The sequence below is a fragment of the Micromonospora inositola genome, assembly GCF_900090285.1.
GTDB lineage: Bacteria > Actinomycetota > Actinomycetes > Mycobacteriales > Micromonosporaceae > Micromonospora > Micromonospora inositola.
The window spans coordinates 5555258-5611413 of sequence record NZ_LT607754.1 but is presented as its reverse complement, the minus strand read 5'-3'; the positions used below and the strand labels follow the sequence as shown (position 1 = coordinate 5611413).

Genomic DNA, 56156 nt, shown 5'->3' with positions numbered 1-56156 from the left:
TTTCGGTGACGTACAGGGCCTTGACTATCAGCCACGCGGTACCGCCGACCAGCAGCAGCTGGACCCCGTGGCGGACTGCTCGAATCCACCAGTCCGGCCCTGTCGGCATCGCGAAGTACAGCGCTGCGAGCAGCAGCACCATGATCGCGGGACGTCGGCAGGCCTTATACAACGGCGTCAGGCACCACTGGTAGCGGCCGCGGGCGATTCGCCGGACGAGTACGCCGGTGAACCGATCCAGCAGGAGCGCCGCTCCCAGCGAGGCCAGCACGATCGCCACCGAGACCATCAGGCGCCGACCGAAGCAGCCGTAGTGCTCATGCTCCTCCAACTCCTCGGGCAGGTTGTCCTGTCCGAGCCTGTCACGGGAGTTGCGACCGTGCGGTGTGCATCTGGAAACGACCAGGCCACGCGAAGGCCCGCGGCGATCGGGCACGCGTCGGCAGGCTGGGTCACCGCCCCGACAGCGGGGGTGGACCTAGTGACCGGTCGCCGCGCCCATCCCGCGTCGGGTGGCGATGACGGTGGTGGCGACGAGGGCGGCGAGGAGCAGAGCGGCCAGGCGGGACGGCGCGGGTGTGAGCGGGGTGAGCAGCACGAGCGCCGCGGTGGCCCAGTACGGCACGGTCATCTTCAGCTGCTCGTATGGGCGGATGTGCAGCGTCCAGACGGCGATCAGGTAGATGGCGACCGGCGCGGCCACCGCGTACCCGGCGGCGACGCGCCCGAGGTGTGCCGCGCCGGTCTGGTAGTCGACGTCGACGGCCAGACCCGCGCCGAGCGCGGCCGCCGACGCGAAGATCAGGTACTGGCCGTATCCCCACAGCAGCGCCACGCGCGGCGAGGTTGCCAGGTGTTCGACCGGACGGTCGAAATACAGCCACCACATGGCGAAGACGATCACCACACCGGCACCGGCGATCGACAGCAGGGTGCTCGCCTTGGTCCCCCTGTCGAAGGCCGTCTGCACGGCGAGGCTGGCGGCGAGTACCGACTCGCCGAGCACGATGATGGTGAACAGGCCGTACCGCTCGGTTATGTGGCGCGGGTGCCAGATGATCGGAGCGGGGCGCCGGGCCCAGAACGGCAGCAGCAGTTCGGCGACGGCGACCGCCAGGAAGCCGGGCAACAGCCAGGGCCATCCGTCGGGCAGTGCCAGCCGGGCGATCCAGGCCGCCTGCAGCACGATGATGCCCACGGCATAGCGCAAGGCGGTGGCTCGCCGCTCAAGGTCGCTGTGGGCGACGCGCAACCACTGCCCGACCATCGCCAGGCGCATGATCACGTACCCGTACGTGATGACGGAGAAGTCGCCGTGGTCGAAGGCGCGGGGCACCCCACCGGCGATCACCAGCGCCCCGGCGATCTGGACGAGGGTGGTGAGCCGGTAGACGTCGTCCTCGGGGTCGTACGCGGAGGCGAACGTGGTGAAGTTCATCCACGCCCACCAGATCGCGAAGAACACCGCCGGGTAGAGGCCGATCCCGTGGCCGATGTCGGCCTCGCCCAGGTCGTGGTGCAGCCGGTCGGCGGCCTGCCGCACCGCGGCCATGAAGCACAGGTCGAAGAGCAGCTCGAGTGGAGTCACCCTCCGATACGGCTCGTCGCTGGGGCGGGCGACCATCGGCCGGTACCAGGTGCGCGACGGGGCTCGTGGATGACTCGCCGGCTGGGACATGGCAGCACCTCGGACGGCTCGCGTGCGGAACGTTCCCTGGGGCCGATCCTTCCGAAGCGCACCTGTCCCACGCGGACTCTCGCCGAAGTCGGCAGGTCGGCTCCACCGCCATGCCTGCAAGGCGCCGTGACCCGGAGGCGCGACTCGACCGCTCAGAAGAGGTCGAAGTGGAAGACCTCGAAGGCGGCGCCGTAGCGGACCCCGAGACGGGTGCCGGCGGGCCGGCTGATCCCCTCCAGGAACTCCTCCGGGTCGAGGCCGCCGTTCCCGAGCCCGCGCAGGTACTCCTCGTGCGCCCGCAGCGACGCCACGCCCCGTTCGAAGGTCGCCGTGACGTCCACCCCGTGCCGGGACTGCGGGGAGGCAGCCGCCCAGACCTGCCGTACCCGGTTCCACGGCTCGACGCCGTCAACCAGTTGCTCCCGGAAGATCCACCGGTTGCCGGCGTCGCGGACCGCGTCCAGCACCGCGCGGCCGATGGCGATGTGGTCGGCCTGGTTGAGCGCGTACGCCCCGTCCCAGGTGTCCCGGAAGTTGTTGGTGATGACGACGTCGGGGCGGTGCCGGCGGACCACCGCGGCGATCTCGCGGCGCAGCGCGACGCCGTACTCCAGCAGGCCGTCGGGGAGGCCGAGGAACTCCACGGTGGGCACCCCGACCAGGGCGGCCGACTCGCGCTGTTCCCGCTCGCGAATCGCCCGGGTCCGTTCCGGCGGGATCCCGTCGATGCCCGCCTCGCCGCTGCTGACCAGGCAGTAGATGATCTCCTTGCCCTGCCCGGTCCAGCGCGCGACGGCCGCCGCCGCGCCGAACTCCAGGTCGTCGGGGTGCGCCACCACCGCCAGGCCGCGCTGCCAGTCCTCGGACAGCGGCTCCAGCGGCTCGACCTCCGGTTGCGCCATGCGACCCTCCTGCCGGCCAATTCCCGGTACATCCTGACACCGCACAGCGGTCTGCGCCCGCAGGCGTGGGCTGCCGCAACGGATGGCCCAGGTTCGGGGCCGGCGAACCGTCCGTGTCGCCGGGTTCCGACGTCTACCGTGTGGTTAGAGAAGATCGCACGTGGGGTACCACCCGCTCCACGACGAAACCCCGACGTACGGCGGGGCGGCACACCCGAGGGAGCACCCATGGCACTCAACGACGACGACATGCAGACGACCGGCGGCGGCGGCCCCGAAGGCCCGGCCGACGGTGGCGCGACCCCGGGCCAGCAGGACGGTGGCGCCGACGGCGGCGCAGACCGTGGCGCTGAGCGTGGCGCCGACCGAGGGGCCGACCGTGGCGCCGAGGGTCCGGCCGACGGCGGCGCGACCCCGGGCCAGCAGGACGGTGGCGCGGACGGTGGCGCCGAGGGTCCGGCCGACGGCGGCGCGACCCCGGGCCAGCGCGACGGCGGCGCCGACGGCAGCGCCAGCTGACGGATCGTCGTGACGCACCTCGACCCGCCGGGCGGCCGTGGCCGCCCGGCGGTCCCGTCTTCCGCCACCGACGCCCTCGCCCGGTGCATCTCGGTGGAACCGGCGAAGTTCGCCGCCGCCCACTGGGGCACCGCGCCGCTGCTCTCCCGCGCCGCCGAGCTGCCCAACCCGCGCGGCTTCACCGACCTGCTCAGCCCCGCCGACGCCGACGAGCTGCTCAGCCGGCGGGGTCTGCGTACCCCGTTCCTGCGGGTGGCCAAGGACGGCCAGCTCGTGCCCGCGGCGCGCTGGACCGGCGGCGGCGGCGCGGGCGCCGAGATCGCAGACCAGGTCCTCGACGAGAAGGTCCTGGAGCTGTACGCCGCCGGCGCGACCCTGGTGCTCCAGGGCCTGCACCGGATCTGGCCCGCGCTGGTCGACTTCGCCCGGGACCTGGGCACCGCGCTACGGCAGCCGCTGCAGGTCAACGCCTATCTGACCCCGGCGGGCAGCCAGGGCTTCGCCACCCACTACGACACCCACGACGTCTTCGTGCTCCAGGTGGACGGCCGCAAGCACTGGCGGATCCACCCGCCGGTGCTGCCCGACCCGCTGGAGCAGCAGCCCTGGGGCGGGCGGGCCGACGAGGTCGCCGCCACCGCCGAGGGGACCGCCGCGCTGGACGTGGTGCTGGAACCGGGCGACGCGCTCTATCTGCCACGCGGCTGGCTGCACAGCGCCCAGGCGCAGGAGTCCAGCTCGCTGCACCTGACTGTCGGCATCCGGGCGCTGACGCGGTACGCCGTGGTCGAGGAGCTGCTCGCGCTCGCCGCCGAGGACGCCCGGCTGCGCGCCGGGCTGCCCTTCGGCACCGACGTCGCCGACCCGGACGCGATCGAGCCGGAGCTGACCGAGACGGTCGAGGCGCTGCGCGACTGGCTGCTGCGGGCCGACCCGACCGCGGTCGCCGCCCGGCTGCGCGACCGGGCCTGGCCGGCGGCCCGACCGGCGCCGATCCGCCCCCTCGCGCAGGCCGCGGCCCTGGCCACGCTGGACGCCGACAGTCGGGTGGCGCCCCGCGCCGGCCTGCGCTGGCACCTCACCCCGACCGGGGACGGGAAGGTGGCGCTGCGCCTGTTCGACCGCACCATCACCCTGCCCGGCACCTGCGAGCCGGCCCTGCGCGCCGTCCTCGCCGGCGAGGTCAGCCGGGTCGGCGACCTCCCGGGCCTCGATGACGACGCCGACCGCATCGTCCTCGCCCGTCGCCTCCTCAAGGAAGCCGTCCTCACCCCCGCCTGACCACCTTCACCTCGCGGCAGCACGCACCGGGCCTCGTTGATCATGAAGTTGTTGTCACCCGCCTGGCGTGTCACGGCAATAACTTCATGATCAACCGCAGGCGGGTGCCGCGAGGTGGGGGAGGGACGGTCAGCGGGGGGCGAGGGCGAGCAGGAGGACCGTCGTCACCAGGCCGGCGGTCAGCACCACGGTGATCGGGCGGGGGCCCAGGACGGCGTGCCGGCGGTCGGCCAGCAGCCGGGCCGGCGCCAACCCCACCAGCGGCCCGAGCAGCGTCACCACCAGCCCCAGCACCGGCATCCCGACCGCCAGGTCACCGCCGGATCCGGCGCCGACCGCCCGTGCCCCCACCCCCAGAACGTACGCGACGACGGCTCCGCCGACCCCGCAGAGCACCAGCAGCGGGTTGAGCGAGCCCGGCAGCTCACCCGGCTGACGGGTGCGGTCCAGCAGCTCCCGGACCCCGTGCAGCAGCGGCACCGGGTCACCGGACGCGTCCCGGGCCGGACCGGGCGGATCACCCAGCCGCCGCGCGCTCGCCCCCAGCCGGGTCCGCAGCTCCTGCCACAGGTGCGCGGCCTCGGCGTCGACCCGCTCCACCCGCTCCCGCGCCTCGGCCGCCTCCGCCTCGGCGCGGCGTACCTGCGCGGTGGCCTCGGCGACCGCCCGGTCGGCCGCGGCGCACTGCTGCGCGTACCAGGTGTGCGCCTCCTCGCGCTGGGCGGCGACCCGGGAGGTCAGCTCGGCGAGCCGACGGATCTGGGCGGCGTACGTCTCACTGGCGACCGGTTCGTTCATCGGAACTCCTTTGAGAAACCCCGCATCAGCGCCGGAAGCAGTCGCACGCCTGAGGAGCAGGGCAGGGATGGCCGGTCGCCGGCACTGTGGACCCGAGCCCCCTCCCGACAACCCGCAGGTTGTCACAGGTTGATGCGATAGTTCGAAAGCCATGAAGACCACGCGCGTGAAGCGAGCATTCAAGTACCGCTTCTATCCCACGGACGCGCAGGCGGCTGAGCTGTCGCGCACGTTCGGATGCGTGCGGAAGGTCTACAACCTTGCGTTGGCGGCGCGTACCGAGGCGTGGACACTCCGGCAGGAACGCGTCTCCTACAACGCCACGTCGGCGATGCTGACCGCGTGGAAGAAGACAGAGGAACTGGCCTACCTCAACGACGTTTCCTCGGTCCCACTCCAGCAGGCCCTGCGTCATCTTCAGACGGCCTTCGCCAGCTTCTTCGCCAAACGCGCGAAGTACCCGCGTTTCAAGTCGCGGAAGAGGTGCCGGAAGTCGGCGGAGTACAGGACCAGCGCTTTCCGCGTCCGGGACGGCAGGCTGACGTTGGCGAAGATGGCGGAGCCGCTGCACATCGTGTGGTCCCGCCCTCTCCCCGAGGGTGCGAAGCCATCGACGGTGACGGTGTCTCAAGACCCGGCTGGGCGTTGGTTCGTGTCCTTGCTGTGCGAGGACCCGACCGTTCAGCCGCTGCCCCCGACCACCGCGGCGATCGGGATAGACGCCGGGCTTGACAACCTGCTGACCTTGTCGACCGGGGAGAAGATCACCAACCCTCGGCATGAGCGGCGCGACCGTGCCCGGCTCGCCCGCGCCCATCGGGAGTAGTCGCGGAAGGCCAAGGGCTCGGCGAACCGCGACAAGGCGCGCCGCAAGGTCGCCAAGGTTCACGCTCGCATCGCAGACCGGCGACGCGACCACCTGCACAAGATCACCACTCGGCTCGTTCGTGAAAACCAAACGATCGTCATCGAGGACCTGACCGTTCGGAACCTGCTGAAAAACCACAGACTCGCCCGCGCCATCAGCGACGCGGCGTGGCGCGAGTTCCGCAGCATGCTGGAGTACAAGGCCCAGTGGTACGGCCGGAAGTTGATTGCGGTCGACCGTTGGTTCCCCTCCTCCAAACTGTGCTCGACATGCAGAGCCGTACGGGACACCATGCCGCTGCACGTCCGCACATGGACGTGCGACTGCGGCATCAATCACGACCGTGACGTGAACGCGGCGCGGAACATTCTGGCCGCCGGGCTGGCGGTGTCTGCCTGTGGAGCTGGTGTAAGCCCTCAACGGGAGCCCTCCCGGACGAGGCGGTCAGTGACGAAGCAGGAAACTCGACGGGCGACCGTGGGAATCCCGGTCCTATAGGGCCGGGAGGATGTCAACGGGACGGACCATAAGGGATGATCACCTGTCCGGTGCGGTGCGCCGCCCGGTCGAAGTACAGGCCCCGCCACGGCCGGGGGTACCAGTCCGGCCCGCCGGTGCCCGGGTAGAGCGCGGAGCCCAGCTCCGCGCCCTGCACGTCGAGCGCCACCCACGCGCCGATCTGGTCGGTGCGGGCGGCCGGCCCGCCCAGGTCGACCCGCATCCGCGCCACCCCGCGCCACCAGGCCAGCACGTGGGTACGCCGTTCCGGCCCGTCGTGCAGGATCCGGCGCAGCTGCTCCAGCCCGGTCCGCCGCCCGGCCCGCCCGGCGAGCTGACCGGCCGCCGCGTCGACCGCGTAGAGCAGCAGGTAGTGCGGGGTGTTCCGGGTGCCCGGGGCGCCGAGCGAGTCGCCCACCTCGGCCATCAGTTCGGGGATTGTCTCCTCGTCGTACCAGGCGGCGTCGTCGGCCAGGTCCTCGTACAGGGCGCGGGCGGCCGGGTCGGCGTCCTGGTCGAGGCAGGCGATGGAGAACCGCGCGGTGCCGGGGCGGTGCTGGCGGGCCAGGGACCGGGCGGCGGCGTCCAGCACCGCGCACGCCTCGTCGACCCGGGTGCCGAGCACCGCCAGGTTCCGGCCGGGGGCCCGGGGCAGTCGCAGCGCCGCCGATCGGGCCTGCACGTCGATGATCTCCCCGAGCAGGGCCACCGGGCTGCGCGGCGCCCCCTCGTCCGGCACCGTCAGCGCCCGGAAATCCGGCGCGTCCGCGAGCCTCGGGATCGCGTCGCCGTCGAAGAGCCGGGCCGGGGCGGCGTCGGCCGGGCGCATCCGCCACAGCCGGTGCTGCAACTCGCTCCAGCTCTCCCAGTCGCTGGCCGAGGGGATCCGGGCCACCTCGTTCCCCTCGGCCAGCCCGGACTCGGCGTTGACCACGGCGTGGTGCCGGGGCAGCGACTGGGCGGCGTCGTTGCGTTCGGCCAGGATGCGCAGCGCCTTGGGCAGCGCGATGCGCAGGGTGAACTGGGCGACCAGGGCGGGCCGCCCCCACAGCGCCTCGATGCCGCGGACGTCCTGCGAGGCGAGCACCAGGTGGATGCCCTGCGACCGGCCCCGCCGGGCCAGGTCCTCCAGCAGGTCGGCGGCCTCCCGGGCCACCACGTCCCGCCCGGCCAGCAGCGCCTGGAACTCGTCGACCACCGCGACGATCCGCGGCCAGTGCCCGGTCGGGTCGACCGCCCGTAGCTCGGCCAGCTTGGTGACCTCGTGCTTCTTGGCCGCGTCCGCCCGGCGGCGCAGTTCCTCGGCGAGGAAGCGCAGCAGCGCCAGCCCGAACTCCCGGTCGGTGTTGACGTTGATCCCGACCAGCCGCATGTGTGGCAGCCAGCTCGGGTCCCGCCGGCCCTGGGCGAACCGGGCGAAGGACACCCCCTCCTTGAAGTCCAGCAGGTAGAACTCCAGCTCGGCGGGGGAGTAGCGGGCCGCCAGCGCGCCGATCCAGGCGAAGATCAGGTTGGTCTTGCCGGTGCCCGAGGGACCGCCGATCAGGGCGTGCGGCGGGTAGTCGCCGAGGGTGAGCAGCACCGGGCGGCCGTGCGGGCCGTCGCCGATCGGTGCGGTCAGCCCGTGCGCCGAGTCCTCCTGCCACATCCGCTCCGGCGGCGGGAGCAGGTCGGCGAAAGGCGCCGGCGGCGGGCCGGCGTTGACCCGGGACGCCACCTCCCGGCAGGTCTCGGTGACCAGGATGGCCGGCGGCGGGTCGTCGAGGGTGACCGGCAGGCCGCCGATCCGGGCGCCGTCCGGCTCCACCACGACCCGGGAGACGGTCGGGTCTTCGGGCAGCTCGATGCCGCGGACCACCAGGTGCACCCCGCACGCGGCGCCGGTGCGGACCACCCGGTCCAGCTGGCCGCGCTCGTGCCGGGACAGCTCGTCGCCGCCGAGCAGCACCGCCACCCGCCACGGTTCCGGACGCCGGCCGGTCGCCGCGGCCAGCTCGCGCAGTGAGCTGTACTCACCGGCCAGCACCGTCTCGTTGATCCGGCGGATCTGCTCCACCAGGTCGTCCAGCAGTCGACCGAGCCCGCCCGGGCCGACGAAGGTGAGCAGCCCGGCGGTGCCCAGCGGGGCGAACCCGGCCAGGCCGCCGCCGAGGTGCTCCGGGTCGTACCCGAAGAGGCGGACCGCGCCCGGGTCGGCGCGGCCGACCGAGCGCAGCAGCAGGGCCGGCACCACCGCGGCGATGCCCGCCCGGTCGCTGCCGGCCAGGTGCACGTGGCCGGCGTCCAGCAGCGGCACCAGCGCCGGCACCGGCTCGGCGTCGGGGATCCGGACCGTGCCGATCCGCACCGCGCCGGGCGTCTCCGCCCGGCCGGCGGGCGTGGCCTGCCAACGCGCCCACGGCGCCGAGGCCGCGCCGGGGGCCTCGCGCTGCGCGGCCGCCGCGGCCCGGCGGGCCAGCTCCGCGATCCGCGCGGTGTGCCGGGCGTCGATCTCGGCCAGCCGGCGGTCGCGGGCCGCGCCGACCCGTTCCGGTACGGCCGCCGCGGCGCGCCGCACCCGGGCCAGCCGCTCGGTGCCGGCGGCCAGGTCGGCGTCGGCGGCGGCCAGCCGGTTGCGGGTCGCGCCGAGCGCCTCGGAGAGCATCCCCCGGACCCGGGTCGCCAGTTGACCGCGGATGTCAGCCATCGGCGCCCCGGGACGGCTGCCGCTCGTCGGCGTCCGTCGGCAGGTCCCGGCCGAGCCGGGCGAGCAGCACCCCGGTGACCACTCCGGCGGTGACCGCGGGGTCGGCGGCGTGCGGCTGGTCCTGGTCGCCGGAGCGGCGCGGCGGGGGCATCCGGCACACCCGGGTGAGCAGGGTGTCCAGCACCGGCGGCGGCAGCCCGGGCAGCAGGTCCCGGACCCGGCCGTCCAACTCCCGGCGCAGCCGGCCCAGGTCGTCGGCCCGGGGCGGGTGGCCGAGCAGCTCGCCGGCCAGGTCGCGCAGCAGCGGCGGGGCGACCGCGGCCAGGCCGAGGCCGGCGTCCGTGTGCGCCCGGCGCAGCTCGCTGTGCAGCCGGTCCCGGTCACCGGCGCGGACCCCGGTGACCACCCGGCGCAGCAGTTCGCGGGCGTCGCCGACCCGCTCGTCCGGCTCGTCCGGCGGTCCGTCCCGGCCACCGGTCAGCTCCGCCACGCGCACCGACCACCAGCGCCGCATCGTCGGGTCGGCGCCCTGCTCCGGCGCGGCCCGCGGCGCCGGCACGTCCCGAGGCGGGTCGTGCTTCGGCCGGCGGTCCTCCGGGCTTGGCGCGGGCGAGCCGTCCGCGGCCAGCCCGATCGCGGCCAGATAGCCGGCCAGCTGCTCCTGGGCGACCCGCAACGCGTACCCGGCGGTCTCGGCGTGCTCGGTGGCGGCGGACAGCTCCGGCACGCCCATCGGGTTCGCCGACTCCTGCCGGACCCAGCGCAGCCGCTCGGTGGCCTGCCCCAACTTCTCCAGCGCCAGCGCCAGCGGGGCGAGCGGCAGCTCCTCGACAGCGGCGCGAACCTGCGCGCCGACGTCCTCGATGATGGACACGGCCGGCTCTACAGGGTCGACACGTAGAGCTGCGCCTGCTCGACCGCCACCAGTGTCGCGGCGAGACACTCCTCCAGCTCCTGGCTGGCCTGGGTCAGCGAGGCCTGCGCGGCCTCGACCGTGGCGTGCCCGCTGCCCTCCAGCGCGCCGGCCAGGGTCTGCTGCGCCTCGGCCAGCTTCTCGCCGGCCGCGTGCACGGCTGTCTGCCCGTCACCTATCTGCTGGAGGGCGACATCGATGGCTGCCTTCAGCTCGGCGACGCTCGCCACGGGGACCTCCTGGGGGCGGGGAGATCTCCATTACAACCCATCCCGCCGGGTGAGCGAAAATCCACCCTCGCGGTGTTCCTGCCCGGCTGTCCGATTCGGCGTCTGACGTGGGGAAAGGCCCCGCCGGCCAGGCCCGTCGCGGTCCCGTCGGTGGACGGACGGGTCCGGTCCACGGGTCGCCCGCGTCCCGGTGCCCGTGGCGGAGCGGGGGTGCGCCGGTCAGCCGTCGGCCGGGTCCGGGCGGAGCCAGCGGGGGCCGTGCACCTCGGCTCCGAGCGCTCCCACCCGCGCGCGCAGCTCACGGTCGGCCGTCACCACCACGCGACGGCGGCCCGGCGCGGCCGCGACCAGCTCGACGATGGTGTCGTCGCCCGAACCGGGAGCGGAGACCACCCGGACCCCCGGGACGCCCGGGACGTCTCGGGCCGCCCCCTCCACCACCAGCACCACCTCCACCGGCGGCGGCAGCTCCGGCGGAACACCCCGCTCGGCCAGCGGCACCAGGGCGTCGCGCAGCCGGGCCGCCGCGCCGGCCCGGTCCCGCCACCAGCCGTTCGGCCGGGAACCGACCACGTTGGCGCCGTCGACGATGAGCAGCGGAGTGGTCTCCATGTCCCCAGCCTGCCACCCGGGGGAGTTTGTCGCGCCGACCGCCGGGTAGCCACCGCCGACCGTGCCGCGCCCACGGGTTGCCTTCGGCGACCGTGCCGCGCCCGACTCCGGAGGACAGAGATGATGGGACCCGGCGGCGACTTCGGCTCCGACCCGTGGGACGAGTTCCTGGCCCGCTACTTCGGGCGGAGCGAGGGGGGACGCCGGCCGGCGCACCGGGTCGACATCACCCGGCTGATGACCGCCGACGCGCGGGAGATGCTGGCCGACGCGGCCCGCCGGGCGGCCCAGAAGCACAGTAACGACCTCGACACCGACCACCTGCTTTGGGCGGCGCTGCAACGCGAGCCCCTGCGCGACCTGGTACGCCGCGCCGGCGCCGACCCGGACGCCCTGGTCAACGCCCTCGGCGGCCGCGGTGAGGGCGCCCCCCGCGGGGAGGTGCCACCGAACCTGTCGCTCACCCCGGCGGCCAAGCGGGCGCTGCTCGACGCCCACCAGCTCTCCCGGGCGATGGGCGCCAACTACATCGGCCCCGAGCACATCCTGATGGCGCTGCCGCTCAACCCGGAGTCGCCGGCCGGCCGGATGCTCGCCGCCGGCCGGATCCAACCGGAGTCGCTGCAGGCGGCCAGCGCGGAACGCGGCCAGGGCCCCAAGCCGGACCGCGGCACCCCCACCCTCGACCAGTACGGCCAGGACCTCACCGACCTGGCCCGCAACGACCAGATCGACCCGGTGATCGGGCGGGCCGACGAGATCGAGCAGGCGGTGGAGATCCTCTCCCGCCGGACCAAGAACAACCCGGTGCTGATCGGCGAGGCCGGCGTGGGCAAGACCGCCATCGTGGAGGGGCTGGCCGAGCGGATCTGCGACGGCGACGTGCCGCAGACCCTGATCGGCAAGCGGGTGGTGCAGCTCGACCTCGCCGGCCTGGTCGCCGGCACCCGCTACCGGGGCGACTTCGAGGAACGGTTGAAGAAGGTGATCGACGAGATCCGGGCGCACCGGGAGGAGCTGATCATCTTCCTGGATGAGATCCACACCCTGGTCGGTGCGGGCGGCGCCGGCAGTGAGGGCGGCATGGACGCGTCCAACATGCTCAAGCCGGCCCTGGCCCGCGGCGAGCTGCGGGTGATCGGCGCGACCACGCTGGACGAGTACCGCAAGAGCATCGAGAAGGACGCCGCGCTGGCCCGTCGGTTCCAGCCGGTCTTCGTCCCCGAGCCCACCGTCGAGGACACCGTCGCCATCCTGCGCGGCCTGCGCGACCGGTACGAGGCGCACCACCAGGTCCGCTTCACCGATGAGGCCCTGGTCGCCGCGGCCGAGCTCTCCGACCGGTTCATCACCGACCGGTTCCTGCCGGACAAGGCGATCGACCTGATCGACCAGGCCGGCGCCCGGGTCCGGCTGCGCACCCGCACCCCCGCCGCGGACGTGCGGGACCTGGAACAGCAGCTCGACGAGGTCCGCCGGGACAAGGAGCAGGCCGTCGCCGGCGAGCAGTACGAGCGCGCGTCCCAGCTCCGCGACCGGCTCGCCGAGCTGGAGGACCAGGTCCGCCGCGCCCGGGGCGACGAGGGCCCCAACCAGGTGCCCTCGGTCGGGCCGAATGAGATCGCCGAGGTGGTCTCCCGGGCCACCGGCATCCCGGTCAACCAGCTCACCGAGGAGGAGCGGGACCGGCTGCTGCGGCTGGAGGGCTACCTGCACGAGAAGGTGGTCGGCCAGAACGACGCGGTCAGCGCCGTCGCGGAGGCGGTCCGCCGGTCCCGGACCGGGCTGGCCGACCCGGACCGGCCGATGGGCAGCTTCCTCTTCCTCGGCCCCACCGGTGTCGGCAAGACCGAGCTGGCCCGGGCCCTGGCCGAGGCGCTCTTCGGCGAGGCGGACCGGATGGTCCGGGTGGACATGAGCGAGTTCCAGGAACGGCACACGGTCAGCCGGCTGGTCGGCGCCCCACCCGGGTACGTCGGCTACGAGGAGGCCGGCCAGCTCACCGAGGCCGTCCGCCGCCGCCCGTACGCGGTGGTGCTGCTGGACGAGATCGAGAAGGCCCACCCGGACGTCTTCAACATCCTGTTGCAGGTGCTCGACGACGGGCGGTTGACCGACAGTCAGGGCCGGACGGTGAACTTCAAGAACACGGTGCTGATCATGACGAGCAACCTCGGCTCGGAGCTGATCACCGGTACCCAGCGCACCGTCGGCTTCGGCGCCGGCGCGCCGGGCGGTGAGCAGGAGGCCAGCGAACTGCGGGAACGGCTCATGCGCCGGCTGCAGGAGAACTTCCGCCCGGAGTTCCTCAACCGGATCGACGAGGTGATCATCTTCCAGCGGCTGGAGGCCGAGCAGCTGCGCCAGATCACCGAGCTGATGCTGGAGGAGACCCGCCGCCGGCTGCATGCCCAGGACATCCAGGTGGACTTCACCACCGCCGGGATCGACTGGCTCGCCGAGCACGGCTACCAGCCAGAGTTCGGCGCCCGCCCGCTGCGCCGGGTGATCCAGCGGGAGGTCGACAACCGGCTCTCCCGAAAGCTGCTGGAGAACGAGATCTCGCCCGGCCAGAAGGTCATCGTCGACGCCCGGGACGGGCAGCTCGCCTTCGAGGTGACCGCCGGCGACCGCGACTACACGGCGGCGACGACGTCCCACCCGCGATGAACCGGAGGGCGGAGATGACCGAACCGGAGGAGTCCGAGGAGGACACCGAGCGCACTGAACCGATCGTGGCGCCCCCCACGGCCAACCCGTCCCGGGTGAAGGTGCCGCCGGAGGGCCTGAAGCAGCGGACCGACGAGGGCGAGCCGGCGCAGTCCGGGCCGCCGCCGGGAAAGGAGGCGTGATGGTACGCGAGAAGCGGCTGGAGCCCGAGGTCGAGGTGATCTGGGACGACTTCCATGCCGAGGTGAACGTCCCCTCCGAGCAGCTGCGGCAGTGGCTGCTGACGCGGGGGTCGGGGGAGGAGTCGTTCGGCCCCAACCCGGACCTGGACCTGCCGGAGCCGGGCCGGCAGATCCTGCACGTGCTGAGCAAGCGCAAGGTGGACCTCACTCCGGAGGACATCGAGGTGATGCGGGACGCCATCGATCAGATCCGGTCCCTCGCGGACGCGAAGCCGCCGCGGGGCAACGCCGACGACGATTGGCGGCACTCCCTGCTCGACCTCGGCCACGACGTCCTGGTGGAACGCTGATCCACGCTGGAACGGCACCCGGGACGACGCCCGGGTGCCGCTCCGCGTGCGCGGTTACTCCGATTCCATGCTGGGCAGTTGCAGGCCGGTGGCGTCGGCGGCAGCCTGCCGGTCGAGGCGGGCCCGTTCCTCGCGGGCGAGCAGGTTGGCGTACTCGGTGATGTCGGCCGGGTCCGGCACCTCGGGCAGCCGGCGCAGGAAGGTCTCGACGTCCCGGGAGGCGGCGCTGTGTGCGGCGGCCGCCTGGCGCAGCAGCTCCCGCTGGTCGGCCGCGGGGTACAGATCGGTCATGCTGCCCTGATACCCGCCGTCAGGCGGTTCGCACCCCGCCGGGCGCCCCTGCCGCCGACGGGTGGGCGCCGAAGTCGGGGTGGCGCAGCAGCCAGGCCAGATAGTCGGGGTGCGGCGCCAGCGAATCCGTGTACGCGGCCACCGCCGTCTCCAGCACCGTCTCGGCGGCCCGGGCGGCCGGCGCGTCCGGGTGCCAGCCCAGCAGCAGCCGCCAGCGCAGCGGCGTCCCGGCCAGCCGGCGGGTGACCAGCCCGGTGACCGGGCGGAAGGTGGCCTGGCAGAGCGCCACCGCCTCGCCGGCCTCGACCAGGTCCATGCAGCCGCGGACGTCCGTCTCGTACACCTTCCGTGGGGTGAAGCCGGCGCGGGCGCAGGCGGCGGCGAAACAGTCGCCGAAGCAGCCGTCGCCGGGCGCCGCCACCCACTGCTCCCGCCGCAGGTCCCCCAGCCGCACCTCCTCCCGGTCGGCCATCGGGTGGGTCTGCGGCAGCAGCACGAGGACCGGGTCGACGGCGACCTCCCCCCAGCTCAGCCCGAACTCCGCCGACGGGGTCGCGGCGCCGCAGACCCCGGTGAGCGCGAAGTCCAGCCGCCCACCGGCCACGAGCTGGGCCAGTTCGTCCACCGACCAGGAGGCGTACGTGGTGATCTGCAGCTGGGGCTGCTCGGCGGCGAGCCGGTGCACCAGCCGGCCGAGGATCGGGCTGTTCACCCCGCCGAACCGGTACCGGCCCAGCGGGTCGCCCGCCCCGGCCAGCCGCGCCGCCTCGTCCTGCAGGCCCTTCACCGCCGGCAGCAGCACCCGGGCCCGGGCCAGCACCAGCTCGCCCAGCGCGGTGGGGCGGGCACCCCGGCGGTCCCGCTCGAACAGCGGGCCGCCCAGGATCCGCTCGATGCGCTGGAGCTGGGCGGTCAGGGCCGGCTGGGCCAGGCCGAGCGAGGAGGCCGCCTTGGTCACGCTCCCCGTCTCCGCGATCGCGCAGACCACCCGCAGGTGTCGCAGCTCCAGATTCATACGGTGACCGTAGGGCCACGCAACGATGGATGGAAGGGCCGAACGGCATCGGCCTCGCCCGATGCGTACGGGGGCCGGGTCAGGCCTTCGGCTGCCGCTCCAGGTCCGCCAGCTGGGTGCGCCGGCCGGTCACCGCGTCCCGGAGCTTGTCCACCACGCCCACCGCCGGTTCCACGATCTTGTTCCACGGCGGGGTGGCCGGGGTGCCGGGGTGCGGCCGGGTCGGCGCCGCCTCCTCGGCGATCTGCCAGCGGTTGCCCAGCCGGATCAGCTCGGCGTCGGTGGCCACCTCGCGCAGCGGCGCCACCAGCGCGGCCACCCTGGCGACGTGTCGGCGTACCCGGTCGGCCACCTCGGCCAGCGCCGGGTCGTCCGGTCCGGACAGTCCCTTCAGGGCGGTGAGCAGCGCGGCGTCGCCCTCGATCTCCCGGTCGACCAGCTCGGCGCTGTCCGGCACGGCGGCCCGGGCGGCGGGGAAGAGGTACTGCTCCTCGGCGGAGAGGTGCCGGGACACCGCGGCGGTGAGCACGTCGACCACCTCGCGCCGGCGCTCCGCGGCCAGGTCCGGGTCGGTGACCTGGTCGGCCAGGCCGAGCAGCTGCCGGTGCTCCCGGTCGACGAGGTCGTCCACGCTGGAGCCGCCGGGCCGGTACGCGTCGTCGGCGGCGGGTGGCAGCGGCGGCAGGGGAACGGTCATGGTGCCCTCCTCGACTCGTGGCCGGCGGGGGCCGGCGGCCCGGTGGGCGGTGCGGGGACGACTGCGCCGGTACCCGGACGCCGCGCGCGCTAAACCGGGCCGTACGCCGTGGCGGACCGTCGGCGAGCGCGCCGGGAGCCGGGCGGGGCGCGCCACCGGGCCGACCCGGCTGGTATGAAGGGCCCATGACGAGCGACGCCGCTTCCGCCCGACCCGACCCCACCGACGAGGTCGTCGACCTCTGTCGCGATCTGCTGCGCATCGACACCACCAACACCGGGGACAACGACACCAGCGTCGGCGAGCGCCGCGCCGCCGAGTACGTGGCGGAGAAGCTGGCCGAGGTCGGCGTCGACGCGGAGATCCACGAGTCGGCGCCCGGCCGGGCCAACCTCGTCGCCCGGATCCCCGGCACCGACCCGGGCCGGGACGCGCTCCTGGTGCACGGCCACCTCGACGTGGTCCCCGCCGACCCGGGCGAGTGGTCGGTGCACCCGTTCTCCGGCGAGATCCGCGACGGCTACCTGTGGGGTCGGGGCGCGATCGACATGAAGGACTTCGACGCCATGGTGCTCGCCGTGGTCCGCGACTGGCAGCGCGCCGGGGTCCGCCCGGCGCGGGACATCGTGCTCGCCTTCACCGCCGACGAGGAAGCCGGCAGCGACTACGGCGCGCACTTCCTCGCCCAGCGGCACCGGGGCCTGTTCGACGGGTGCACCGAGGCGATCGGCGAGGTCGGCGGCTTCTCCTACTCGGTCAACGAGTCCCAGCGGCTCTACCTCATCGAGACCGCCGAGAAGGGCATCGACTGGCTGCGGCTGCACGCCAAGGGCCGCCCCGGCCACGGCTCGATGGTGCACGACGACAACGCGGTCACCGCGCTGGCCGAGGCCGTCGCCCGGATCGGCCGGCACCGCTTCCCGGTGGTGGTCACCGACACCGTGCGGGCGTTCCTGGAGGAGGTCTCCGACCTGCTCGGCGTGGAGCTGGACCCGGAGGACCCGGAGACCGCCATCGCCAAGCTCGGCCCGATCGCCAACATCATCGGCGCGACCATCCGCAACACCGCCAACCCGACCCGGCTGGCCGCCGGCTACAAGGACAACGTCATCCCCGGCCGGGCCACCGCCACCATCGACTGCCGCAGCCTGCCCGGCCAGTCGGAGCTGCTGGAGCAGCAGCTGCGCGAGCTGGTCGGCCCGGACATCGCCATCGAGTACATCCAGCGGCAGCCCGCCCTGGAGACCACCTTCGACGGCGACCTGGTCGACGCGATGTCCGCCGCGCTGCGCGCCGAGGACCCGGGCGCCCGGGCAGTGCCGTACATGCTCTCCGGTGGCACGGACGCCAAGGCCTTCTCCCAGCTCGGCATCCGCTGCTTCGGGTTCGCGCCGCTGCGGCTGCCCGCCGACCTCAATTTCTCCGGCCTGTTCCATGGCATCGACGAGCGGGTTCCGGTGGACGGGCTACAGTTCGGCGTGCGGGTTCTCGACCGGTTTCTCCGCAGTTGCTAACCGTGTCCGCGGCGTCACTGGCGACGCGGATCCTCCCCCATCGCGAAGGGACTGCCTCACATGACCGACCAGCACGGTGAGCTGGACGCCGCTCTCGAGCGCGTGATCGCCGCCGCCCGCGCCCACCTGGCCGCCGTTCGCGCCGCCGAGGGCCGGATCGACGACGACAACGTCTGGCAGGCGTACGTCGCGTTGAACAACGCCTCGTTCGCCTACGACGAGCAGCTGCTCGACGCCTACGGCGAGGTCACACCTTGGGACGTGGAGTCGATCGACCCGGACGAGGCCGACGAGCGCTTCGGCGGCGCCGAGGGCGTCGAGGCGACCGACCCGCACCCGCGGGTGGTCTCGGTGCGGCAGCGCCGCGACTACCGGGTGCCGAGCGTGTCCGCCCTGCTCCGGGCGGCCGAGGCGGCCCGCCGGGAGGGCATCCCGGAGGAGGACGAGCCGGCCCCCGTCGAGGGCGTCGGCGAGGCGGTGCTGGAGCTGCTGCAGAGCGGCGACGGCTCGCTCAGCGCGCTGGACGTCCCGGAGCTCGAGCCGCTCGACGGGGTGGTGATGGTCAGCGAGGTCGGCACCGCGGTCGACCTGGAGTCCTTCGACGACGACGACCCGGTGGGCCCGTTCCAGCCGGCCGCCGACGACCGTCTCGTGGGCCGGCTCGACGAGCACCCGTTCCTGGATCTGGACGAGGAGCACGACCACGACCACGCCCACTAGGCCGTGACGCGCCCCGGGCCCGACCAACCGGTCGGGCCCGGGCCGTGCGACCGTGCCCGGCGCCCGCCGTCGCTCAGTACGAAAGGCCCGGCTGCGGTTGGTTGATCCGCCGACGGCGCAGCATCACCTGCCGCGTACCGTCCCGGAACAGCCGCACCCGGGCCAACTCCCATCCGGAGAACTCCGCCTGGATCGCCAGCTGCGCCGCGGCGGTCACCCGGTCGACGTTCGGCGGCAACCGCAGCGGCGCGTATTCGTAGTCCATGCGTTCCATGCTGCCCAGGCCGGCCGGCGTTCGCCACCCCCTCGCGGTGATCCACGTCGCCTCCGGCCGGGCTCGGCGGCGCCGCCGCGCACGCCCGATCGGCCCCGGACGCCGGTGGTGCCGTCTCCGGACCGGCGCCGCCGCGCCGAGCGGGTCAGCCGTCGCGTTCCGGGTAGCCGACCGGGACCGCGGCGACGTCGTCCAGCGCGGTGACGATCTCCTCGGGCAGCGTCATCCGCTCCACCTGCAGCGCGCCGAGGAGCTGGCCGACGGTACGCGCGCCGAGGATCGGGGCGGTCACCCCCGGCCGGTCCCGGATCCAGGCCAGCGCCACCTCCAGCGGCGAGACGCCCAGCCCGCCGGCGGCCGTGGCCACCGCCTCCACGATGCTGGAGCAGCGCGGCTCCAGGTAGGTGGCGACGAACCGCTCGAAGTGCGGTGAGGCGGCGCGGGAGTCCGCCGGCCGGCCGTGCCGGTACTTGCCGGTGAGCACCCCACGGCCCAGCGGCGACCACGGCAGCACGCCCAGCCCCATCGCCTCGCAGGCCGGCAGCACCTCCCGCTCCACGCCCCGCTCCAGCAGCGAATACTCCACCTGGGCGGCCACCACCGGCGCCCGGCCCGGCCAGGCGGCCTGCCAGGCGGCGGCCCGCGCGGTCTGCCAGCCGGAGAAGTTCGACACCCCCACGTACCGGGCCTTCCCGCTGGACACGGCGTGGTCCAGGGCGGAGAGGGTCTCCTCCAGCGGGGTGTCCGGGTCGTACCCGTGGACCTGCCAGAGGTCGACGTGGTCGGTGCCGAGCCGGCGCAGCGACGCGTCCAGGGTGCGCAGCAGGTGCCCGCGCGAGCCGTCCCGGCGGCGGCCGCTGCCCGGCCGCAGCCCCGCCTTGGTGGCGATGAGCAGGTCCTCGCGGGGCACCAGGCTGCCCAGCAGGGAGCCGATCACCGACTCGGCGTCGCCGTCGGCGTACACGTCGGCGGTGTCGACGAGGTTGCCGCCCGCGTCGAGGTAGCTCTTCAGCTGGGCGGCCGCGTCGTCCGCGTCGGTGTCCCGTCCCCAGGTCATGCTGCCGAGCGCGAGCCGCGAAACCGCCAGCCCGCTTCGGCCGAGCGGTCGCTGTTGCATGGGTGAACCTTATTTCGAACCCGGCGTCACGGATATCCTCGCCTTCGTCAACTTCCGGCTCGACCGGCCGGACGGGTGTGACGCGTTCGAGGTGAGCCGGTGATCGGGGACACGGCCCGCATTGCGTAACCTGATGCGACCTGTGGTGCGGACGGTGGGAGGACCAGTGCGACTCGGGCTCAGCCTCGGATACCAGACGGCGTGGAGCACGCCGGCCGACCACCTGGCACTTGCCCAGGAGGCGGACCGGCTCGGCTACTCGGTGGTGTGGGCGGCGGAGGCCTACGGCTCCGACTCGCCCAGCATGCTGGCCTGGATGGCCGGCCAGACCCAGCGGATCGATGTGGGCGCCGCGGTGATGCAGATCCCCGCCCGGACGCCGGCGATGACCGCGATGACGGCGGCCACGATCGACGCGCTCTCCGGCGGCCGGTTCCGGCTCGGCCTCGGCGTCTCCGGCCCGCAGGTCTCCGAGGGCTGGCACGGCGTCCGCTTCGCCAAGCCGCTGGCCCGCACCCGCGAGTACGTGGACATCGTCAGGCTGGCGGTCGCCCGCAAGGAGGTCGCGTACGACGGCGAGCACTACACCCTGCCGCTGCCCGACGGCCCGGGCAAGGCGCTCCGGCTGGGCTTCCACCCGCCGCGCGAGCACATCCCGATCTACCTGGCCGCCGTCGGGCCGAAGAACCTCGAACTCGCCGGTGAGATCGCCGACGGCTGGCTGGCCGTCTTCTACGCCCCCGAGTTCGCCGAGGAGCAGCTCGCCTCCGTGCGGGCCGGCCGGGCGAAGGCCGGCAAGGAACTGGCCGGCTTCGACGTGGTCCCGTCGGTCCCGGTCGTGGTCGGCGACGACGTCGCCTCCTGCGCCGAGCTGGTCCGCTGGTACGCCGCCCTCTACGTCGGCGGCATGGGCAGCCGGCAGCAGAACTTCTACAACCAGCTCGCCACCCGGATGGGCTACGGCGACGCGGCCCGCGAGGTGCAGGACCTCTACCTGGCCAAGCGGCAGCGCGACGCGGCCGCCGCGATCCCGATGGAGTTCATCGACCGCACGTCGCTGCTCGGCCCGAAGGAGCGCATCGCCGAGCGGATGCGGGAGTACGCCGCCGCCGGCGTCACCACCCTGTCGGTGACCCTCTTCGTGGCCGACCGGGACAGCGGCGTGCAGACCCTGCGTACCGTCGCCGAGGCCCTGGAGCTCTCCGGAGTCGGCGAGTGACCTGGGTCGAGGCCATCGTCCTGGGCATCGTCCAGGGGCTCACGGAATTCCTGCCGGTCAGCTCGTCCGGTCACCTGCGGATCACCTCGGCGATCTTCTTCGGGCGGGACGCGGGCGCGTCGTTCACCGCGGTGACCCAGCTGGGCACCGAGGCGGCCGTGCTCATCTATTTCGCCAAGGACATCTGGCGGATCGTCAGGACCTGGCTGCTGGGCATCCGGGACCGTTCGGTCCGCGCCAGCCTCGACTACCGGATGGGCTGGTACGTCATCATCGGCTCGATCCCGATCGGTCTGTTCGGCTTCCTGTTCAAGGACCAGATCCGCACCGCCGGCCGCAACCTGTGGCTGATCTCCTTCACGCTGATCTTCTTCGCGTTCGTGCTGGCCTTCGCCGAGTACTGGGGCCGGCAGACCCGCACCCTGGAGAACTTCCGGCTGCGCGACGGCGTCGTGATGGGCTTCGCCCAGGCCATGGCGCTGATCCCCGGTGTGTCCCGCTCCGGCGGGACGCTGACCGCCGGCCTGCTGCTCAACCTGACTCGGGAGGCGGCGGCGCGGTACTCGTTCCTGCTGGCCATCCCGGCGGTGGTGATGTCGGGGGTGTTCAGCATCCCGGACGTCTTCGAGCCGTCCGCGCCGGGCACCGCCGCGCCGAGCGGGGCGCAGATGATCGTCGCGACGGTGATCGCCTTCGGCATCGGCTACGCGGCCATCGCCTGGCTGCTGCGTTACGTCGCCCACCACACCCTGTACGTCTTCGTGCTCTACCGGGTCGCGTTGGGCGCCCTGGTCCTCTCCCTGCTCATCACCGGCACGATCAGCGCTACCTGAGTGCTCCGTCGCTCCGTCCTGGGTCGCCCCCAGCCCTGACCTTGGTCACCGTCCGCCCGGCGGTCACGGTTCTTCCGGGGTACGGAGACGGATATGCCGCTGGCCGGCACCCCGTGTCTCGGGGTGCCGGCCAGCGGCTTGTTGCCGTGTTCGCTTGGGTCAGCTGTTCCAGTTGGCGGCGACGATGTCGGCGGCCTGCTGCTCCCACTGGGCGTAGGCGTCCGGGTAGGCCGACACCTGCACCGTCTGGGCGGCCTCGGTCAGCGGCATGTCCTGCCAGCCGTCGACCTGCTTGAGACCCTTCTCGAAGGCCAGGGTCGCGTACTCGGGGTCGGTGATCTGCTTCGGCGTGCCCCAACCCGAGGAGGGGCGCTGCTGGAACAGGCCCAGCGAGTCGTGGTCGTTGGCGTCACCGAGGTGACCCAGGTTCTCCAGCTTCGACTCCTGCAGGCTGGTGGCGATCGAGATGACCGCGGCCCGCTTCGGCAGACCCGCCTTCTTCGTCGCGGCGATGATCGCCTTGGCGTTGCCGGTCTGCTCACCGTTCAGGGTGATCTTCGACTGGGCGCCCTGCACACCATGCGGAATCAGCTTGCCCTTGTCCACGCCCGGCTTGTCGGCCTGCACGGCGACCGGCTTGCCGGCCACCGGGGTGGCGTCGGCGTGCGCGGCGACCGGACCGGCGAACACGCCACCGGTGAAAGCCAGACCAGCAATACCCAGAACGCTCTTACGCATGATCGTGTTCATGGTGAAGCTCCATTCGGGGGTCGACGCACACACCGGTGGGGGCCGGCACGTGCGCAAGCACCGTCAGGCGCTCAAAAAGCTGAGGGGGAAAGTCTCTGCCCGGTGCCAGCCGCGGGGCGGGGGCCTCTTCGCGGCGCCGGGACCATGTGTAACGACCGCCGGCCCGCCATCATTCCGGGGGCCCGTCCCACGGCCCGGTCGAGCGGGCCAGGTACTCGGTCGTACGGGAGATGTAACGACCCCGAGGCCCCGACGATTCCGCCGCCAGGATGCCACCGGTCACACCCAGAAACGGACATCCGACACCAGACCGGCCGGCCCGGGCAGGGCCGGAACGGACAACCGGCACCAGATCCCCGATGTGGCGGTATCCACGCCCGATCGGACACCGCCACATCGGGGACACGGAGTCGATCACGCCCACCCAGCACCCCGCGACGTCAACACCCGCCTCAGGCCCGGGTCGGGGGCAACGGACGGCGGGGGGCGGAACCGCGTACCCGGGAAACGGCCGACGACCGACCCGGCAGCGACGAGCGGACCCGGCGCACGGCGGGCCACACCCCCCACCGCAACCACAGACGAACCGGAAGGCACGGCGGGCCACACCCCCACCGCAACCACGACGAACAACAACCCACGGACCGCCAAGGCAAACCGCAAGGGCACGGCCGACCCCCTAGGGTGGTCACCGTGGCGACCCTTCTCCTTCTGCGACACGGCCGGACCACCGCGAATGCCGACGGCGGCCTGGCCGGCCGGCAGCCGGTCGAGCTGGACGAGACGGGTCGCGCCCAGGCCACCGCGGTCGGGCAGCGGTTGCGCGACCTTCCCCTCGCGGCGGTGGTGACCAGCCCGCTGATCCGCTGCCGGCAGACCCTCGACCTGGCCCTGCCGGCGGCGGAGCCGGTGGTGGAGGAGGGGCTGATCGAGTGTGGGTACGGCAGCTGGGAGGGGCAGCCGCTGAAGAAGTTGGCCAAGGAGCCGCTCTGGCCGGTGGTGCAGCAGCATCCGAGCGCCGCCGTCTTCCCCGAGGGGGAGTCGATGGCGGCGATGTCCGCGCGGGCGGTGGCGGCGGTGCGGTCCTGGGACGCCCGGATCAGCGCCGAGCACGGGCCGGAGGCGGTCTGGCTGGCGTGCAGCCACGGCGATGTGATCAAGGCCATCGTGGCCGACGCGCTGGGGGTACATCTGGATCTGTTCCAGCGGATCGTGGCGGACCCGGCGTCGGTGACGGCGATCCGCTACACCCCGCTGCGGCCGTTCCTGGTCCGGCTCAACGACACCGGCGGCGACCTGACCGGGCTGGTGCCGCCGCCGCGCAAGCGGCGTCGGCGGGTCACTCGGGCGGTCGACTCCGACGCCGCGGTGGGCGGTGGCGCGGGGGCGGCCCGGTGAGCCGCGTCGCCACGCCCGGGGCGGCGCGGCATGGCTGCCGGCGTTTCGCCCTGGGCGGAACCACCGTCGGTGCGGTGCGCGACGCCTCCACGCGCCGGATAGGGTCGTGGGTATGACCCACCAGGTGCACGCCTTCGAGCCGCCGGAGCGGTTCGTCGCCGGGACCGTCGGCCCGCCGGGGGAGCGTACGTTCTTCCTCCAGGCGCGCGGCGGTGGCCGGCTGGTCAGCGTCGCGCTGGAGAAGGTCCAGGTGTCCCTGCTCGCCGAGAAGCTGGAGGAGCTGCTCTCCGAGGCGCAACGCCGGTTCGGCGTGGAGCTGCCGGAGGCGGCGCCGACGGCCGTCGGCGACAACGACCCGCTGGACACCCCGGTCGACGAGGAGTTCCGGGTCGGCACCCTGGGCCTGGCCTTCGACGTGGACACCGCCACCGTGGTGATCGAGGCGATCGCCGTCGGTGAGGCGGAGGCCGAGGTCGAACTGGGCGACGTGGAGGACGACGAGGACTCCGACGAGGAGCCGGACGAGCCGGACGAGGACCTCGACCGGCTGCGGGTCCGACTGACCCCCCAGGCGACCCGCGCGTTCATCGAGCGGGCCCGCCGGGTGGTCAACGCCGGCCGTCCGCCCTGCCCGCTCTGCGGTCAGCCGTTGGACCCGGCCGGCCACCTCTGTCCGCGGCACAACGGTTATCACCGGTGACGTCGTCGGAACTCCAGCCCCGACAGGACGGCGCCGCCGCTCTCCGCCTGCTCAGCGACGGTGAGCTCGACCTCGAGGGGCGGCTGGTCGACGCCTCCAACACCACCCTGCGCGGCATCCTCACCCTGGACGGGGTGGCGGCCCGCTGCGTCTACAAGCCGGTGCGCGGCGAGCGCCCCCTCTGGGACTTCCCGGACGGTACGCTCGCCGGCCGCGAGGTCGCTGCCTACCTGGTCTCCCGGGCCACCGAATGGGACCTGGTGCCGCCGACGGTGCTGCGGGACGGCCCGTTCGGTCCGGGCTCGTGCCAGCTGTGGATCGACGAGCCGGAGGACGCCGAGCCGCTGGTCGGGTTCGTGCCGGCGGACGCCCTGCCGCCGCGCTGGTTCCCGGTCGCCGCGGCCCGGGACGACGACGGCGCCGCGTACGCCCTGGCGCACGCGGACGACCCCCGGCTGGCCCGCCTCGCGGTCCTCGACGCGGTGCTCAACAACGCCGACCGTAAGGGCGGCCACGTGCTGGTCGGGCCGGAGGACCGGATCTACGGCGTGGACCACGGGGTGTGCTTCCACGTCGAGGAGAAGCTGCGCACGGTGCTCTGGGGCTGGGCCGGCCGGCAGTTGCCGCCGGACGCGGTGGAGATGCTCGACGGGCTGGCCGGTCAGGTCGCCGGCCCGCTCGGCGAGGAGCTGGCCGAGCACCTGACGATCGGCGAGGTCGCCGAGCTGGCCGCCCGCGTCGACCGGCTGCGGGAGTCCGGGCGGTTCCCCCAGCCGCCGGAGGACTGGCCGGCGATGCCCTGGCCGCCCATGTGAGCCGTTGTCGCGTTGATCACGCCCGGGACGCCATCGGGCGGGTGGGCGGCTCGTTAGGCTGACGGTCATGGAGTCTTGGGTGGGTCACGAGGTGCCACGGCTGCCGGGTGAGGGCGTGCCGCTGAGGTTGTACGACTCGGCGCGGCAGGGCGTCCGGCCCAGCCGGCCCGACGGCACTGCGGCCATGTACGTCTGCGGCATCACCCCGTACGACGCCACCCACCTCGGGCACGCCGCCACCATGATCACCTTCGACCTGGTGCAGCGGATGTGGCGGGACGCCGGCGTGACCGTGCGCTACGTGCAGAACGTCACCGACATCGATGATCCGCTGCTGGAGCGGGCCGAGCGCGACGGCGAGGACTGGAAGGTCCTGGCGATGCGGGAGACCGCGCTGTTCCGGGAGGACATGGAGGCGCTGCGGATCATCCCGCCGGCGCACTACGTCGGCGCGGTCGAGTCGATCCCGGACATCGCCGAGAAGGTCCTGGTGCTGCTCAAGGACGGCGCCGCGTACCGCCTCGACGACGGCTCCGGGGACGTCTACTTCGACATCACCGCCGCCTCGCAGTTCGGCTACGAGTCCAACCTGACCCGCGAGCAGATGCTGGAGATCTTCCCGGAGCGCGGTGGCGACCCGGACCGGGCCGGCAAGCGGGACCCGCTCGACCCGCTGCTGTGGCGGGGCGCCCGGGAGGGCGAGCCGTCCTGGCCCGGCGGCGAGCTGGGTGCCGGCCGCCCCGGCTGGCACATCGAGTGCGCGGTGATCGCGCTGAACCTGCTGGGCGACCGGATCGACGTGCAGGGCGGCGGCAACGACCTGCTCTTCCCGCACCACGAGTGCTCCGCCGCGCACGCCGAGCGCCTCACCGGCCAGGCGCCGTTCGCCGACCACTACGTGCACGCCGGCATGATCGGCCTGAACGGCGAGAAGATGTCCAAGTCCAAGGGGAACCTGGTCTTCGTGTCCCGGCTGCGGGCCGACCAGGTCGACCCGATGGCGGTCCGGCTGGCCCTGATCAGCGGCCACTATCGTGCCGACCGGTCCTGGACCGACGACCTGCTGGTCGTGGCGCAGGAGCGCCTGGCGCGCTGGCGGCGGGCCGCCGCGGTCCCCGCCGGGCCGTCCGGGGCCGAACTCCTGGCCGGGGTACGCGCCCGCCTCGCCGACGACCTCGACACCCCCGGCGCCCTCGCGGTCGCCGACGTCTGGGCCACCCAGGCCCTCGCCGGCGTGGCCGACGACGCCCAGGCCCCCGCCCTCTTCGCGACGACCGTCGACGCCCTCCTCGGCATCCGCCTCTGATTGCCGCGGCCCCACGTGCAAGATCGCCGAGACGTGGGTGCGGGGGTCAGCCGAGGACGAGGCCGGGGTCCGGGTCGGGGTCGGGGGTCGGGGCGGGGATCTTGTACTCCTCGGTGAGGGTGGTCATCGGGCCGGGCCAGGTGGCCTGGGCGACCTCGATCGGCTTCCGGTGCGCGTCGTGGGCGACGTGCAGCAGGTGCAGCACCGGGGTGTCGGGGCGGATCTGCAGGATCTCCGCCTCCTCCCGGCTGGGCTGGCGGGCGCTGATCGTGTCGGTCGCGGTGGCGTACCGGCGGCCGGTGGCCTCCTCGGCCTCCTGGTAGAGCGGCCGGCCGAACGCCTCGGCCCGCTCCAGCGAGGTCCCGGCGGTGTCGGCGGGCAGGAACCAGGACGCGCCCACCTCGACCGGCGACTCGTCGGTGCGTACCAGGTGTCGCCGGCAGAGCAGTTCGGTGCCGTCGGAGACCCCGAACGCGTCGGCGACCTCGGGCGGGGCGGGGGCGCGGCCGACGGAGACGAGCTGCTGCTTGTACCGGGCGGCCAGGTCGGTGTGGTAGCCGCGGAAGCCGCCGTACCGGCCCCGGGCGAGCCGGTTGAGCCGGCGCCGGGTGCCCCGGACGTACGTACCGGAGCCGGGTTTGGTGATCAGGATGCCCTCGACCCGCAGCTGGTCGACGGCGCGCTGCACGGTCTGCTTCGCCACGCCGAACATCTCGGCGATGGCCGGGATGGACGGCAGTCGCTCGCCCGGCGCCCAGTCGCCGCGGCGGACCTGGGCCTTGAGCTGCGCGGCGATCTGCCGGTGCGGGAACTCGGCCGCGCCCGGGTTGATCTGCATGCCCGCCTCCTCATGACAGCTAGGTTCCTAGGATGCCCTAGCGGGTGTGACGCCGCCACCCCGGACACGCCAGAGAGCGGGCCCCGGACGTCGCCGTCCAGGACCCGCTGAGCGAGAGGGGGAAGGGCCGCGGTTACCAGGAGCCGGCGGTCGGGCCGGCCGACCCGCCGCGTCGGCGCAGGTACTTCTCGAACTCCTGGGCGATCTCGTCCCCGGTCAACGGGGTGATGCCGACGTCCCCGACCCGCTCCTCCAGCTCGCGCACGTACTCGCCCAGCTCGGCGTCCTGATCGGCGGCGCTGCGCACCCGCTGCTCCCACTCGGCGGCCTCCTCGGCCAGGTCGGCCATCGGCACCGGCAGGTCGAGCACCTCCTCGACCCGGTGCAGCAGCGCCAGGGTCGCCTTGGGGCAGGGCGGGTTGTTCGCGTAGTGCGGCACGTGCACCCAGAACGACACCGCGTCGACCTCGGCGCGGGCGCAGGCGTCGTGCAGCACCCCGACGATGCCGGTCGGGCCGTCGTAGCGGGTGGGGGTGAGCTGGTACCGCTGGGCGGCCTCGGCGTCGGACGCGCTCCCGCTGATCGGCAGCGGCCGGGTGTACGGCACGTCGGCCAGCAGGGCGCCGAGCAGCACCACCCGCTCGACCTCCAGGCTGTGGCAGATCTCCAGCACCTGCTCGCAGAAGGTGCGCCAGCGCATGCTCGGCTCGATGCCCCGGATCAGCACCACGTCCCGCTCGGTGCCCTCCGGGCTGGCCACCATGAAGCGCGTGGTGGGCCACTCCACCCGGCGGGTCTCGCCCTCGGCCATGGTGATGGTCGGCCGGCTCACCTGGAAGTCGTAGAAGTCCTCCGGGTCCAGCTCGGTCACCTGCCGGGCCTGCCAGACCTGCTCCAGGTGCTCCACTGCGGCGGTGGAGGCGTCCGCGGCGTCGTTCCAGCCCTCGAAGGCCGCGATGGCGACCGGGGACCGCAGCACCGGCAGCCCGTCGAACTCGGTCACGCCGTCACCTCGCCCTGCTCGTCGGGGCCGGCGCCGGGCCGCTGCCCCGACATCCGCCCGCCGGGCACGCTGGCGTCCCTGATGTCCTTCACGTCCGCCAGCCTACGTGCCGGCGGGGGATGCGGCCCGCCGGCCGCGCCGGTCGTGGGTCGGACCAGCCAGGCCAAACGGTCAAACCGGACCTGGTGATCCCGCTGACAGTATGTGGGAAGGCCAGCATGGCTCGACCGGTGCCCGAGGCGTCGCACTAACCTGGCTCTGTGCGGACTTCGTTGCTGGATGTGCTCGCGGACCGGATCCTCATCGCCGACGGGGCGATGGGGACGATGCTCCAGGCGGCCGACCTGACCCTCGACGACTTCGAGGGCCTGGAGGGCTGCAACGAGATCCTCAACGTCACCCGGCCGGACGTCGTACGCGGGGTGCACGACGCCTACCTGGCGGCCGGGGCGGACTGCGTGGAGACCAACACCTTCGGCGCGAACCTCGCCAACCTCGGCGAGTACGACATCCAGCACCGGATCCGGGAGCTCTCCGCGGCGGGCGCGCGGATCGCCCGGGAGGCCGCCGACGCGTACGCCACGCCGGAGCGGCCCCGCTTCGTGCTCGGCTCGATCGGCCCGGGCACCAAGCTGCCCACCCTCGGCCACGCCGCGTACGCGACGCTGCGGGACGCGTACCAGGAGAACGCCGCCGGCCTGATCTCCGGCGGCGCGGACGCGCTGATCGTGGAGACCTGCCAGGATCTGCTCCAGGTGAAGGCCGCGGTGGTCGGCTCGCACCGCGCGATGGCCGAGACCGGCCGGAAGGTCCCGCTGATCTGCCACGTCACCGTGGAGACCACCGGCACCATGCTGTTGGGCAGCGAGATCGGCGCGGCGCTCACCGCGATCGAGCCGCTCGGCGTGGACCTGATCGGCCTGAACTGCGCGACCGGCCCGGCGGAGATGAGCGAGCATCTGCGCTACCTCTCCCAGCACGCCCGGGTACCGCTGTCGGTGATGCCCAACGCCGGCCTGCCGCAGCTGACCGCCGACGGCGCGGTCTACCCGCTGACCCCGGTGGAGCTGGCCGACGCCCTCGAGCGCTTCGTCGCCGAGTACGGCGTCTCCCTGGTCGGCGGCTGCTGCGGCAGCACCCCGGAGCACATCCGGGTGGTGGCGGAGCGGCTGCACGGCGCCCGCCCCGGCCCCCGCGAGCCGCGGCAGGACCCGGGCGTCTCCTCGATCTACCACCACGTGCCGTTCGCCCAGGACGCGAGCGTGCTGATGGTGGGGGAGCGGACCAACGCCAACGGCTCCAAGGCGTTCCGCGAGGCGATGCTCGCCGCCGACTGGCAGGCCTGCGTGGAGATCGCCCGCAGTCAGGCCCGGGACGGCTCGCACCTGCTGGACCTCTGCGTCGACTACGTGGGCCGGGACGGCACGCAGGACATGCGCGAGCTGGCCGGCCGGTTCGCCACCGCCTCCACGCTGCCGATCGTGCTGGACTCGACCGAGCCGGCGGTGATCGAGGCCGGGCTGGAGATGCTCGGCGGACGCTGCGTGGTCAACTCGGTGAACTTCGAGGACGGCGACGGCCCGGAGTCGCGCTACGCCCGGGTGATGCCGGTCGTCAGGGAGCACGGGGCCGCGGTGGTCGCGCTGCTCATCGACGAGGAGGGCCAGGCCCGCACGAAGGACTGGAAGGCCCGGGTGGCGAGCCGGCTGATCGAGGACCTGACCACCCGGTGGGGGCTGCGCCGCGGCGACATCCTGATCGACGCGCTGACCTTCCCGATCGCCACCGGCCAGGAGGAGACCCGCCGGGACGGCATCGAGACCATCGAGGCGATCCGGGAGATCGCCGCCCGCTACCCGGGGGTCAACTTCACCCTGGGCATCTCCAACGTCTCCTTCGGACTCAACCCGGCAGCCCGGCAGGTGCTCAACTCGGTCTTCCTGCACGAGTGCGTGCAGGCCGGGCTGACCTCGGCGATCGTGCACGCCAGCAAGATCCTGCCGATGTCGAAGATCCCCGAGGAGCAGCGCGAGATCGCCCTCGACCTGATCTACGACCGCCGCCGCGAGGGGTACGACCCGGTGCAGCGGTTCATCGAGGTCTTCGAGGGCGTCGACGCCGCCTCGGCGCGGGCCACCCGGGCCGAGGAGTTGGCCGCGCTGCCGCTGGAGGAGCGGCTCAAGCGGCGGATCATCGACGGCGAGCGCAACGGCCTGGAGGCCGACCTGGACGCGGCGATGGCCGGCGGCCGGTCGCCGCTGTCCATCATCAACGACCTGCTGCTCGACGGGATGAAGGTGGTCGGCGAACTGTTCGGCGCCGGGCAGATGCAGCTGCCGTTCGTGCTCCAGTCCGCCGAGGTGATGAAGACCGCGGTGGCCTACCTGGAGCCGCACATGGAGAAGGCCGACGACGGCGGCAAGGGCCGGATCGTGCTCGCCACCGTCAAGGGCGACGTGCACGACATCGGCAAGAACCTGGTCGACATCATCCTGTCCAACAACGGCTACGAGGTCGTCAACATCGGCATCAAGCAGCCGATCAACGCGATCCTCGAGGCCGCCGAGCAGCACCGGGCCGACGCGATCGGCATGTCCGGGCTGCTGGTCAAGAGCACCGTCATCATGAAGGAGAACCTGGCCGAGATGGCCACGCGCGGGGTCGCGGAGCGCTGGCCGGTCCTGCTCGGTGGGGCGGCGCTCACCCGGGCATACGTCGAGGACGACCTGCGGTCGATGTTCCCCGGCCAGGTGCACTACGCCCGGGACGCGTTCGAGGGACTGTCCCTGATGGACCGGGTGATGACGGCCAAGCGCGGCGGCGCGCCGGTGGTCGACCCGGAGCGGGAGGCTGCCCTGGCCGCCCGGCGGGCCCGGCGGGAGCGGCAGCGGGCGATGGTCAGCGAGGCGCTGCCGGAGCTGGACGACGCCTCGGTCCGCTCCGACGTGGCCAGCGACGTGGCGGTGCCCACCCCGCCGTTCTTCGGCACCCGGGTGGTCAAGGGGGTGCCGCTGGCCGACTACGCGGCGCTGCTCGACGAGCGGGCCACCTTCCTCGGCCAGTGGGGACTGCGCGGCGCCCGCGGCGGCACGGGGCCGTCGTACGAGGAGCTGGTGGAGACCGAGGGCCGGCCCCGACTTCGGTACTGGCTGGACCGGCTGATCGCCGACCAGGTCCTCGAGGCGGCCGTGGTCTACGGCTACTTCCCCGCGTACGCCGAGGGCAACGACCTGGTGGTGCTGGACGAGAACGGGCACGCCGAGCGGGCCCGGTTCTCCTTCCCCCGGCAGCGGCAGGAACGGCGGCTCTGTCTGGCCGACTTCTTCCGGCCCAAGGGCGACGAGCTGGACGTGGTGGCGTTGCAGCTGGTCACCGTCGGGCAGCCGATCAGCGAGTACACCGCGAAGATGTTCGCCGGCAACGAGTACCGCGACTACCTGGAGGTGCACGGCCTGTCGGTGCAGCTCACGGAGGCCCTGGCGGAGTACTGGCACCGGCGGATCCGCGCCGAGCTGACCCTGCCAGGTGGGCGTACGGTCGCCGACGACGACCCGGCGGACCTGGCCGGCCTGCTGCGCACCGACTACCGGGGCTGCCGCTACGCGTTCGGCTACCCGGCCTGCCCGGACCTGGAGGACCGGGCGAAGATCGTGGAGCTGCTGGGCGCGGAGCGGATCGGGGTGCAGCTGTCGGAGGAGTTCCAGCTGGTGCCGGAGCAGGCCACCGACGCGATCGTGGTGCACCACCCGGAGGCGAACTACTTCAACGCCAAGTAGCCGGGGGGCCGCGTTCAGGCACTCTGACCTGCGGATTTGTAGATTACGTCTGCTTGCTTGGGCACTTCTTGGGCACATCCGGAGCGAACTCTCGCCGTAAAGACGTCGTCGATCGCCTGCCGGGTACGGTCTTCGTCGTCGGGCCACAAGTGGCTGTAGACGTTCAACGTCATCGCTGCGTTGCTGTGCCCGAGCCGGGCGGACACCACGCGCACGTTGAGGCCGGAGCGGATCAGCGCCGACGCATAGAAGTGCCGCAAGTCGTGCATGCCAACCTCGGGCAGACCGACGCCCCGCCGCGCTGGACCCCACACCGAGGCGTTGAAGACGTTTCGGGTGCACGGGCCACCGGCCGGCGTGCGGAAGATGAAGTCCTCACCACTGGCCGGGTGCCCGCGCAGATGCTCAGAGAGTGCGTTCACCGAGTAGACCATGGCACGCACCATTCAGGACGTGATGGCCGAGCACAAGGCCGCGAAGGACAAGGGTCGTCGCCTGCTCGACGAGATGGACGAGATCGTCGCGATCTCGGACACGCGGGACCTCTCGCCGGGCGAGCGTGAGCGTATGGACCGTATCCAGCGCGGTATCGATCGCTCGATCGACGCGACGAACGAGCTGGACGACGAGTGGCGACAGATGATCGTCAACGCCGGGCGTCCGGGTAGCCGGCTGAAGGCGGTGCCGGGCAGTGCCCGCGACGTCGACACCCACCGATCCGCCGATGCCTCTCACCGGGGCCACGACGGCGGCAGTAACGAGCCCCGATTCGTGTACACCGAGACGCGCCGACCCGCCACGGTGGAGCGTGGACGGTCGTTCGGTGAGCACGAGCTGGTCCGCGCACACGCGGAGATGAACGCCCCGACGGAGAAGATCGTCGTCGATGGGCACGGTTCGCTCGGCAACCTGGTCCGCGCCATGACGACCACGTCCGGCAGCGCGGTCGTCCCGACCGTGTGGGCGAGCCAGATCATCGACCGGGCGCGGAACGTCGCGGCGGTGCTCCAGGCCGGCGCTCAGGTGATCCCGATGGCCGCCAAACAGGTCCAGGTGGGCCGGCTAACCGGTGATCCGGCCGCCGCGTTCCGCGCCGAGGGATCGACGATCACTGCGTCGGACCCGACCTTCGACAATGTCACTTTGGACTCGAAGACCATGAGCGCGCTGGTCGTCGGGTCGCTGGAGTGGTTCCAGGACGCCCCGAACGTTGACGAGGTGGTGTCGGACGCGATCGCCCGCGCGGTCGCACTGAACATCGACCTGGTCGCCTTGCATGGCTCCATCACGACCGGGGCGGGCACCGTGAACCTGCCGACCCCGCCGAACCCGCGCGGTGTCCTCGGGGCATTGAACGCCGTCGCGGCATCCAGTGTGCTGGGTGCTCAGGCGAACGGCACCCCGCAGACGGCGCTGAGCTACTGGAACGAGATCATCGATACGTTGTTCACCGTGCGCGGGTTCAACGAGCAGCCGACCGGGGTGCTGTGGAACGCGAAGGCGGCGCAGCAGTACGCGAAGGCGTACGACTCGACTGGGCAGCCGATCGCCATGCCGACGGCGGTCGCGGAGGTGCCGCGGCTCATCACGAACCAGATCCCGAGCTACACCCAGGGCACCATGGCCAACCGGGCCACCGACGTCTTCGCAGGCGCGTGGAACCAACTCCTAATCGGCCAGCGCCTCACGTTCACGTTGCAGACGCTCACGGAGCGTTATGCGGAGAACGGCCAGGTCGGAATCGTCGCCCATTGGCGCGGCGATGTGCAGCCCGCCCGGCCGCGCGCGTTCTCCGTGTTCAAGGCGATCCAGGGAGGCTGAGATGGCGCGTGAGACGACCGCAGAGCAGGCGCTACGTCGGATGGCGGAGCAGGACGCCGGGGACGCTGACGTGCCGTTCATGGCGCGTACCGGTGACGCACCCCGCCACCGGGGCACCGCCACCGCCTACATCCGGGCAACCCACCCAGACACCGGGCAGCCGGTCACGTACGTGCCGGGCGAGGCGCTGCCGGAGTGGGTGAGTGAGGCGCTGCGCGACGGTAAGGCGTCGTTCGATGTAGACGCGAAGGCGTGGACGCTCGACGCCCCGGCGGCCCGCCGGAGCAAGTCGTGAGCCGGTACGACGGCGGCGCGATGATGGGGCCGGAGCGGTCGACCGGGGCCAAGTCCCGGCCGGCCGCGTACGGCATCCACGTTCCCAACGACGACCCGTTCGACCAGGTCGACGAGTGGAACGAACTCGGTGGGCAGCCGCCGGTCGCGCAGCCGACCCGGCAGTGGTGGCCGCCGAACGGGGAGAAACCGCAGTAGCCCGCGGCGCATAGGCTGACGTGAGTTTCATCGGCCGCGTATTCACGCGAAGAACGGCGCGGCCGGTGACACGGTCGCCCCGGACCGGCGTGACGTGATGAGCGCCGAGTACGCGGCGTCGACGTGGGGAGCGTCGACCCGGGTACCAGATCAGGCCAGGGAGTCGAGCAGGGCGGTCAGGGCCTGCTGCTCGGTGGCCTGGTTGGGGTGGCGGGCGCGTACCGCCTTGAGAGCCGTGTCGATGCGGCCGTCGAGGAATGACCAGGCGGTCGGGTCCTTGGGCTCGAGGGTGGGCTGGTCGTCGTCCCAGGCGGTCTCCAGGTCAGTGATCCGTTTGGTCGCGCCGGCCTGGTCGCCGGCGCGGACCTTGTCGAGGGTGTCCTGGGTGATGCTACGGAACTTGGCGATCTCCGACGGTGGGAAGTTTCGGGTGGCCTGCCCCGGGGCGAGTGAGACCGTGGACGCGGGTTCGGGCGCCTCCTCCTCCGCGCTGGTGCGCGTGTGTGGTTGGGCGGCCGCCCAGCCGAGCAGCAGCGCGGTGGCGAGCGCGACGATGGCGAAGTAGCCGAGCATGACGTGTTCCCTGCGCGGACGGGTGGTGACGGTCGGGGTGTGCGACGCGTCGTACTCCTCGATGACGTCCTTGTGCGTGACGGTCAGGTAGATCACGGTGGCCAGGATCGCGGCCAGGAAGATCACGCTTGTCGTCGCCGTACCGAGACCAAGTCCGCCGTCGGCGGTCGGCGATGCCAGCCAGTCGCCCAGGTTCGCGCCCAGCGGCCGGGTCAGGATGAAGGCCAGCCAGAACGACAGCACCGGGTTGGCCCCGAGGCGCCACCCGATGAAGATCAAGCCGATCAGCCCGGCGGGCAGCAGCACCGCGGTGCCCGGAGCCCATCCGGTCAGCTCGATCGTCCAGTCGCCGATCGCGGTGCCCAGCGCGAAGGTGACCAGAACAGCGAGCCAGTAGAACGCCTCCCGGCGCCGGGTGACGATACTGTGGATCGACAGGGTTCGTTCCCGGGCGTACCAGACACCGAACACCACGGCGAGGACCGCCGCGAACACGCTCGTGCTCAGCGCGAGCGGGACCTGCAGTTCGTCGGTGAGGAGGTCGGTATACAGCGTGCCCGTGACGCTGACCACCACGACCGTCAGCCAGTAGACCGGCGGCCAGTACCGGCGCAGCCGCAGCTGCCAGACCAGGACCGCGGCCAGGACAACGGTGAAGATCAGCGAGGTGGCTTTCAGGCCGACGCCGAGCTCGAAGTTGATCCAGTCCGCGAAGCTCTCACCCACCGTGGTGGACAGGACCTTGATGATCCAGAACCAGATGATGACCTCAGGGACCTTGTTCTGCAGCGTCCCCTCGGGCGCGCGCCCCGCCTTGGCCGTCCGTGATCTGTTCATAATGGGTCAATTTATCCCCGACCTGGCAGGCGTGGTGGCTAAACCAAGCGGTGGCCGCGCGCTGGGGGAGTGGAGGATCCGCCGACCCGCCGAAGATCAACCGGCACCGCCGCCGGCGTGAACGTTGATGAGGGTGTCCGTTCCGAGGAGGACTCGGCGTGGGCACACCTTGGGCACATGCCACCGAGAAACCCGGTGCAACAGTGCGAATTCATGAACGACTATTCACGCAGGCCAGAGGCGTGAACCCGGCGTTTCCGCAGGTCAAGGAACCACCGGGACCTCTTCAACGCCAAGTAGTGGCGGCATGGCCTCTGACCTGCGTTGGAAGGCATCCGGATAGGCCCTTGACCATGATCGTCGGTAGGTGACGACCGCATTCACCGAACCGGGTGAACCAGTACGGCCGACGGGTCAACGGCAAGCGCGTCGACGAGCTGGCACGACGGTGCGTGGATCACCGCGGCGCCGGGCGCATGACGATCAGCCTGCGACCGTACGATCGCCGTGCGGTTGACCGACGGCGCTGAACGGGCCGGACGGCCGGCCGCGGTCGGCGCGGCGCCGGCGTGAACGGAGTCAGGCGGTGTCCAGACGACCACGCTGGTGCAGGACGAACAGCAGCGCCATGGCCGGCACGACGAGCACGAGCGCCGCGGCGGCGACGAGGGTGAGCGACACCAGGGTGGCTTCGGGAGCGGCGGCCTCGTCGATGCGCAGGTGGGTGCCCAGCAGGTACGGGTACTGCGCGACGCCCCAGCCGATCACCACCGTGCCCGCCGCGCTGACGGCGAGCGCCTGCAGCAACCGGGGCGCCGCCCGGTGCAGCAGGGCGAGGCTGGCCAGCCCGCACGCCGCGGAGACCAGCACCAGCGGCAGGCCGCGGCCGGTCAGCCCGGAGAACAGGCGCCCGGTATCGGCGTGCAGGATGCCGATGCCCGCCAGGGCCACGGCGCCGGTCGCCACGGCGCTGGCCTGGGCTCGACGGCGGAACCAGCGTTCCAGGCGGGCGTCGGCGTGGGTACGGGCCTCGGCGGTGAGGAACACCGCGGCGACGAACGCGCACACCCCGACCGCGAGCACCCCGCCGAGCAGCGACGTCGGGTTGACCCAGCTGGTCACCGGGTTGCCGTGTCCGTCGGCGGGCACCCGGCCGGAGGCGATTCCGCCGGCGACCGTGCCGAGGAAGAAGGGCGTGAGCACCGACGAGGTGGCGAACGCCGCCCCGGTCGCCCGCTGTTGGTCGGTCTTCACCACCACCTTTCGGAATGCGAACCCGCTGCCGCGGACCACGATGCCCAGCGCGGCGAGGCCCAGCGGGATGTAGAGCGTGGTCATGATCGCGGCGAACGCGGACGGGAAGCCGGTCCAGAGCATCACCAGGCAGAAGATCAGCCACACGTGGTTGGCCTCCCACACCGGTGCCAGCGTGTGGTCGATCAGGTGCCGGGGGCCCTGCCCCCGTCGCGCACCACCGGCGGTGAGATCCCAGAAGCCGGCACCGTAGTCCGCGCCGCCGAGCACGGCGTAGGCGGTGACGCCGATGAACAGCACGACGGCGGCGAACGTACTCACGCCTGACCTCCCGCAGGCGCGGACTCCGAGGCCCGGGGCGGGCCGTAGGGCACGTCCGCCTCGGCCGCCCCGCCCTGGTCGCGCCAGCGGCGACGCAGCAGTCGCAGGACGTACACGGTGGTGGCGCCGACCGCGGTATACAGCGCGACGGTGGCGGCGAAGAACAGCCACACGTTGCCGGACGTGGTGACCGCGTCCCGGGTGAGGAGGTGACCGACGACGGTCCACGGCTGTCGGCCGACCTCGGTGACCACCCAGCCCGCCTCCAGCGCCACCACCGCTAGCACGCCACTGACCGCGGTCGCCCGCAGGAACCATCTGCTGCGCGGCAGGTCGCGGCGGCGCCACCAGGCCAGGGCATACCAGGCGGAGAGGGCCAGCAGCGCCGTGCCGATGCCGACCATGACGTCGAAGCTCAGGTGGACGATCGCGACCAGCCGGTCCGGCGGCCGTAGCTCGGGTGGGATGGCGTCCAGGCCCTGGATACGGGTTGACGGCGAGTAGCCGGCCAACAGTGAGGCCCCCGAGGGAACCCTGATGCCGCCGTGCACCTCCCCGTTCGCGTAGTAGCCGCCCAGCACCTCCGGCACGTGGGTGCCCGTGGTCGGGACGGCCTCGATCGCGGCGAACTTCGCCGGTTCGTTCCGGAAGACCTCGCGCGCGACGACGTCGCCGACGAAGATCTGCACCGGGGTGGCCAGCGCCGCGACGGTCAGCGGTATCACCAGGCCGAGCCGGTGGTACCGGTCGCGGCGGCCGCGCAGCATCCCGACCGCGTACACGCCGGCGACGACGAACCCGGCGACCATGTATGCGGCCAGCAGCATGTGGATGGCCTCAAACCAGAACGCGCCGTTGAAGATCACCTCCAGTGGGCGGACCTGCACGATCTTGCCGTCCCGCATGGTGAACCCGCCCGGCTGGTTCATCCAGGCGTTCGCCGCGACCACCGACAGCGTGCCGCCGACTCCGGACAGCACCACCGGCACCCCGGTCCAGAAGTGCGGCCATGGGCGCATCCGCTGCCACCCGTAGACGTAGATGGCGACGAAGATCGCCTCCAGGAAGAAGAACAGACCCTCGATCGCGAAGGGGATGCCGAACGCCGCGCCGTAGGTGCCCATCAGTCGCGGCCAGAGCAGCCCGAGCTCGAACGACAGCACCGTGCCTGACACCGCGCCGACGGCGAACAGCACCGCCGCCACCTGCGACCAACGTCGGGCCAGCAGCAGGGCAGTCTCGTCGTTCCGGCGAATGCCACGGGCGTTCGAGATCAGCATCAGGAATGTGAAGGCCACCCCGAACGGCACCAGGATGATGTGGAAGCCGAGCGTGAAGGCCATCTGCTCCCGCGCCGGCAGCAGCTGCGCCGGATCGGCGGGCACGAGGCTCGCTCCGAGGGCCACCAATGACAGGCCAGGCATGGCGCGTGCTACCCGTTGAGGCCGGTCGGAAACTTACCGATGGGGTGAGGATCAGTCAGAGAGCCGATAACGGGGCTAACTGGGCTGCCCGCGAGTGCAGGTACCGCTGCTGCGGCAGGTTCATCGACCACCGCGCCGCCGCCAGGTACGCCTGCCGCGCCGCCTCCGGTTCCCCGGCCAGTTCCAGCAGGTGTGCCCGGGCCGCGGGCAGCCGCGGGTCGTCGGCGAGCCGCCGGTCGGCGGCCAGCCCGTCGAGCAGGTCGAGCCCGGCCCGCGGACCCCTGGCCATCGCCACCGCCACGGCGTGGTTGAGCCGGACCACCGGGTTGTCGGCGACCTCCAGCAGCAGCTCGTAGAGGGCCACGACCTGCGGCCAGTCCGTCGCGTCCATGCTCGGCGCCTCGTCGTGCAGGGCGGCGATGGCCGCCTGGAGCTGGTACGCGCCGACCGCGCCTCGGGGCAGCGCACGGCTGACCAGGGCGACGCCCTCGGTGATCTGCTCGCCCCGCCAGCGCCCGCGGTCCTGTTCGGCCATCGGCACCAGCTCGCCGCCCGGGCCGGTCCGGGCGGGGGTACGGGCGTCGGTGAGCAACATCAGCGCCAGCAGCCCGGTCACCTCGGTATCGTCGGTCAGCTCGTGCAGCATGCGGGCCAGCCGGATCGCCTCGGCGCACAGGTCGGCGCGGTGCAGCTGCGGCCCCGACGTGCTGGCGTACCCCTCGTTGAAGATCAGGTAGAGCACGTGCAGGACGGCGTCCAGGCGGGCGGCCCGGTCCGCCCCGACCGGCGGCGTGAACGGCAGGCCGCTGTCGCGGATGCGCTGCTTCGCCCGGGTGATCCGGCGGGTCATGGTCGCCTCCGGCACCAGGAACGCCCGGGCCACCTCGGCCGTGCTCAGGCCGCCGACCGCGCGCAGGGTGAGCGCGATCTGCCCGGCCGGGGGCAGCGACGGGTGGCAGCAGAGGAAGAGCAGGATCAGGGTGTCGTCGGCGTCGGCCGGCGTACTGTCCGCGGCCGGGGCGAGCCACCGGTCGGGCGGCAGCCGACGGGCGACGGTGTCCTCGCGGCGACGGCGGGCCTGCTCGGCGCGGAGCAGGTCGGTCAGCCGGCGGGAGGCGACCGTGATCAGCCAGGCCTTCGGGTCGTCGGGGCGGCCGTCGGCGGGCCACCGGGTGGCGGCGGCGAGCAGCGCCTCCTGGGTGGCGTCCTCGGCGGTGTCGAAGTGCCCGTACCGGCGGACGAGCGCGCCGAGGACCTGCGGCGCCAGGCGGCGCAGCAGGTCCTCGACGGTGTCACCGGGCATGACGACGGCTCACCCGTCGAGGTCCTCGATGCCGTCGGCGACCGGCCGGACGTCCACGTACTCGCCGTCGGCGTCGGGGTTGACGAAGCGGGCGGCGATCTGGGTGGCCCGGTCGAAGCTGGCGCACTCGACGACCGTGAACCCGGCCAGCACCTCCTGGGTCTCCGGGTACGGCCCGTCGGTCACCACCGGGGCGCCGTGCCGCAACTGCACCCGCCGGGCGTGCACGGGAGCCGTCAGGCCCCGGCCGTCGACGAGTTCGCCGGACTCGGCCAGCTCCTTGTGGACGGACTCCATGTGCGCGTGCATGGCCGCGACCTGCTCGGCCGACATCGGCGGCTTCCCGCCCGGGCGGCCGGCCATCGCGTCGTAGTCCTGCTGCGATCCGTACAGCATGATCATGTATTTCACGGTCTCTCCTCTCGGCCGGCGCCCCGTCGTGCGCCGTCGCTGAGACGTCGGCGCCGAGGAGCCGTCCCGGACATCCACCACCGCCGGATCCGAGAGTAGGCGGGAATCAGGCCGCCCGAGCGCAGGCCAGCAGCGCGGCGGTGGGCAGCGCGAGTTGCCCGTCGTTGTCGCGGTAGCGGGCGCTGAGCAGGTCGTACTGCTGGCGGATCCGCTCGCGCACCGCCGTGGGCTGCCGTTGCAGCGCCAGGCCGATGGTCCCGATGCCGTTCGCGGGGCCGTCCCACCAGGCCTCCGGGTCGGCGCGGTGCTCCCAGGACAGGGTCAGGCACCGCACGTCGGTCAGGCCGGCCGCCGCCAACAGGCCGGTCAGGCCGTCCTCGGTACGGGGGAAGTCGTGCTCCGGCGCCAGGCGGGGCAGGTCCGCCGGCGTCTCGACGCCGGCGGCGGCGACCGCCTCGCCCCAGAGCCGTTGCAGCGGTGGCTGCGGAGTCGGCCAGATAGTGACCGCCACCTGTCCGCTGGGTCGCACCAGGCGGCGCAGCTCGGCCACGGCGGCGGCCGGGTCCGCTACGTGGTTGAGCACGAAGTTGGCGACCGCCGCGTCGAAATCGCCGGCCGGGAATGGCAGGTGGGGCAGGACGGCTTCGTGGAGCTCGGCGCCCGGAGCGTTGCGCCGGGCCGCGTCCAGCATGTCCGGTTCCGCGTCGACCGCCACCACCTCGGCGCCGCGCTGCAGCGCACGCGCCGCGACGGTGCCCGGCCCGGTGCCGACGTCGATCACCCGCCGTCCGGCCCGCACCCCCGCCGCGTCCAGCAGCGCCTCCGCCGGGTACGCGCAGAGCCGGCCGAAACTACGCTCGTACGCCGCCGCCCGCCCCGCCCACCGGGACCGCTCGTGCGCGTCGAAGTCCGTGACGATCATGGACGGCAGCGTAGCCGTGCCTCGCCTGGTTGGCCGCCCCACGACGTGCGCGCGGGTCCTACCGTGCAGGGCATGGTGACGACTCTGGTGGTGCTCGCCGTGGTGGCCGCGGTCTTGGCGGCCGGGTACGGCTTCGTGACCTGGCGTGACCGGGCCCGCCATACCTCCGGCGAGGAGTCCGCCGCCGCCCGGGACGCCCGCGCCCGGCAGCAGCGGTACGAGGCGGAACGGCACGGGGGGCAGGGCGAGGTGCGGCACCGCGACCGCGATCAGTCCCCCTTCTGACCCGAGCGCCGGAGCGGCGCGGCCGGCCGCCCCCCATCGGGTGCACGACCGTCCTACCGTTCGGGCATGAGGACTTTCCTGGTGGTGCTCGCGGTCTTCGCCCTGCTCGTCGCGGTGGCCGTCGCGTACGTCGGCTGGCGTGACCGTCGGCGGCTGAGCTCCGACGACGACCCGGAGGTCGTCCGGGCCGCCCGAGGCGAGCGGCACCGTCGCGTGGCCGAGCGGCAGCACGCGCAGAGCGACGGATGGAACCGCGGTGGCCACGGCTTCACCGGCTGACCCGTGGCGGGGGAACTACGCTGCCCGCATGATCCGGCGGACCCGACGGCTGCTCGTGCTCCTGGCCGGTGTGACCGGTGCCGGTGTGCTCGCGTCCTGCGGTGGCGGGCTCTGGATGCTGCGGGCGGGTGAAGCGGAGCAGCGGGACTGCGCGGCGCAGGTGGCCGCGGACGAGGCCAAGGTCCGCACCGACCGCGTGTGGACCGGGCAGGACGTGCCGGGCATCGGTGACTACGCGGAAATCCACTGGCAGGTCGACTTCCCGAGCTTCGCCTGTTCCCGGGCGCCCGGGCCCACCGACCTGGTGTACCAGGGCGTCGTGAGGTTGGCTCCGGCGGACGCCCGCGCGCTCGGCGAGGCGTACCGCTGGCAGCCGGCGCCCGCGGCGACGCAGGACTTCGGCAAGCCGCCACCGATGGTGGTGTGGCCCGGCCTCGCGCCGTACGTGCCGGACGGCGTGCGGTGGCTCCGCAGCCCCGAGTACGACGACAGCAACCGGGCGACGGTCCAACTGGACCCTGACCGGGCACTGCTGCTGGTCGCCACTGCCGACATGTGAACGATCACCGGCGGCGGTGCGTGATCACGGGTGGGCATCATCCGCGCGCGGTTGGGGTACTGCGCAGGCACAGTACGAGGCCGGGGAGGACACTGTGGGGGACAGCGCTGGACGTCGGCGGCCGGGCCTGCTCGCCGGTCTGCTGGCGGCGGTGGTGGTGGCCGCCGGCTGCATGGGCGGCGGGCTGGACCAGGGCGAGCCGCAGCAGCCCGGCCCGGAGCAGACCCGCCCGCAGCAGTCCCGGCAGCCCGCCTCGCCGGGCGCGCGGACCACCCGGGCCGACGGCACGACCAGCGTCGCCGAGTTCAAGCAGGACTTCAGCGATGCCGTCGGCAGCGCCGAGGACTACTGGACCGCCCAGTTCCAGGCCTCCGGCAAGCGGTTCCAGCCGGTCCGGCGGGTGGTGCCCTACACCCGGGAAGGGGAGGTCTCCTGCGGCGGACAGCCGTTGCCGCGCAACAACGCCGTCTACTGCTCGGCGGGGGACTTCATCGCCTACGACGTCAACTGGTCGGTCTGGGCGTTCCGGCAGATCGGCGACGCGTTCCTGTTCTACCTGCTCGGCCACGAGTACGCCCACGGCATCCAGGTCCGCCTCGGCATCCGCTACAACTTCACCATCCAGCAGGAGCTGCAGGCCGACTGCATGGCCGGGGCGTACCTCGGCGACTCGGTCCGCGACAAGCGGTTGACCCTCGAGGAGGGCGACCTGGACGAGTTCCGGGAGGGGCTGCTCGCGGTCGGCGACGACCCGGACCAGCCGTGGTTCGCCGAGGGCTCGCACGGCACCGCCGAGCAGCGCACCGACTCGTTCTTCCGCGGCTACCAGAAGTCCCTGGGCGCCTGCGGGCTGGGCTGACCGGGGTAATGCCGCAGGTCACGCCCGGCCGGTTCGGCGCGCGGCGCCCGTGGCCCGGCTGAGAGGATCGGCGGGTACGTCCGTACCCGTCAGGAGGCTCCGCTGAGCAGCAACCATCCCGCCGCCGTGCTCTTCGACATGGACGGCACCCTGGTCGACAGCGAGAAGCTGTGGGACGTCGCGTTGCAGGAACTCGCGGCGGTGTACGGGGGAAGCATGTCCGACGCGGCTCGCAAGGCGATCATCGGCACCAGCATGGCCGACTCCATGCGGATCCTGCACGACGACCTCGGCCAGCCCGAGCGCGACCCGGAGGCCAGCGCCGCCTGGATCAACGCCCGCATCCTGGAGCTGTTCCGCACCGGCCTGCGCTGGCGGCCGGGCGCGTTGGCGCTGCTGCGGGCGGTCCGCGCGGCGGGCATTCCCACCGCCCTGGTGACCTCCAGCGGGCGACCCTTGGTCGAGGTCGCCCTCGACACCCTGGGGCGGGACAGCTTCGACGCGGTGGTCTGCGGCGACGAGGTGGACGCGGCGAAGCCGCACCCGGAGCCGTACCTGACCGCCGCCCGGCTGCTCGACGTGCCGATCGGGCGTTGCGTGGCGATCGAGGACTCGCCGACCGGGGTGGCCAGCGCCCTCGCGGCCGGGGCCGCCGTGCTGGCCGTACCGGCGGAGGTGCCGCTGCCGCCGACCGACGGCGTGCACCAGTTGGAGAGCCTGAGCGCGGCGGACCTTGAGCTGTTGTCGGCGCTGCTCGGCGAACCGCTCGCCTGACCGCGACACCAAGGGGCCCCGCCGACCGGCGGGGCCCCTTGGTGTCGCGTGCCGTTCAGTCGTGGGCGATGGCGCCCAGCACGTTGATCCGCGCGGCCCGCACCGCGGGCAGCACCGCGGCGATCACGCCGATGATCGCGGCCAGGGCGAGGAAGACCCCCATCTGACCCCACGGCAGGATCAGGTCGGTGATCCCCTCGTCCTTGAGCGCCCGGACCACCGCGGCGCCCAGACCGGTGCCGACCGCCACGCCGAGCAGCGCCCCGAAGATCGAGATCACCACCGCCTCGACGGTGATCATGCGCATCGTCTGCGCCCGACGCAGCCCGATCGCCCGCAGCAGCCCCAGCTCCCGGGTCCGCTCCAGCACCGACAGGGCCAGGGTGTTGATGATGCCGAGCACCGCGATCACGATGGCCAGCGCCAGCAGGATCTGGATCATGCGCAGCGGGGTGTCCAGCTGGCTGGTCTGCTGCTTGATGAACGCGTCCCGGTCCGCCACCGACACCTCCGGGCTGTCGGCGAGCAGCGTCTCCACCTGCGGCTGCACGTCGGCGACCTTGGTGCCGGGCGCGAGCTGCACGAAGCCCTGGATCGGCTGCGGGATGGCGAAGTCGGCGGCCGCCTGCGGCGGCAGCACCACCGGGTTGGTCAGCTGCGAGCTCTCGTAGATGCCGCTGACAGTGTACGTCCGCGCCTCGCCCCGGGACAGCTGCACCGTCACCGGGGAGCCGACCGACACGTTGCGGGACTTGGCGGTGTCCGAGCTGAACAGCATCTGGTCCGGGCCGAGCCGGCTGATGTCACCGGCGGTGGCCTTTGCGCCGAAGATCCGCTGCAGCGAGGCGACGTTGCTCGACGCCGCCACCCAGGTACGGGTGCCGTTGACCGTGGCCATGTCGCCGTACTCGCCGTCGACCAACTGGACGCCCGGGATCCCCGCCGCCTTCTCCAGCACCGCCGGGTCGAAGCTCGGCGGGCGCGGCCCGCTCTGCGCCCCGGAGATCACCAGTTCCGCCTTGATGGTGTCCGCGGCCACCTTGCTGATGCTGCCCTTCGCCGAGTCGAGGATCACCGTCACGCCGGTCACCAGGGCGATGCCGACCATCAGCGCGGCCGCGGTGATCGCGGTGCGGCGCGGGTTGCGGCCGGAGTTCAGCCGGCCCAGCTTGCCCGGCACCGACCAGGCGAACAGCGCCCCGAGCAGGGAGACCACCGGCCGGCTGATCAGCGGGGTCAGCAGCGCCACCCCGATGAAGGCGAACAGCACGCCGCCGAGGATGGTGGCCAGGGTGTTGTCGCCGGCGTGCCCGTTCAGGCCGAGGAAGAGCAGCACCGCGCCGATCCCGGTGACGATCCCGCCGGCCACGGTGACCTTGGTCAGCGGCCGGTCCGGGGTGGCCACGTCCTGCATCGCGGCGATCGGCGGGATCCGGGACGCCCGCAGCGCCGGCAGCAGGGCCGCCACCACGGTGATCACCAGGCCGACGCCGAAGGCGCCGATCACCGCCGCCGGCGGCACGCCGAGCCCGGCCAGGCTGAGCCCGCCGGCCAGCTTCCCGAACAGGTACGCCAGCAGCGCGCCCACGCCGATGCCCGCGGCCAGCCCGAGCACGGAGGCGATCAGGCCGACCACGATGGCCTCCAGCACCACCGAGCCGATGATCTGCCGCCCGCTCGCCCCGATCGCCCGCATCAGGGCCAGCTCCCGGGTGCGCTGGGCGACGATGATCGAGAAGGTGTTGAGGATCAGGAAGGTGCCGACCAGCAGCGCCACCGCGGCGAAGCCGAGCAGGACCTTGTTGAAAAACGACAGCGCGTCCTTCAGGCTGGCCGCCTGGTCGGCGGCGGCCTGCTTGCCCGTCTTCGCCTCGTAGCCGGAGCCGAGCGCCGCCGCCACGTCGTCGCGCAGCCGTTCGGCCGACACCCCGTCCGCGGCCTGCACGCTGACGCTGGTGAAGGTGTCCGGCTTGCCGAGCATCAGCCGCTGCGCCACCGGCGTGGTGAAGACGACCTCGTTCACCCCGCCCATCGAGTCCCGGCCGCCGCTGTAGCCGAACACGCCGACCAGGGTGAACTCCTTCTTCGGCTGCAGGGTCAGCACGCCGACCCGGTCACCGACCTTGACCTTCGCCGCGTCGGCGAGGGCCTGGTTGACGACGATCTCGTCGTCGGCCCGGGGCTCCCGGCTGCCGGGGCGCAGCTCGATCAGGTCGTTCTCGCCGACCCAGTTCTCGCCCAGCTGCGGCGGCCCGAACGAGGTCACCACCTTGCCGTTGCTGCCGATCAGCCGGGCGCCGTCGGCGTTGACCAGGCCGGTGACGTCCGCCGCGCCCGGCACCTTCGCCTTCACCTGGTCGACCACGGACGCCGGCACCGGCGCCTGGACCTGCTCGCCCTCGGCCTCGCTGAGCGCGACCTTCGGCTTCGCGGCGACGGTCACGTCGATGTGCGAGTACCCGTCGGCGAAGACGGCGTCGAACGACCGGCCCAGGGTGTCGGTGAGCACGAAGGCGCCGGAGACGAACATGACGCCCAGCACGACCGCCAGGCCCGACAGCAGGAGGCGCACCTTGCGCGCCAGCAGGCTTTTCCACGTGGCGCGGAACATCAGCGCGCCACCTCGGCGGGAGCGTCCAGCTTCTTCATGGTGTCCAGCACCGTGTCCGCGGTCGGCTCGACCAGCTCGGAGACGATCTGCCCGTCGGCGAGGAAGATCACCCGGTCGGCGTACGCGGCCGCGGTCGGGTCATGGGTGACCATCACGATGGTCTGGCCGTGCTCGCGTACCGAGTTGCGCAGGAAGTTCAGCACCTCGGCGCCGGACCGGGAGTCCAGGTTGCCGGTCGGCTCGTCCGCGAAGATCACCTCGGGGCGGGCGACCAGGGCCCGCGCGCAGGCCACCCGCTGCTGCTGGCCGCCGGAGAGCTGCGCCGGCCGGTGGCTGAGCCGGTCCCGCAGGCCGACCGTGTCGATCACCGTGTCGTACCAGGCCGGGTCCGGCTTGCGGCCGGCGATCGACAGCGGCAGCAGGATGTTCTCCTGGGCGGTGAGCGTGGGCAGCAGGTTGAACTGCTGGAAGATGAAGCCCACCTTGTCCCGGCGCAGCTTCGTCAGCCCGGAGTCGCCGAGCCCGGTCACCGTCGTGTCTCCGATCGACACCGTGCCCTTGGTGACCGAGTCCAGGCCCGCCAGGCAGTGCATCAGGGTCGACTTGCCCGAGCCGGACGGGCCCATGATCGCGGTGAACCGCCCGCGTTCGAACTCCGCGGTCACCCCCCGCAGCGCGGCGACCTGCGCCTCGCCGCTGCCGTACAGCTTCCACACCTCGTTGGCCCGGGCCGCGGCCTGCGCCTGCGGACCCACCGTCGCGGTCAATTCATCTACCTCTTCCGTCTGCCTGCAGTTTCCGCACCGCCCCCGCTGGCCGGTGCGGCAGTCTCCATCCTCTGCCCGGTGGCTGGAGGATCCGTCCACCCCCGGACGTATCCGGTGCCGGAGATCGTGCTGCGGGTCGGCCCCGATCCCGGCTCAGGGTTGCCCCTGACCCGACCGGGGTCGAGCGATTTCCCGCGCCGCCGGGACGTCGTCGTCGCGGCCGACGCTAGGACCTGACGTCGCGTCATGGTCAACCCCGCCGCACGGCCAATGGTCACGGTAGGTGACGAGAGCAACTGCGCGTTCCCCCGCCGCTCACGCCCCGGGCCGCACCAGTCCCGTCTCGTACGCCAGCACGACCGCCTGCACCCGGTCGCGCAGCCCCAGCTTGGTCAGCACGTGCCCCACGTGGGTCTTGATGGTGGTCTCGCTGACCGACAGCGCCCGGGCGATCTCCGCGTTGGACAGGCCCCGGGCGACCTGCACCAGCACCTCCCGTTCCCGCTCGGTCAGCGCGCTCAGCGCCTTCGGCGGGCTCGCCGCCGGGTCGGGCAGCACGTCGGCGAAGCGGTCCAGCAGCCGCTTGAGGATCCGCGGCGCCACCACCGCCTCCCCGGCGGCGACCGTGCGGATCGCGGTGACCAGGTCCTCCGCCGGCACGTCCTTGGCCAGGAAGCCGCTCGCCCCGGCCCGCAGCGCGCCGATCACGTACTCGTCGAGGTCGAAGGTGGTCAGGATCAGCACCCGTACCGGCAGCCGGGCGTCGACGATGGCCCGGGTCGCGGCGACCCCGTCCATCCGGGGCATGCGGATGTCCATCAGCACCACGTCCGGCAGCAGCCGCCGGGACAGCTCCACCGCCTCCAGTCCGTCCCCGGCCTCGGCCACGATGTCCAGGTCGTCCTCGGTCCCGAGCACCATCCGGAAGCCGGTACGCAGCAACGGCTGGTCGTCGGCGAGCAGGATCCGCACCGGCCGTGCCGGCGTGCTGTCGGTCATCGGATCTCCCCGTCGTGCTGCTCGTGCCGCCCCGGCCCGTCGTGCCGGCGTCGTCCGTCTTGCCGGCGTCGCCCGCGTCGCCCGGTCACGCGGGGACCACCCCGACCGGCTCCAGCGGGATCCTCGCGTACACCCGGAAGCCGCCGCCCGGCCGCGGACCGGTCCGCAGGATCCCACGGTAGAGGGCGACCCGCTCGCGCATGCCGACCAGTCCGTGCCCGATCCGGTCGGGTGTCGGACCCGGGCCGCGCCCGGTGTCGGTGACCTCCACCGCCAGGGAGGCGTCGGCGAAGGTGAGCCGGACCAGTGCGGTCGCCGTGCCGGCGTGCTTGAGCGCGTTGGTCAGCGCCTCCTGCACGATCCGGTAGACGGTCAGCGCCACTCCCTCCTCCATTGGGCCGGGCGTGCCGTCCACCCGCAGGGTGACCGGCAGACCCGCCTCCCGGACCTGCTCGACCAGTGCCTCGATGCCGGTCAGGCCGGGCTGCGGCGCGAGGTCGGCGGCCGGCTCGGCGTCGGTGCGCAGCACGTCCAGCAGCCGGCGCATCTCCCGCAGGGTGGCCCGGCTGGTCTCCTCGATGGTGGCGATCGCCTCGTCCGCCGTGTCCGGGTCCCGGCGCAGCACCCGGCGGGCGCCGGTGGCCAGCACCCCCATCACGCTGACGTGGTGGGCGACCACGTCGTGCAGCTCACGGGCGATCCGGCGGCGCTCGTCGGCGACCGCCTGCTCGGCCAGGGAACGCTGGTTCGCCTCGGCGACCCGGGCCCGCTCGCGCAGCGCCTGCGTCGACTGCCGCCGGGCGTGCACCGCCCGCCCCACCGCGTACGCCACCGAGGCGGTGAGCAGGTTGTTGAGCACCTGGTAGGCGGGACCCATGTCGAGCACGCCGTCCAGCGGCGCGACCGTGTTGGCCAGCGCCACCGGCACCCACAGCAGCACCGCGGCCAGCGTGGCCGGTCGCAGTGGTCGGTGCGCCGCCATCGTGTACGTGAGCACGACGAAGGTCACGCCCTGCGTGGTCGGGGCGTGCCCGAGCAGCACCGGCACCGCCAGGGTGGCCACCGCCGCGCCGACCGCCGGCCACGGGGCGACCCGGCGCACCGCCACCGGCGCGGCGCAGACCGCGCTCCAGCCCAGCGCGACCGACAGCTGCCCGGGGCGCAGCTCGCGCGGGGTCAGCAGGAGGAACACCAGGTCCAGCAGCACCAGGGCGACCGCGAAGCAGCCGTCGATGGCCAGCGGTCGGTGGCCTGCCCACGCCCTCAGCCGATCCGTCACAGCGGAACGCTACTCGCCGCCCGGCGCGACCCGTCGTCGCCGATACCGAACCCGCCCTCCTCCTCAGGGAGGAGGGTCACTCGTCCGCGCCGGGGGCGGCCGGCCCGGAGCGGGCGTCGCGCAGCGGGTCCGTGGTGGCGAGGGTCGGGAAGGGCGGTGGGGTGCCGCCGAAGCTCGGGCAGTGCGCCTGGTGGCTGCACCAGTCACAGAGCCGGCTGGGTCGGGGCCGGAAATCCTGCCGCGCGGTGGCCTGCTCGATGGCCTGCCAGAGGGCCACCACTGTGCGCTCGAAGCGCAGCAGCTCCTCGGCGTCCGGCGTGTAGTCGCAGATCTCGGCGTCCTTGAGGTAGAGCAACCGCAGCACCCGCGGCACCACGCCCCGGGTGCGCCAGAGCACGAGGGCGTAGAACTTGAGCTGGAACAGCGCCCGCGCCTCGAACGCCTCGCGCGGGGCACCGCCGGTCTTGTAGTCCACCACCCGCAGCGCGCCGTCCGGCGCGACGTCGAGCCGGTCCAGGTAGCCCCGGATCAGCAGCTCGTCGTCGACCACCGCGGAGATCAACGCCTCGCGCTCGGCCGGCTCCAGCCGGCGCGGGTCCTCCACCGCGAAATAGCCCTCCAGCAGCGCGGCGGCCGACCGGAGGAACTCCGCGACGCCGGCCGCGTCGCCCTCGGCGAACAGGCCTGCCAGCTCCGGCTCCTCGGTGACCAGCCGGTCCCACTGCGGGGCGACCAGGTCACCGGCCGACTCGGGCGTGCGGGCCGCCGCGGGCAGGTCGAACAGCCGCTCCAGCACCGCGTGCACCAGCGTGCCCCGGGCCTGCTCCACCGTCGGCCGCTCGGGCAGCCGGTCGATGCTGCGGAAGCGGTAGAGCAGCGGGCAGGTCTTGAAATCCGCCGCCCGGGACGGCGACAGCGACGCCCGTACCGTGGGCGGCAGCACCGCCGGGGCGAGGGTGTCCTGCGCGTCGATCACCGGTTCCGCCGTCATGTCCGGAAGGTTAGGGCACCGGTGTGACAGGCCCGCCGTCGCCGCACCGGCACATGATCGGCCCCGCGTAGCATCGGTGCGGTGCAGCAGCCGTCCCGACCACCACGCCGGCCCGGGCGCCGTCCCGGTCTGACCGTGGGCCGGGTGTTCGGGGTGCCGCTGCACCTGGACGCGTCGATGGTCCTGCTCACCCTGGTGGTGACCGTCGCGTACGCGGCGCTGGTCCGCCGCCAGCTCGACCTCGGCCCGGTGGCCGGCTATCTGGTCGGCGCCGGTTTCGTCGTCTCCCTGCTCGGCTCCGTGCTGCTGCACGAGCTCGGGCACGCGCTGACCGCCCGCCGGTACGGCATCGGTGTGCGCGGTATCACCCTGGAGCTGCTCGGCGGGTACACCGAGATGGACCGGGACGCCCCCAGTCCCCGGGTCGACCTGCTGGTCTCGCTCGCCGGCCCGGCGGTCTCCGCGCTGCTCGGCGCCGCCGCCGTCGCGGCAACCCTCGCCCTGCCCGACGGCACCCTGGCCGACCAGCTCGCCTTCCAGCTCGCGGCGAGCAACGTCGTGGTGGCGATCTTCAACAGCCTGCCCGGGCTGCCGCTCGACGGCGGTCGGGCGCTGCGCGCGGCGGTGTGGGCGCTCACCGGGGACCGGCACCGGGGCACCGAGGTGGCCGGCTGGGTGGGCCGCGTCGTCGCCCTCGGCACCCTGGCCCTGGTCGTCCTGCTCACCCTGCGCCGGGCACTGCCGCCGGTGCTGCTGCCGCTGATGCTGCTGGTGGCGTTCACCCTGTGGCGGGGCGCCGGCCAGTCGATCCGGTTGGCCCGGATCAGCCGCCGCCTCCCGCTGATCGACCTGGCCCGGCTGGCCCGACCGGTGCTGCCGGTGCCCAGCGGCACCCCGCTGGCCGAGGCGCAGCGCCGCCGCGCGGAGGGCCCGGCACCCGACGCCGCGCTCGCCGTCGTCGACTCCGCCGGCCGGCCGGTCGCCCTGGTCGACCCGGCCCGTGCCGACGCCGTACCCCCGGAACGCTGGCCGTGGCTCGCGGTGGACGCGGTGTCCCGCAGCCTGGACACGGTCCCGGCGCTGCCGGTCGGCGCGGACGGCGAACGGGTGATGCAGACCGTGCAGACCCACCCGGGCGCACAGTACGTCGTGACGGCAGGCGAAGATGTCGTCGGCGTTCTGCACATCGCGGATCTGGCGCAGCTCCTGGAACCCAAACGGAAGATGAACACGTGACCGCACAGCCCTCCACCGTCCCGGCCGACCCCGCCGCCCCGGCGCTGCCCCCCGTGCACCGGGGGCCGTTCCGCCCCGGCGACCGGGTGCAGCTGACCGACCCGAAGGGGCGGATGCACACCGTGACGCTGGAGCCCGGCAAGGAGTTCCACACCCACCGCGGCATCCTCAAGCACGACACGCTCATCGGGCTGCCCGACGGCAGCGTGGTGACCACCACCGGGGGCGGCACCGCCTTCCTGGCCCTGCGCCCGCTGCTGTCGGACTACGTGCTCTCCATGCCGCGCGGCGCCCAGGTGATCTACCCGAAGGACTCCGCGCAGATCGTCGCGATGGGCGACATCTTCCCCGGCGCGAAGGTCCTCGAGGCCGGCGCCGGCTCCGGCGCGCTCTCCTGCTCGCTGCTGCGGGCCGTCGGCACGGAGGGTGAGCTGCACTCCTTCGAGCTGCGCGACGACTTCGCCCAGATCGCCAGGCGCAACGTCGAGGCGTTCTTCAACGGACCGCACCCCGCCTGGCGGCTGCACGTCGGCGACGTCGCGCAGTGCCAGGAGACCGGGTTCGACCGGATCATCCTGGACATGCTCACCCCGTGGGAGACCCTCGACATGGTCGAGCGGGCGCTGGTGCCCGGCGGCGTCTTCATCGGCTACGTGGCCACCACCCCACAGCTGTCCGAGCTGGTCGAGGCGCTGCGCGAGCGCGGCGGCTGGACCGAGCCGCGTGCCTGGGAGTCGCTGGTCCGCGACTGGCACGCCGAGGGCCTGGCCGTCCGCCCGGACCACCGGATGATCGCGCACACCGCGTTCCTGGTCTCCGCGCGCAAGCTCGCCCCGGGGGTGACCGCGCCGCCGCGCCGCCGCAAGCCGAGCAAGGGCACCGAGGCGTACGTCCAGCGCCGGCAGGCGCTGCGCGAGGCCGAGGCGGCCCGGCAGGCGGCGGCCGGTGCGGAGCCGACGGGGCCGGCGGAGGAGCTGGACCAGCCGTGACTCCGGTGGCTGGTCGACCCGGCATGCGGCAGGCGATCATGTGTCCCGGCGCGGACCGGCGCCGGGACGACACCGAACGGGTGGAGACGGTGGCATGAGCGAGCGGATCGGGGCGCGCGGCGCGATCCGGCCCCGCGCGGGCCTCGGCGGCGGCGCCGGTCGGCGCGCCCGACCGTGCGCCGGGCGGGCGGGGGAGGCGGCATGAGCAGCCCGGGCTTCGGCAACGGGGACCTGCCCGCGGTCTTCCCGGACTGGTCGCCGTACACCGACCTCGAGTCGGCCGCGCGGGCCTACCTGCGCGACCCGGACGTGGCCCTGGAGGCGCTCGGCGGGGTGCTGCGCGGGGCCTCCGTGCTCGGCTTCACCCTGGAACGCTTCGTCAACGAGGTCAACGGGGTGTGGCAGGAGGTCGTCGTCTGCGACGGCAGCCGGCTGGTGCTCTGGCACGGCGAGGACGTACCGCCGGGGGAGGGACCGCCCGGGTCGATGACCTCGTCGCTACGGGTGGTGCCGGTCTCCACGGTGACCGAGGTCGGCTGCCGGCGGCGGCTGAACCGGTCCGACACCGGTGAGATCCGGGTCGACAGCATCGACGTCTATCTGCTGCTGACCTCGCTGGACGAGGCGCCGCCCGGGGATGAGCTGGTCGCCGGGCCGCGGCACGACGCGCTGCGCTTCGGCAAGACCCTCGACGACGGCGGCGCGGGACAGATCGCCCGGTTGGAGGAGTTCGCCCGGCTGGTCGCCTCGGTGGTCGGCCGCCCGATGCTCTGAGCCTCGCCCCGCCGGCGAGCGGCCCCGGGGGCCGGAGCCGGTTGCCGGCGCCCACCGGCCGCGGGGCCGGCAGGCGGGCGGCTCAGTCCTCCTCGGCGTCCGGGCCGGCCACCTCGGCGCCGTCGCTGCCGCGTACCACGTGGATGCACTCGCCGGGGCACTCCTTCGCCGAGTCGATCACCTCGAGGCGCAGGTGCTCGGGCACGTCCACCCGGCTGCCCGGGGCCAGCCGCAGCTCACCGTCGGCGCCCTTGACGTACGCCAGGCCGTCGACGTCGAACTCGAAGACCTCCGGCGCGTACTGCACGCAGAGCCCGTCGCCCGTGCAGAGGTCCTGGTCCACCCAGACCTGAAGCTGGTCCGTCGCGACCTGCGTCATCGTGCACCCCCCATGTTCTCCCGTCCCACCCTGCGACGGTACCTGAACGCCAGTACCCGCCCGTCGACCAGCCCTTGGCGATCAAGCTTCGGTGACGAGCGCGTTGCGCGGGACCGAATCGGGCTCATAGCGGCTAGTGTTAGGTCAGAACGTTCAAGCCCCCGGGGAGGTGGGACGTGGCACGCAGCGACGACGCGGACTCGCGCGCCGCACGGTGGGAGAAGGAGGCCCACGATCTCTCCACGCAGGTCGCGTTCCTTCAAGAGGAACTCGCTCTGGTGCGGCGCAAGTTGACCGAAAGCCCCCGACACGTCCGGCAGCTCGAAGAGCGGCTGGCGGCCACCCAGGCGCAGTTGGCGCGGCTGACCGAGAACAACGAACGGCTCGTGGGCACCCTCAAGGAGGCTCGCGCGCAGATCGTGACGCTCAAGGAGGAGATCGACCGCCTCGCGCAGCCACCCAGTGGCTACGGCGTCTTCCTGGCGAGGCACGACGACGGCACGGTGGACGTCTTCACCGGCGGGCGCAAGCTCCGGGTCGCCGTCTCGCCCTCGCTCGAGGTCGACGAGCTCCGGCGCGGCCAGGAGGTCCTGCTCAACGACGCGCTCAACATCGTCGACGCGTTCGGGTACGAGCGGGTCGGCGAGGTCGTGATGCTCAAGGAGATCCTCGCGGGTCCCGGGGGCGCCCCGGGCGACCGGGCGCTGGTGGTCTCGCACTCCGACGAGGAGCGGATCGTGCACCTCGCCGAGACCCTGATCGGCTCGCCGATCCGGGCCGGCGACTCGCTCATGATCGAGCCCCGCTCGGCGTACGCGTACGAGCGGATCCCGAAGAGCGAGGTCGAGGAGCTGGTCCTGGAGGAGGTGCCTGACGTCGACTACACCGACATCGGCGGCCTCCAGGCGCAGATCGAGCAGATCCGCGACGCGGTGGAGCTGCCCTTCCTGCACGCCGACCTGTTCCGTGAGCACCAGCTCCGGCCGCCGAAGGGCATCCTGCTCTACGGCCCGCCCGGCTGCGGCAAGACGCTGATCGCCAAGGCGGTCGCCAACTCGCTGGCCAAGAAGATCGCCGAGCGGCGCGGCGAGGAGAAGCACACCAGCTTCTTCCTCAACATCAAGGGTCCCGAGCTGCTCAACAAGTATGTCGGCGAGACCGAGCGGCACATCCGGCTGGTCTTCCAGCGGGCCCGCGAGAAGGCCGGCGAGGGCACCCCGGTGATCGTGTTCTTCGACGAGATGGACTCGGTGTTCCGCACCCGCGGCTCCGGCGTCTCCTCCGACGTGGAGAACACCATCGTCCCGCAGCTGCTCAGCGAGATCGACGGCGTGGAGGGCCTGGAGAACGTCATCGTCATCGGCGCCTCCAACCGGGAAGACATGATCGACCCGGCGATCCTGCGCCCCGGCCGGCTCGACGTGAAGATCAAGATCGAGCGGCCGGACGCCGAGGCGGCCAAGGACATCTTCTCCAAGTACATCCTCGCCGGGCTGCCCCTGCACCCGGACGACCTGGCCGAACACGGCAGCGACCCGCAGGCCACCGTGGCGGCGATGATCGA

Annotated in this window: 54 protein-coding genes and 2 pseudogenes (2 of these 56 running past the window's edge); 27 read left to right on the top strand and 29 right to left on the bottom strand. The window is 73.0% G+C overall.

Translation table 11 applies throughout. From position 1 onward, the window contains the following. The 3 genes from GA0070613_RS26785 to GA0070613_RS26775 all read right to left on the bottom strand — a co-directional run. Positions 1 to 331 carry the start of a mechanosensitive ion channel family protein gene (locus GA0070613_RS26785; protein WP_231929500.1) on the bottom strand. 722 nt of this gene lie to the left of the window's left edge, so only the first 331 of its 1053 coding nucleotides appear in the window; its start codon is at positions 329 to 331; its stop codon lies off the left edge, out of view. A gap of 147 nt (positions 332 to 478) precedes the next feature. Further along, complete coding sequence (locus GA0070613_RS26780) at positions 479 to 1588, bottom strand: low temperature requirement protein A (RefSeq protein ID WP_231929498.1); 1110 nt, start codon at positions 1586 to 1588, stop codon at positions 479 to 481. A gap of 242 nt (positions 1589 to 1830) precedes the next feature. Beyond that, positions 1831 to 2580: a PIG-L deacetylase family protein gene (locus GA0070613_RS26775; protein WP_089014808.1), complete on the bottom strand. Its 750-nt coding sequence runs from the start codon at positions 2578 to 2580 to the stop codon at positions 1831 to 1833. Positions 2581 to 2808: 228 nt separating this feature from the next. Between GA0070613_RS26775 and GA0070613_RS26770 the strand changes: the two genes are divergently transcribed. Next, entirely contained in the window at positions 2809 to 3099 is a 291-nt protein-coding gene (locus GA0070613_RS26770) for a hypothetical protein (protein WP_089014807.1), read from the top strand. Between the two features lie 9 nt (positions 3100 to 3108). Continuing rightward, positions 3109 to 4380 (top strand): cupin domain-containing protein, encoded by a 1272-nt coding sequence (locus GA0070613_RS26765; RefSeq protein WP_089014806.1) that lies wholly within the window; start codon positions 3109 to 3111, stop codon positions 4378 to 4380. A 129-nt stretch (positions 4381 to 4509) separates the two neighbouring features. On the opposite strand, the gene GA0070613_RS26760 is transcribed toward GA0070613_RS26765, so the two are convergent. Further along, positions 4510 to 5178, bottom strand: a complete 669-nt coding sequence (locus GA0070613_RS26760) for a hypothetical protein (protein ID WP_089014805.1) — start codon at positions 5176 to 5178, stop codon at positions 4510 to 4512. Positions 5179 to 5329: 151 nt separating this feature from the next. Between GA0070613_RS26760 and GA0070613_RS33785 the strand changes: the two are divergent. Continuing rightward, positions 5330 to 6544: pseudogene (locus GA0070613_RS33785) on the top strand (RNA-guided endonuclease InsQ/TnpB family protein). A 13-nt stretch (positions 6545 to 6557) separates the two neighbouring features. Here the strand turns inward: GA0070613_RS33785 and GA0070613_RS26750 are convergent. The 4 genes and pseudogenes from GA0070613_RS26750 to GA0070613_RS26735 form a co-directional block, all read right to left on the bottom strand. Continuing rightward, positions 6558 to 9230, bottom strand: coding sequence for an FtsK/SpoIIIE domain-containing protein (locus GA0070613_RS26750; RefSeq protein WP_089014804.1), 2673 nt, complete (start codon positions 9228 to 9230; stop codon positions 6558 to 6560). 16 nt (positions 9231 to 9246) lie between these two features. Beyond that, a pseudogene (locus tag GA0070613_RS26745) lies at positions 9247 to 10104 on the bottom strand (hypothetical protein); the annotation flags it as partial. A gap of 8 nt (positions 10105 to 10112) precedes the next feature. Continuing rightward, positions 10113 to 10373, bottom strand: coding sequence for a hypothetical protein (locus tag GA0070613_RS26740; protein ID WP_089014802.1), 261 nt, complete (start codon positions 10371 to 10373; stop codon positions 10113 to 10115). Between the two features lie 219 nt (positions 10374 to 10592). Further along, positions 10593 to 10985, bottom strand: coding sequence for a hypothetical protein (locus tag GA0070613_RS26735; protein WP_089014801.1), 393 nt, complete (start codon positions 10983 to 10985; stop codon positions 10593 to 10595). A gap of 120 nt (positions 10986 to 11105) precedes the next feature. Between GA0070613_RS26735 and GA0070613_RS26730 the strand changes: the two genes are divergently transcribed. The 3 genes from GA0070613_RS26730 to GA0070613_RS26725 are packed head-to-tail and all read left to right on the top strand — an operon-like array spanning position 11106 to position 14187. Next, the gene (locus tag GA0070613_RS26730) at positions 11106 to 13655 is read left to right on the top strand and encodes an ATP-dependent Clp protease ATP-binding subunit (protein WP_089014800.1); all 2550 of its coding nucleotides are present in this window, start codon (positions 11106 to 11108) and stop codon (positions 13653 to 13655) included. A gap of 14 nt (positions 13656 to 13669) precedes the next feature. Further along, positions 13670 to 13837: a hypothetical protein gene (locus GA0070613_RS32840; protein WP_172875907.1), complete on the top strand. Its 168-nt coding sequence runs from the start codon at positions 13670 to 13672 to the stop codon at positions 13835 to 13837. Further along, positions 13837 to 14187 (top strand): DUF3140 domain-containing protein, encoded by a 351-nt coding sequence (locus tag GA0070613_RS26725; protein ID WP_089014799.1) that lies wholly within the window; start codon positions 13837 to 13839, stop codon positions 14185 to 14187. The genes GA0070613_RS32840 and GA0070613_RS26725 overlap by 1 nt, the downstream gene beginning before the upstream one ends. A gap of 54 nt (positions 14188 to 14241) precedes the next feature. Here the strand turns inward: GA0070613_RS26725 and GA0070613_RS26720 are convergent, their stop codons facing one another. From GA0070613_RS26720 to GA0070613_RS26710, 3 genes are all read right to left on the bottom strand, one after another. Then, positions 14242 to 14478 (bottom strand): hypothetical protein, encoded by a 237-nt coding sequence (locus tag GA0070613_RS26720; RefSeq protein WP_089014798.1) that lies wholly within the window; start codon positions 14476 to 14478, stop codon positions 14242 to 14244. A gap of 19 nt (positions 14479 to 14497) precedes the next feature. Beyond that, the gene (locus GA0070613_RS26715) at positions 14498 to 15493 is read right to left on the bottom strand and encodes a LysR family transcriptional regulator (RefSeq protein WP_089014797.1); all 996 of its coding nucleotides are present in this window, start codon (positions 15491 to 15493) and stop codon (positions 14498 to 14500) included. Between the two features lie 79 nt (positions 15494 to 15572). Continuing rightward, on the bottom strand, positions 15573 to 16190 hold the full coding sequence (locus GA0070613_RS26710; RefSeq protein ID WP_089014796.1) for a hemerythrin domain-containing protein: 618 nt from the start codon (positions 16188 to 16190) through the stop codon (positions 15573 to 15575). 185 nt (positions 16191 to 16375) lie between these two features. On the opposite strand from GA0070613_RS26710, the gene GA0070613_RS26705 reads away from it, so the two are divergent. Next, positions 16376 to 17704, top strand: coding sequence for a M20/M25/M40 family metallo-hydrolase (locus tag GA0070613_RS26705; protein ID WP_089014795.1), 1329 nt, complete (start codon positions 16376 to 16378; stop codon positions 17702 to 17704). Positions 17705 to 17764: 60 nt separating this feature from the next. Then, entirely contained in the window at positions 17765 to 18424 is a 660-nt protein-coding gene (locus GA0070613_RS26700; RefSeq protein ID WP_089014794.1) for a hypothetical protein, read from the top strand. Between the two features lie 73 nt (positions 18425 to 18497). On the opposite strand, the gene GA0070613_RS26695 is transcribed toward GA0070613_RS26700, so the two are convergent. Together GA0070613_RS26695 and GA0070613_RS26690 are read right to left on the bottom strand one after the other, a co-directional pair. Further along, complete coding sequence (locus tag GA0070613_RS26695) at positions 18498 to 18689, bottom strand: DUF5703 family protein (protein WP_089014793.1); 192 nt, start codon at positions 18687 to 18689, stop codon at positions 18498 to 18500. A 154-nt stretch (positions 18690 to 18843) separates the two neighbouring features. After that, a complete protein-coding gene (locus GA0070613_RS26690; protein WP_089014792.1) occupies positions 18844 to 19815 on the bottom strand; it encodes an aldo/keto reductase in 972 nt (323 codons plus the stop codon). A gap of 166 nt (positions 19816 to 19981) precedes the next feature. Between GA0070613_RS26690 and GA0070613_RS26685 the strand changes: the two genes are divergently transcribed. After that, positions 19982 to 21034, top strand: a complete 1053-nt coding sequence (locus GA0070613_RS26685; RefSeq protein ID WP_089014791.1) for an LLM class F420-dependent oxidoreductase — start codon at positions 19982 to 19984, stop codon at positions 21032 to 21034. Then, positions 21031 to 21867, top strand: a complete 837-nt coding sequence (locus tag GA0070613_RS26680; RefSeq protein ID WP_089014790.1) for an undecaprenyl-diphosphate phosphatase — start codon at positions 21031 to 21033, stop codon at positions 21865 to 21867. The genes GA0070613_RS26685 and GA0070613_RS26680 overlap by 4 nt, the downstream gene beginning before the upstream one ends. Before the next feature lie 159 nt (positions 21868 to 22026). Here GA0070613_RS26680 and GA0070613_RS26675 read toward each other — a convergent pair whose 3' ends face one another. Further along, positions 22027 to 22617: a hypothetical protein gene (locus tag GA0070613_RS26675; RefSeq protein WP_089014789.1), complete on the bottom strand. Its 591-nt coding sequence runs from the start codon at positions 22615 to 22617 to the stop codon at positions 22027 to 22029. A 684-nt stretch (positions 22618 to 23301) separates the two neighbouring features. On the opposite strand from GA0070613_RS26675, the gene GA0070613_RS26670 reads away from it, so the two are divergent. The 4 genes from GA0070613_RS26670 to mshC all read left to right on the top strand — a co-directional run bounded on the left by GA0070613_RS26670 (position 23302) and on the right by mshC (position 26836). Continuing rightward, positions 23302 to 24015: a histidine phosphatase family protein gene (locus tag GA0070613_RS26670; RefSeq protein WP_089014788.1), complete on the top strand. Its 714-nt coding sequence runs from the start codon at positions 23302 to 23304 to the stop codon at positions 24013 to 24015. 112 nt (positions 24016 to 24127) lie between these two features. Continuing rightward, positions 24128 to 24715 carry a DUF3090 domain-containing protein gene (locus GA0070613_RS26665; RefSeq protein WP_089014787.1) on the top strand — a complete coding sequence of 196 codons (588 nt, stop codon included), beginning with the start codon at positions 24128 to 24130 and terminating at the stop codon, positions 24713 to 24715. Next, the gene (locus tag GA0070613_RS26660) at positions 24712 to 25530 is read left to right on the top strand and encodes an SCO1664 family protein (RefSeq protein ID WP_089014786.1); all 819 of its coding nucleotides are present in this window, start codon (positions 24712 to 24714) and stop codon (positions 25528 to 25530) included. The genes GA0070613_RS26665 and GA0070613_RS26660 overlap by 4 nt, the downstream gene beginning before the upstream one ends. 67 nt (positions 25531 to 25597) lie before the next feature. Then, positions 25598 to 26836, top strand: coding sequence for a cysteine--1-D-myo-inosityl 2-amino-2-deoxy-alpha-D-glucopyranoside ligase (gene mshC / locus GA0070613_RS26655; protein ID WP_089014785.1), 1239 nt, complete (start codon positions 25598 to 25600; stop codon positions 26834 to 26836). A gap of 46 nt (positions 26837 to 26882) precedes the next feature. Here the strand turns inward: mshC and GA0070613_RS26650 are convergent, their stop codons facing one another. Beyond that, a complete protein-coding gene (locus GA0070613_RS26650; RefSeq protein ID WP_089014784.1) occupies positions 26883 to 27674 on the bottom strand; it encodes a GntR family transcriptional regulator in 792 nt (263 codons plus the stop codon). Between the two features lie 133 nt (positions 27675 to 27807). Beyond that, on the bottom strand, positions 27808 to 28677 hold the full coding sequence (locus GA0070613_RS26645) for a PAC2 family protein (protein ID WP_089014783.1): 870 nt from the start codon (positions 28675 to 28677) through the stop codon (positions 27808 to 27810). A 260-nt stretch (positions 28678 to 28937) separates the two neighbouring features. Between GA0070613_RS26645 and metH the strand changes: the two genes are divergently transcribed. Further along, positions 28938 to 32453: a methionine synthase gene (gene metH, locus GA0070613_RS26640; RefSeq protein WP_172875906.1), complete on the top strand. Its 3516-nt coding sequence runs from the start codon at positions 28938 to 28940 to the stop codon at positions 32451 to 32453. 14 nt (positions 32454 to 32467) lie between these two features. On the opposite strand, the gene GA0070613_RS26635 is transcribed toward metH, so the two are convergent. Further along, positions 32468 to 32887: a tyrosine-type recombinase/integrase gene (locus GA0070613_RS26635; protein ID WP_157746548.1), complete on the bottom strand. Its 420-nt coding sequence runs from the start codon at positions 32885 to 32887 to the stop codon at positions 32468 to 32470. Between GA0070613_RS26635 and GA0070613_RS26630 the strand changes: the two genes are divergently transcribed. The 3 genes from GA0070613_RS26630 to GA0070613_RS26620 are packed head-to-tail and all read left to right on the top strand — an operon-like array spanning position 32886 to position 34766. Next, the gene (locus GA0070613_RS26630) at positions 32886 to 34274 is read left to right on the top strand and encodes a phage major capsid protein (RefSeq protein ID WP_089014781.1); all 1389 of its coding nucleotides are present in this window, start codon (positions 32886 to 32888) and stop codon (positions 34272 to 34274) included. The two genes, GA0070613_RS26635 and GA0070613_RS26630, sit on opposite strands and share 2 nt — an antisense overlap. Before the next feature lies 1 nt (position 34275). Next, positions 34276 to 34569: a hypothetical protein gene (locus tag GA0070613_RS26625; RefSeq protein ID WP_089014780.1), complete on the top strand. Its 294-nt coding sequence runs from the start codon at positions 34276 to 34278 to the stop codon at positions 34567 to 34569. Next, complete coding sequence (locus GA0070613_RS26620; protein WP_089014779.1) at positions 34566 to 34766, top strand: hypothetical protein; 201 nt, start codon at positions 34566 to 34568, stop codon at positions 34764 to 34766. The genes GA0070613_RS26625 and GA0070613_RS26620 overlap by 4 nt, the downstream gene beginning before the upstream one ends. Before the next feature lie 150 nt (positions 34767 to 34916). On the opposite strand, the gene GA0070613_RS26615 is transcribed toward GA0070613_RS26620, so the two are convergent. From GA0070613_RS26615 to GA0070613_RS26590, 6 genes are all read right to left on the bottom strand, one after another. Beyond that, positions 34917 to 36176 carry a COG4705 family protein gene (locus GA0070613_RS26615; protein ID WP_089014778.1) on the bottom strand — a complete coding sequence of 420 codons (1260 nt, stop codon included), beginning with the start codon at positions 36174 to 36176 and terminating at the stop codon, positions 34917 to 34919. Positions 36177 to 36755: 579 nt separating this feature from the next. Beyond that, complete coding sequence (locus GA0070613_RS26610) at positions 36756 to 37751, bottom strand: cytochrome d ubiquinol oxidase subunit II (RefSeq protein WP_089014777.1); 996 nt, start codon at positions 37749 to 37751, stop codon at positions 36756 to 36758. Further along, positions 37748 to 39136 carry a cytochrome ubiquinol oxidase subunit I gene (locus GA0070613_RS26605; protein WP_231929496.1) on the bottom strand — a complete coding sequence of 463 codons (1389 nt, stop codon included), beginning with the start codon at positions 39134 to 39136 and terminating at the stop codon, positions 37748 to 37750. Before GA0070613_RS26605 ends, GA0070613_RS26610 begins: the two co-directional genes overlap by 4 nt. Before the next feature lie 94 nt (positions 39137 to 39230). After that, positions 39231 to 40478: an RNA polymerase sigma factor gene (locus tag GA0070613_RS26600; protein ID WP_089014775.1), complete on the bottom strand. Its 1248-nt coding sequence runs from the start codon at positions 40476 to 40478 to the stop codon at positions 39231 to 39233. 9 nt (positions 40479 to 40487) lie between these two features. Then, positions 40488 to 40880, bottom strand: a complete 393-nt coding sequence (locus tag GA0070613_RS26595) for a YciI family protein (RefSeq protein ID WP_231929882.1) — start codon at positions 40878 to 40880, stop codon at positions 40488 to 40490. Between the two features lie 115 nt (positions 40881 to 40995). Next, complete coding sequence (locus tag GA0070613_RS26590) at positions 40996 to 41811, bottom strand: class I SAM-dependent methyltransferase (protein WP_089014773.1); 816 nt, start codon at positions 41809 to 41811, stop codon at positions 40996 to 40998. A 72-nt stretch (positions 41812 to 41883) separates the two neighbouring features. Between GA0070613_RS26590 and GA0070613_RS26585 the strand changes: the two genes are divergently transcribed. From GA0070613_RS26585 to GA0070613_RS26565, 5 genes are all read left to right on the top strand, one after another. Further along, positions 41884 to 42096, top strand: coding sequence for a hypothetical protein (locus GA0070613_RS26585; RefSeq protein ID WP_089014772.1), 213 nt, complete (start codon positions 41884 to 41886; stop codon positions 42094 to 42096). A 66-nt stretch (positions 42097 to 42162) separates the two neighbouring features. Next, a complete protein-coding gene (locus GA0070613_RS26580) occupies positions 42163 to 42375 on the top strand; it encodes a hypothetical protein (RefSeq protein WP_157746547.1) in 213 nt (70 codons plus the stop codon). A gap of 28 nt (positions 42376 to 42403) precedes the next feature. Next, positions 42404 to 42934 carry a hypothetical protein gene (locus GA0070613_RS26575; protein WP_089014770.1) on the top strand — a complete coding sequence of 177 codons (531 nt, stop codon included), beginning with the start codon at positions 42404 to 42406 and terminating at the stop codon, positions 42932 to 42934. Positions 42935 to 43028: 94 nt separating this feature from the next. Beyond that, entirely contained in the window at positions 43029 to 43793 is a 765-nt protein-coding gene (locus tag GA0070613_RS26570; RefSeq protein WP_231929493.1) for a neutral zinc metallopeptidase, read from the top strand. 126 nt (positions 43794 to 43919) lie between these two features. Continuing rightward, positions 43920 to 44567: an HAD family hydrolase gene (locus tag GA0070613_RS26565; protein ID WP_089014768.1), complete on the top strand. Its 648-nt coding sequence runs from the start codon at positions 43920 to 43922 to the stop codon at positions 44565 to 44567. A 55-nt stretch (positions 44568 to 44622) separates the two neighbouring features. Here the strand turns inward: GA0070613_RS26565 and GA0070613_RS26560 are convergent, their stop codons facing one another. From GA0070613_RS26560 to GA0070613_RS26540, 5 genes are all read right to left on the bottom strand, one after another. After that, on the bottom strand, positions 44623 to 47178 hold the full coding sequence (locus GA0070613_RS26560; protein WP_089014767.1) for an ABC transporter permease: 2556 nt from the start codon (positions 47176 to 47178) through the stop codon (positions 44623 to 44625). Beyond that, complete coding sequence (locus GA0070613_RS26555; RefSeq protein WP_089014766.1) at positions 47178 to 47945, bottom strand: ABC transporter ATP-binding protein; 768 nt, start codon at positions 47943 to 47945, stop codon at positions 47178 to 47180. Before GA0070613_RS26555 ends, GA0070613_RS26560 begins: the two co-directional genes overlap by 1 nt. A 315-nt stretch (positions 47946 to 48260) precedes the next feature. Beyond that, entirely contained in the window at positions 48261 to 48944 is a 684-nt protein-coding gene (locus tag GA0070613_RS26550; protein WP_089014765.1) for a response regulator, read from the bottom strand. 85 nt (positions 48945 to 49029) lie between these two features. Then, a complete protein-coding gene (locus GA0070613_RS26545) occupies positions 49030 to 50223 on the bottom strand; it encodes a sensor histidine kinase (protein ID WP_089014764.1) in 1194 nt (397 codons plus the stop codon). 76 nt (positions 50224 to 50299) lie between these two features. Next, the gene (locus GA0070613_RS26540) at positions 50300 to 51214 is read right to left on the bottom strand and encodes a RecB family exonuclease (protein WP_089014763.1); all 915 of its coding nucleotides are present in this window, start codon (positions 51212 to 51214) and stop codon (positions 50300 to 50302) included. Between the two features lie 81 nt (positions 51215 to 51295). On the opposite strand from GA0070613_RS26540, the gene GA0070613_RS26535 reads away from it, so the two are divergent. The 3 genes from GA0070613_RS26535 to GA0070613_RS26525 all read left to right on the top strand — a co-directional run bounded on the left by GA0070613_RS26535 (position 51296) and on the right by GA0070613_RS26525 (position 54213). After that, the gene (locus tag GA0070613_RS26535) at positions 51296 to 52450 is read left to right on the top strand and encodes a site-2 protease family protein (RefSeq protein ID WP_172875905.1); all 1155 of its coding nucleotides are present in this window, start codon (positions 51296 to 51298) and stop codon (positions 52448 to 52450) included. Beyond that, entirely contained in the window at positions 52447 to 53439 is a 993-nt protein-coding gene (locus GA0070613_RS26530; protein WP_172875904.1) for a tRNA (adenine-N1)-methyltransferase, read from the top strand. Before GA0070613_RS26535 ends, GA0070613_RS26530 begins: the two co-directional genes overlap by 4 nt. A gap of 201 nt (positions 53440 to 53640) precedes the next feature. Further along, complete coding sequence (locus tag GA0070613_RS26525; RefSeq protein ID WP_089014762.1) at positions 53641 to 54213, top strand: hypothetical protein; 573 nt, start codon at positions 53641 to 53643, stop codon at positions 54211 to 54213. Positions 54214 to 54295: 82 nt separating this feature from the next. Here GA0070613_RS26525 and GA0070613_RS26520 read toward each other — a convergent pair whose 3' ends face one another. Then, positions 54296 to 54592, bottom strand: a complete 297-nt coding sequence (locus tag GA0070613_RS26520) for a ferredoxin (RefSeq protein ID WP_089014761.1) — start codon at positions 54590 to 54592, stop codon at positions 54296 to 54298. A gap of 176 nt (positions 54593 to 54768) precedes the next feature. Here GA0070613_RS26520 and arc point away from each other — a divergent pair, with 176 nt between their 5' ends. Then, positions 54769 to 56156: the 5' portion of a proteasome ATPase gene (gene arc, locus GA0070613_RS26515; protein WP_089014760.1), read on the top strand. 394 nt of this gene lie beyond the right edge of the window; 1388 of the gene's 1782 nt are visible here — the first part of the coding sequence; the start codon lies at positions 54769 to 54771; the stop codon falls past the right edge of the window.

Coding starts and splice junctions, on each gene's coding strand:
- GA0070613_RS26560 (WP_089014767.1), bottom strand. CDS start 47,178: ATGTTCCGCGCCACGTGGAAAAGCCTGCTGGCGCGCAAGGTGCGCCTC.
- GA0070613_RS26590 (WP_089014773.1), bottom strand. CDS start 41,811: ATGATCGTCACGGACTTCGACGCGCACGAGCGGTCCCGGTGGGCGGGG.
- GA0070613_RS26730 (WP_089014800.1), top strand. CDS start 11,106: ATGATGGGACCCGGCGGCGACTTCGGCTCCGACCCGTGGGACGAGTTC.
- GA0070613_RS26525 (WP_089014762.1), top strand. CDS start 53,641: ATGAGCAGCCCGGGCTTCGGCAACGGGGACCTGCCCGCGGTCTTCCCG.
- GA0070613_RS26665 (WP_089014787.1), top strand. CDS start 24,128: ATGACCCACCAGGTGCACGCCTTCGAGCCGCCGGAGCGGTTCGTCGCC.
- GA0070613_RS26690 (WP_089014792.1), bottom strand. CDS start 19,815: ATGCAACAGCGACCGCTCGGCCGAAGCGGGCTGGCGGTTTCGCGGCTC.
- GA0070613_RS26615 (WP_089014778.1), bottom strand. CDS start 36,176: ATGAACAGATCACGGACGGCCAAGGCGGGGCGCGCGCCCGAGGGGACG.
- GA0070613_RS32840 (WP_172875907.1), top strand. CDS start 13,670: ATGACCGAACCGGAGGAGTCCGAGGAGGACACCGAGCGCACTGAACCG.
- GA0070613_RS26760 (WP_089014805.1), bottom strand. CDS start 5,178: ATGAACGAACCGGTCGCCAGTGAGACGTACGCCGCCCAGATCCGTCGG.
- GA0070613_RS26595 (WP_231929882.1), bottom strand. CDS start 40,880: ATGATCATGCTGTACGGATCGCAGCAGGACTACGACGCGATGGCCGGC.
- GA0070613_RS26580 (WP_157746547.1), top strand. CDS start 42,163: ATGAGGACTTTCCTGGTGGTGCTCGCGGTCTTCGCCCTGCTCGTCGCG.
- GA0070613_RS26710 (WP_089014796.1), bottom strand. CDS start 16,190: ATGACCGTTCCCCTGCCGCCGCTGCCACCCGCCGCCGACGACGCGTAC.
- GA0070613_RS26630 (WP_089014781.1), top strand. CDS start 32,886: ATGGCACGCACCATTCAGGACGTGATGGCCGAGCACAAGGCCGCGAAG.
- GA0070613_RS26695 (WP_089014793.1), bottom strand. CDS start 18,689: ATGGACTACGAATACGCGCCGCTGCGGTTGCCGCCGAACGTCGACCGG.
- mshC (WP_089014785.1), top strand. CDS start 25,598: ATGGAGTCTTGGGTGGGTCACGAGGTGCCACGGCTGCCGGGTGAGGGC.
- GA0070613_RS26550 (WP_089014765.1), bottom strand. CDS start 48,944: ATGACCGACAGCACGCCGGCACGGCCGGTGCGGATCCTGCTCGCCGAC.
- GA0070613_RS26775 (WP_089014808.1), bottom strand. CDS start 2,580: ATGGCGCAACCGGAGGTCGAGCCGCTGGAGCCGCTGTCCGAGGACTGG.
- GA0070613_RS26585 (WP_089014772.1), top strand. CDS start 41,884: ATGGTGACGACTCTGGTGGTGCTCGCCGTGGTGGCCGCGGTCTTGGCG.
- GA0070613_RS26520 (WP_089014761.1), bottom strand. CDS start 54,592: ATGACGCAGGTCGCGACGGACCAGCTTCAGGTCTGGGTGGACCAGGAC.
- GA0070613_RS26770 (WP_089014807.1), top strand. CDS start 2,809: ATGGCACTCAACGACGACGACATGCAGACGACCGGCGGCGGCGGCCCC.
- GA0070613_RS26600 (WP_089014775.1), bottom strand. CDS start 40,478: ATGCCCGGTGACACCGTCGAGGACCTGCTGCGCCGCCTGGCGCCGCAG.
- GA0070613_RS26675 (WP_089014789.1), bottom strand. CDS start 22,617: ATGAACACGATCATGCGTAAGAGCGTTCTGGGTATTGCTGGTCTGGCT.
- GA0070613_RS26705 (WP_089014795.1), top strand. CDS start 16,376: ATGACGAGCGACGCCGCTTCCGCCCGACCCGACCCCACCGACGAGGTC.
- GA0070613_RS26735 (WP_089014801.1), bottom strand. CDS start 10,985: ATGGAGACCACTCCGCTGCTCATCGTCGACGGCGCCAACGTGGTCGGT.
- GA0070613_RS26720 (WP_089014798.1), bottom strand. CDS start 14,478: ATGACCGATCTGTACCCCGCGGCCGACCAGCGGGAGCTGCTGCGCCAG.
- GA0070613_RS26750 (WP_089014804.1), bottom strand. CDS start 9,230: ATGGCTGACATCCGCGGTCAACTGGCGACCCGGGTCCGGGGGATGCTC.
- GA0070613_RS26725 (WP_089014799.1), top strand. CDS start 13,837: ATGGTACGCGAGAAGCGGCTGGAGCCCGAGGTCGAGGTGATCTGGGAC.
- GA0070613_RS26575 (WP_089014770.1), top strand. CDS start 42,404: ATGATCCGGCGGACCCGACGGCTGCTCGTGCTCCTGGCCGGTGTGACC.
- GA0070613_RS26635 (WP_157746548.1), bottom strand. CDS start 32,887: ATGGTCTACTCGGTGAACGCACTCTCTGAGCATCTGCGCGGGCACCCG.
- GA0070613_RS26715 (WP_089014797.1), bottom strand. CDS start 15,493: ATGAATCTGGAGCTGCGACACCTGCGGGTGGTCTGCGCGATCGCGGAG.
- GA0070613_RS26650 (WP_089014784.1), bottom strand. CDS start 27,674: ATGCAGATCAACCCGGGCGCGGCCGAGTTCCCGCACCGGCAGATCGCC.
- GA0070613_RS26700 (WP_089014794.1), top strand. CDS start 17,765: ATGACCGACCAGCACGGTGAGCTGGACGCCGCTCTCGAGCGCGTGATC.
- GA0070613_RS26540 (WP_089014763.1), bottom strand. CDS start 51,214: ATGACGGCGGAACCGGTGATCGACGCGCAGGACACCCTCGCCCCGGCG.
- GA0070613_RS26625 (WP_089014780.1), top strand. CDS start 34,276: ATGGCGCGTGAGACGACCGCAGAGCAGGCGCTACGTCGGATGGCGGAG.